Source organism: Endozoicomonas sp. ISHI1 (assembly GCF_024606225.1).
Classification (GTDB): Bacteria; Pseudomonadota; Gammaproteobacteria; order Pseudomonadales; family Endozoicomonadaceae; genus Endozoicomonas_A.
In genome coordinates, this window is record NZ_JAGRPU010000001.1 from 519,042 (window position 1) to 571,694 (window position 52,653).

General features: G+C 46.1%; 34 protein-coding genes and 1 pseudogene. 21 read left to right on the forward strand and 14 right to left on the reverse strand.

Translation table 11 applies throughout. The features are described from left to right. Positions 1-367 precede the first annotated feature (367 nt). The 3 genes and pseudogenes from KBW69_RS01920 (at position 368) to KBW69_RS01930 (ending at position 3,038) form a co-directional block, all read left to right on the forward strand. Positions 368-1,612, forward strand: coding sequence for a hypothetical protein (locus tag KBW69_RS01920; RefSeq protein WP_257279732.1), 1,245 nt, complete (start codon positions 368-370; stop codon positions 1,610-1,612). Between the two features lie 172 nt (positions 1,613-1,784). Beyond that, positions 1,785-1,940: pseudogene (locus KBW69_RS01925) on the forward strand (IS3 family transposase); the annotation flags it as partial. A gap of 33 nt (positions 1,941-1,973) precedes the next feature. After that, entirely contained in the window at positions 1,974-3,038 is a 1,065-nt protein-coding gene (locus tag KBW69_RS01930; protein ID WP_257279733.1) for an SPFH domain-containing protein, read from the forward strand. A gap of 89 nt (positions 3,039-3,127) precedes the next feature. Here the strand turns inward: KBW69_RS01930 and KBW69_RS01935 are convergent, their stop codons facing one another. The 3 genes from KBW69_RS01935 to KBW69_RS01945 all read right to left on the reverse strand — a co-directional run bounded on the left by KBW69_RS01935 (position 3,128) and on the right by KBW69_RS01945 (position 8,958). Beyond that, positions 3,128-4,297 carry a hypothetical protein gene (locus KBW69_RS01935; protein ID WP_257279734.1) on the reverse strand — a complete coding sequence of 390 codons (1,170 nt, stop codon included), beginning with the start codon at positions 4,295-4,297 and terminating at the stop codon, positions 3,128-3,130. 208 nt (positions 4,298-4,505) lie between these two features. Continuing rightward, positions 4,506-8,093, reverse strand: coding sequence for a PEP/pyruvate-binding domain-containing protein (locus KBW69_RS01940; RefSeq protein ID WP_257279735.1), 3,588 nt, complete (start codon positions 8,091-8,093; stop codon positions 4,506-4,508). A gap of 328 nt (positions 8,094-8,421) precedes the next feature. Next, positions 8,422-8,958 (reverse strand): hypothetical protein, encoded by a 537-nt coding sequence (locus tag KBW69_RS01945; protein ID WP_257279736.1) that lies wholly within the window; start codon positions 8,956-8,958, stop codon positions 8,422-8,424. 390 nt (positions 8,959-9,348) lie between these two features. Here KBW69_RS01945 and KBW69_RS01950 point away from each other — a divergent pair, with 390 nt between their 5' ends. From KBW69_RS01950 to KBW69_RS02000, 11 genes are all read left to right on the forward strand, one after another. Beyond that, positions 9,349-10,455: a hypothetical protein gene (locus KBW69_RS01950; protein WP_257279737.1), complete on the forward strand. Its 1,107-nt coding sequence runs from the start codon at positions 9,349-9,351 to the stop codon at positions 10,453-10,455. 161 nt (positions 10,456-10,616) lie between these two features. Continuing rightward, the gene (locus tag KBW69_RS01955) at positions 10,617-11,741 is read left to right on the forward strand and encodes a hypothetical protein (RefSeq protein WP_257279738.1); all 1,125 of its coding nucleotides are present in this window, start codon (positions 10,617-10,619) and stop codon (positions 11,739-11,741) included. A gap of 203 nt (positions 11,742-11,944) precedes the next feature. Next, positions 11,945-13,174, forward strand: coding sequence for a hypothetical protein (locus tag KBW69_RS01960; protein WP_257279739.1), 1,230 nt, complete (start codon positions 11,945-11,947; stop codon positions 13,172-13,174). Between the two features lie 286 nt (positions 13,175-13,460). Next, the gene (locus tag KBW69_RS01965; protein WP_257279740.1) at positions 13,461-14,654 is read left to right on the forward strand and encodes a hypothetical protein; all 1,194 of its coding nucleotides are present in this window, start codon (positions 13,461-13,463) and stop codon (positions 14,652-14,654) included. Positions 14,655-15,245: 591 nt separating this feature from the next. Further along, positions 15,246-16,199, forward strand: coding sequence for a hypothetical protein (locus KBW69_RS01970; RefSeq protein WP_257279741.1), 954 nt, complete (start codon positions 15,246-15,248; stop codon positions 16,197-16,199). A gap of 371 nt (positions 16,200-16,570) precedes the next feature. Then, positions 16,571-17,689: a hypothetical protein gene (locus KBW69_RS01975; RefSeq protein WP_257274689.1), complete on the forward strand. Its 1,119-nt coding sequence runs from the start codon at positions 16,571-16,573 to the stop codon at positions 17,687-17,689. Between the two features lie 313 nt (positions 17,690-18,002). Then, positions 18,003-19,124 (forward strand): hypothetical protein, encoded by a 1,122-nt coding sequence (locus KBW69_RS01980; protein WP_257279742.1) that lies wholly within the window; start codon positions 18,003-18,005, stop codon positions 19,122-19,124. A gap of 357 nt (positions 19,125-19,481) precedes the next feature. Next, a complete protein-coding gene (locus KBW69_RS01985) occupies positions 19,482-20,009 on the forward strand; it encodes a GNAT family N-acetyltransferase (protein WP_257274687.1) in 528 nt (175 codons plus the stop codon). Between the two features lie 102 nt (positions 20,010-20,111). Continuing rightward, on the forward strand, positions 20,112-20,567 hold the full coding sequence (locus tag KBW69_RS01990; RefSeq protein WP_257279743.1) for a GNAT family N-acetyltransferase: 456 nt from the start codon (positions 20,112-20,114) through the stop codon (positions 20,565-20,567). Continuing rightward, positions 20,564-20,719, forward strand: coding sequence for a hypothetical protein (locus KBW69_RS01995; RefSeq protein ID WP_257274685.1), 156 nt, complete (start codon positions 20,564-20,566; stop codon positions 20,717-20,719). Before KBW69_RS01990 ends, KBW69_RS01995 begins: the two co-directional genes overlap by 4 nt. A gap of 80 nt (positions 20,720-20,799) precedes the next feature. Then, positions 20,800-21,699 (forward strand): hypothetical protein, encoded by a 900-nt coding sequence (locus KBW69_RS02000; protein WP_257274684.1) that lies wholly within the window; start codon positions 20,800-20,802, stop codon positions 21,697-21,699. A gap of 16 nt (positions 21,700-21,715) precedes the next feature. On the opposite strand, the gene cydC is transcribed toward KBW69_RS02000, so the two are convergent. Together cydC and cydD are read right to left on the reverse strand one after the other, a co-directional pair. Continuing rightward, positions 21,716-23,404, reverse strand: a complete 1,689-nt coding sequence (cydC, locus tag KBW69_RS02005) for a cysteine/glutathione ABC transporter ATP-binding protein/permease CydC (protein ID WP_257274683.1) — start codon at positions 23,402-23,404, stop codon at positions 21,716-21,718. Further along, the gene (cydD, locus tag KBW69_RS02010) at positions 23,397-25,172 is read right to left on the reverse strand and encodes a cysteine/glutathione ABC transporter permease/ATP-binding protein CydD (protein ID WP_257279744.1); all 1,776 of its coding nucleotides are present in this window, start codon (positions 25,170-25,172) and stop codon (positions 23,397-23,399) included. Before cydD ends, cydC begins: the two co-directional genes overlap by 8 nt. Before the next feature lie 236 nt (positions 25,173-25,408). Between cydD and trmJ the strand changes: the two genes are divergently transcribed. Continuing rightward, positions 25,409-26,170, forward strand: a complete 762-nt coding sequence (gene trmJ / locus KBW69_RS02015) for a tRNA (cytosine(32)/uridine(32)-2'-O)-methyltransferase TrmJ (RefSeq protein ID WP_257274681.1) — start codon at positions 25,409-25,411, stop codon at positions 26,168-26,170. Positions 26,171-26,257: 87 nt separating this feature from the next. Here trmJ and KBW69_RS02020 read toward each other — a convergent pair whose 3' ends face one another. Beyond that, a complete protein-coding gene (locus KBW69_RS02020; RefSeq protein WP_257279745.1) occupies positions 26,258-27,160 on the reverse strand; it encodes a hypothetical protein in 903 nt (300 codons plus the stop codon). 268 nt (positions 27,161-27,428) lie between these two features. On the opposite strand from KBW69_RS02020, the gene rarD reads away from it, so the two are divergent. Further along, positions 27,429-28,343, forward strand: coding sequence for an EamA family transporter RarD (rarD, locus tag KBW69_RS02025; protein WP_257274678.1), 915 nt, complete (start codon positions 27,429-27,431; stop codon positions 28,341-28,343). Positions 28,344-28,429: 86 nt separating this feature from the next. Here rarD and glpK read toward each other — a convergent pair whose 3' ends face one another. From glpK to cysM, 7 genes are all read right to left on the reverse strand, one after another. After that, on the reverse strand, positions 28,430-29,935 hold the full coding sequence (gene glpK, locus KBW69_RS02030; protein WP_257274677.1) for a glycerol kinase GlpK: 1,506 nt from the start codon (positions 29,933-29,935) through the stop codon (positions 28,430-28,432). 168 nt (positions 29,936-30,103) lie between these two features. Continuing rightward, positions 30,104-30,706, reverse strand: a complete 603-nt coding sequence (locus tag KBW69_RS02035; protein ID WP_257279746.1) for a hypothetical protein — start codon at positions 30,704-30,706, stop codon at positions 30,104-30,106. A gap of 245 nt (positions 30,707-30,951) precedes the next feature. After that, complete coding sequence (locus tag KBW69_RS02040; protein ID WP_257254546.1) at positions 30,952-31,767, reverse strand: MIP/aquaporin family protein; 816 nt, start codon at positions 31,765-31,767, stop codon at positions 30,952-30,954. A gap of 305 nt (positions 31,768-32,072) precedes the next feature. Then, entirely contained in the window at positions 32,073-32,894 is an 822-nt protein-coding gene (mazG, locus tag KBW69_RS02045) for a nucleoside triphosphate pyrophosphohydrolase (protein WP_257274673.1), read from the reverse strand. Then, positions 32,891-35,143, reverse strand: a complete 2,253-nt coding sequence (gene relA, locus KBW69_RS02050) for a GTP diphosphokinase (RefSeq protein WP_257274671.1) — start codon at positions 35,141-35,143, stop codon at positions 32,891-32,893. Before relA ends, mazG begins: the two co-directional genes overlap by 4 nt. Positions 35,144-35,199: 56 nt before the next feature. Then, on the reverse strand, positions 35,200-36,540 hold the full coding sequence (gene rlmD, locus KBW69_RS02055) for a 23S rRNA (uracil(1939)-C(5))-methyltransferase RlmD (protein WP_257279747.1): 1,341 nt from the start codon (positions 36,538-36,540) through the stop codon (positions 35,200-35,202). Positions 36,541-36,796: 256 nt separating this feature from the next. Next, positions 36,797-37,687: a cysteine synthase CysM gene (cysM, locus tag KBW69_RS02060; protein WP_257279748.1), complete on the reverse strand. Its 891-nt coding sequence runs from the start codon at positions 37,685-37,687 to the stop codon at positions 36,797-36,799. A gap of 92 nt (positions 37,688-37,779) precedes the next feature. Here cysM and KBW69_RS02065 point away from each other — a divergent pair, with 92 nt between their 5' ends. Together KBW69_RS02065 and KBW69_RS02070 are read left to right on the forward strand one after the other, a co-directional pair. Beyond that, positions 37,780-40,524 carry a response regulator gene (locus tag KBW69_RS02065; RefSeq protein WP_257279749.1) on the forward strand — a complete coding sequence of 915 codons (2,745 nt, stop codon included), beginning with the start codon at positions 37,780-37,782 and terminating at the stop codon, positions 40,522-40,524. A gap of 328 nt (positions 40,525-40,852) precedes the next feature. Continuing rightward, positions 40,853-44,545, forward strand: coding sequence for a DUF4116 domain-containing protein (locus KBW69_RS02070; RefSeq protein WP_257279750.1), 3,693 nt, complete (start codon positions 40,853-40,855; stop codon positions 44,543-44,545). Positions 44,546-44,608: 63 nt separating this feature from the next. Here the strand turns inward: KBW69_RS02070 and KBW69_RS02075 are convergent, their stop codons facing one another. After that, the gene (locus KBW69_RS02075; protein WP_257279751.1) at positions 44,609-47,710 is read right to left on the reverse strand and encodes a hypothetical protein; all 3,102 of its coding nucleotides are present in this window, start codon (positions 47,708-47,710) and stop codon (positions 44,609-44,611) included. 210 nt (positions 47,711-47,920) lie between these two features. On the opposite strand from KBW69_RS02075, the gene KBW69_RS02080 reads away from it, so the two are divergent. The 3 genes from KBW69_RS02080 to KBW69_RS02090 form a co-directional block, all read left to right on the forward strand. After that, positions 47,921-51,598 carry a DUF4116 domain-containing protein gene (locus KBW69_RS02080; RefSeq protein WP_257279752.1) on the forward strand — a complete coding sequence of 1,226 codons (3,678 nt, stop codon included), beginning with the start codon at positions 47,921-47,923 and terminating at the stop codon, positions 51,596-51,598. A 121-nt stretch (positions 51,599-51,719) separates the two neighbouring features. Further along, positions 51,720-52,217 carry a transposase gene (locus KBW69_RS02085; protein ID WP_257279753.1) on the forward strand — a complete coding sequence of 166 codons (498 nt, stop codon included), beginning with the start codon at positions 51,720-51,722 and terminating at the stop codon, positions 52,215-52,217. Next, positions 52,214-52,653: helix-turn-helix domain-containing protein (locus tag KBW69_RS02090; protein ID WP_373690660.1), on the forward strand; the 440-nt coding region annotated here is incomplete at its 3' end. The genes KBW69_RS02085 and KBW69_RS02090, both read left to right, overlap by 4 nt.

The following is a 52,653-nucleotide window of genomic DNA, read 5'->3' on the forward strand; positions in this document are numbered from 1 at the left end:
CTAACCGGCGGCTCAGTATCTGCCTCCGGATCTGAGTTATGCTGGTCAGCAATGATTAGAAATACTCACCAATGACGTCTATTGTTCACATTTATACCTAAGTGGCGCTTCAGCAGGTTATTTTAATCATGACTTCAATTTTTCATTTACCTGAATCCTGGAGAATAAAAGGTAGAAAAATACTTCTCTGTGCCCTGGTGTCTTTTTTTTTGCGCCGACAGCCTTCTCTGCCTGGGAGTTTGAATACTCACAAAGCATAGAGGAGTTCTGTGATGATGGTGGTACCAAACTGATGAGGGACGGTCCATACCAGTATTTCCTGTGTATCTCAAAAAAAAAGAACAAAACATTTACGGTTTCACATGCTATGAGCCAGGCTTTACCCGTTCCAATGACGGCTGTTCCAATCAACCCAGCGGGCGAACAGCCAAGCTCGGATGACCCTGAAGTTTATTCAGGCTATACCGAAATTGTTATAACCAATACACTTGCTGCAACATCAGTTTCCTCGTCGCTTACTGTTTTGGGCGCCATTAGTCTCAATAAAAGTCATATTGCTGTTAGTGAAAACGAGCTACCCGAACAGGCTCCCCCTATAGCAATAAAAAATGCCATAGAAACTTTCAAGCAATCCACTGTCTTTAGTGCAAAACCTGATGGCACTCCTATCTACTTTACAACTTCGGCAGTTCAGATGAACTCTGATAGAGCCAGAGCTATTCATGAACAGATAGGAAAAATAGTCAAACACCTGGATGAACTTGATGAACTAAAAGAAGAAATTCCACATTGGGTCAGGAGAACCTGGTTAATGATTCGAAGATACTATCCGACTTTTACTCGATTCAGCCCTGTCGGGGCATTATTTGTTGCAATATTTTCACCGCTCTACACAAAGTCAATTGAAAACACTTTTACTGACTATATAGAACAACCCTCATACAACTTCACAGGCTGCCGTGTTTTTGCCATTATCAATACTGAGAGGCTGATAAGGGATATGTACCAACAGGGCGTATTGATTTATGATCCTAAAAAAGGCTTTCCCATGTTGACCAGTGCCAATACGGTGAGAGAGATTGCTTTATCAGCCAACAAGTCCGTGCGCTCTTTTAAGACTAAAGGCGAGTTCGTTAGCTTTTCAGACAACTCACTCCATTGTCAGTGCCCCATTTGCTCCAAAACAGGAAGACATGCGGCCAGTTCATTTGGAGGCTGCCTGGTTGATGGAATAGTATTACCCAATGTTCTTTTTGTTAATGTCATAGATGAAGTGCGTAATCGACTTGACCTGCCTATCGGCAATATATCAGAAATTGAAATGTATGTTCAGAACATCTCTGATCCTCGCTTAGTGAGCCACCCTCCGAAAACCAGACTCTATAATTTTGTAAACTTCAGTTCTTTTGATGACACGAATGAAAAGTTCTTTGGAAAAACTTCTCCGTGCCAATGTGAAAGCTGTCCGACTATACCTACTAAAGAGTCGGAAGCATCTGCAGTTGTAGTGACATTTATTGTAAATGGGTTGGTGTTTGTTGCGGCTACAGCCATAGCTATAGCCTTCAACAATGGCCTAAGACGTGTAGTCATAAATGCCAGAGAACGGTAATTCAAAAAGCAGTCTTCTCCAATATGGAATGAGCCTGAAGCTTTTTCGTACCGTTCCTGCGCCAAAGGCTGTCGAAAAACCTACAAGCTAGCTCGCTGGAGACATAATCGACATATGCCGTAGGACTACTACTTTTTACCGTTTCTTTGGGCACTCTCTGCGATGTTGATGTGAAGCAGTATTTGAATACATTGAAATTGAGTATAATCGAACTCGTCGGCATAGCTGTCAGGGTTATTTAAGCCCTGAGAACTACGAACGAGCAGAAGATTGCTTAATCTGGTGTACATTTTTACTGCTTCTCATACTAACTGTGCTATACCTGTAGCTGCAAAATTCGAACTATCCAGAGAGTTGGGTTATGAAAAAAATAGCAGCTTTGATACTTTCGTTGCTCGTTGTTGAAACTACCTTTTCTGATGAAATCTCAGTTCACTGGTTATACAGTTGGATTCCTTTTACATATACAGTCCCGGAAGGCAGTGTTGGTATTTTCTTCAGAGGTGGTTTTTATAACAAAGTTTATGAACCGGGAATACACAGTTTATTCTCATGGCCTATTACCAAAGGAATGAGGATAAATGTAAGGCCTCAGATAGATATTATTGAGAATATACCATGCGGTACTATGGACGGTCTCACAATTATATTCCCTAGAATTGCAGTTTATAATCAACTTCATAAAGACGAAGTGTTAAATATTGTCTCAAATTTTGGCGAAGAATATGATCATTATTTAATAACAGAGCCGACAATCCAGGCAGTAACAGAACTGTGCACGACCATGACGGCCCAAGAAATATATATTGACAAGTTTCCTGCTATAAATGATTTTTTGTTAAAACACTTAATTGAAGAGCAAGGGAAAAGTCATTCTAAATTAAAAGTAAACAAAGTAGTTGTTTCTAAACCAGTTCTACCAGAAAACATAAAAAGAAACTATGAAGTGATTGTAGAAGAGAAAAGCAAGCTCGTAGCTGTTTCACAAACTCAAGCCAGGAAACTAAAGGAAGCCGAAACCCAACAATTGGAACGATCAAAAAAGGCTGATACAGATAAAATGGTAGCTGCAATAGAGAATGAAAAAAAACTGGCTGAGGAAAAAAATAAAATGGAATTAGAAAAAATCCGAGTTGCTGTTAGAGTTCATCAATTACGTGAAGACGCCGAAGCAGAAGCGTTTATACTCAGGCAAAAGGGTGAAGCAGAAGCATATGTCATAAAAATAAGTGGTGAAGCCCGTGCCAATGCCACTCTGCAAGAGGCAATAGCCAATGAAAGACTCATTACACCCTTGTATGTTCAGCTCAAACAAACAGAGGCTTTTTGGAGAAACAACAACTCTAAGCTGATATATTTTGGTGAAAAAATCCCCAAATCTGTATATCCGGGTTTTATCGATTCCAAGGATATAAAAAACCAGTAAAAAATATTTTTTGCCAGCAACTGCGTTAAATAACAGGGTTACAATGCAACTGCTGGCAAATAGGTCGTTATTTAAATTGTTCAGGAGAATCAATACCAAAGACTATCCGGAAGCGGCAACTGAAACTGGTCACCCAATACAGGTGGTTCAGGGGTTAAATTGTCTGAATGGCTGAAAGTGCTTTGCATTCCTTCCAAAAGCGACCCGAGCTCGTTCTCGGTGACTGTTATCATGCCCATTCCATGATTAGTGAACAAAGTGACCGTTTGATCGTCGTTCAAAGTCAGCAAAATCCAGATACCAGAGTTAGGTTCTGGCAATTGATAGGACGAGGTTCCATCCGATATATAAAAGCGTCCCAGAAAGTTCCAGCGTCCTGCTTGCAGGAATCTCAAAATCCAATCCTGAGGTTGCAGAAACATCATAACCCAACCCTGCGGATTGAGATTTTGACTAAGCCACTTCCACCGCCATGAACTTGTCATGTCAAGCACCGATGAAGGAATAACACAAGACTCAATATAAGGGTCAAATTTCACGTGCTCAGGAGCAAAAAGAGGGTGAATACGTCTCTCATCTCCCTTCCCATAATCCAGTAAGTAGACACTCAATCGTTTGACCAGACTATCATCCGCCTCCAGATGAGCCTGCTGTTGCCGCAGCAAGATATAATAGAGGTAAGCAAAAAAACGCCTCTCATTCCTCAGTTGCTTCCAGTCATAACTTGCCAGCTCGGCTTTTACTGAGATCGACAGCCAGCCAATTCTGATAAAGAAGGTTTTCTCAAGCTGATCTAAACCAATATCGGTGATCCCACTTGCCTCAATAAGGGCGAAAAAAATGGTGAGATCTTCAGGACTAAACAAGCTGGCAAACCCTTCACGGTTTCCTTCAGGAAGGTTTCTGTCAATCTGGCACTGCATGAATTCAGATCGTTCTCTGAACGTTTGTATTTCATTGCTCAGTCTCTCAGTCAGTGTGACTTGACTACCATCTAAACAGTCACTCGCAACGCTCAGTATATTCACTGCCGTTATGGTCTGGTTGTCTGTTTCATCATTCAATAGCTCTAACAGCAACTCGCATAACCCATAGACACCCTGATTTGACCTGAGAGAATTTGTTTCTCCACAATTAGGGCAAATGCCGCCCTCTGCACCTTGGTTTGAAAACTCTTTACAGTCAGGACAGGCGGCGTTCACTGTTAGCACAGACAGCCCCGCAGTCAGTAATATGAATACGATGAATAATCGCTGCATAGATATCTCTTGATAAGTCAGTTGCTGAAAGACAGTCACTCCCTTGTTTTGTCACTTAATACAGCAGGATAGTCAATGCGGATCAATCATGTCAGCATTATCGAGTCCGGTTAATTCATCAGAAGAGGTGTGAGAGGCCTGTGAACCCCGTGGTTTACGCTAAAACAGCCGTTGTCGAGACAGCTATTTTAACAACCAGCACAGTGAATCAGAACTCATATGCTGGTTTCTGAACGTATTTACGAACTTTGGAGTTTCTGTGGACTGCAGACCTGATAAAGGCTTCATCATTTTTAAGTTCATCATCAGCGTACACAAAAGCACGAGGATACTGTTTAATCAAGTCCAGCAGATACTCACGATCATTCAATATACTTTTACTGGCATATGATAAGAGACCAACATTATCGGCAATCAGCATTCGGATAATGTGTTTATCGCCACGGATTCTTTCGCTTGCATCATTCAGAGCTGTTGGACACTTTGCGATAGCGGCCATTACCACCTCATCATGGTCCCGAAGCTCTGAGCTGGCATATTCCAGGTCGCCCGGATGTTCTTTAATGGTGAGTAATACAAGGTCTTTATCGTTTCGAACCCGTTGGCTGGCATAGGTCAGCCCATGTTTCAGCAGAACATTCCTGACCTTTTCCTGATTATCCGGAAGCGGCTGACCTGGTGAAACATAAAACTCCAGCTTGTAAGTGCTGGGTGGTTTGATAACAAAGTATTCATTTTTCAGGCGGTTATCAAAATACTCAAACAATGGAATAGCTTTTCGGGAACCAACGAGTAATAGGTGATATAAAATTTCCCTGCGGGTATCCTCACCGATCTCGCCACTCATTAACATTTCCTGAAGTTTGTCCTTCGATTCAGCTAACCGTTGGCTATGATCAATAAACTGTTGTTGGTGGCTGCTTAATAACTGGCACCAATCGGGCGTCATACAGAAAAATCTGTAATAAAACATTGAGAAAAGACAATGTTGAAAGGCAAATCTATCAGCTTCTGCCGCAGGATCGCTATTAAGACGTTGTGCAAGAAAGTTAAAGTTCCATTGACCTCCTTCAAAAATGGCTTCATTGTACCTCAAGTGAATCTCCATCTCATCAATAGCATCTAATACAGTGATCAGTTTCTTAAAGGCACCGTGCATGGACTGAGTGGTTGTCATTCGAGGGCATTCAACGATAATTTCTCCCGCCACGGCGTTGCAACTCAGCTTCATGCCATCAGCATTTTTATCCAGTTCAATCGCTTTTAGTAACTGCACCAGAAACCACATACGCTTCAGCCTGCCGGGTTGATCACTGCCATCAGGATTATAAAACTGGTCAGAGAATTTCAGCCGCAAGGTTCGTCCTTTTCCACCCTCAGCGTGTTCAAGCAGCTCGATAATGCCCACATGATTGCCAAACTCCAGATTAACAATCATGGCATCAACCATACTGACGACAGTGGCTTGAACTCCTAATTTTTCGATGGATTCTCTGCAGGACGGCGTCAAAAGAGGCGCTTTTTCACCCAAGGGAGTGCAATCAACATAAGTGACTTCCTGTTCCATAGATACCTTGCCCTGACCAGAAGCCAGAGTAACCGGTGCCAGCGCGTTTATGAAGCACTGATGCAGGGCAAAAATCAGGTCATGGACACTCAAAACCTGCCTGGCCTCAGAGTGATGGAGTGTTTGAAGACAGGATTGCAACTGATGGCAGGCTGCCACCCACTGACGAAAAGTTCCCGATGATAACCGGTCTTCTTCGCTGGATTGCAGAGAAGGGATGATCGTTTTTAACCCTGATTGAATGGTCTGTTTCAGCGTCTCGAACCGGTTGATTATTTGCTGTAGCTCATCCAGCAATGGCTGAACCTCGGGTGAATCCTTGTCATCCGCCAGCAGCAAAAAGGCCCGGTAGCCGTCCAACAGGGCTTCGGCTCCATGAACCAGTCGCTTTATGTTGTCCCAAGATTCTGCCAGCAGCTTTGATCGCTGTGGCGACATACTTACTTTTATAGGGTTTGCCAGACCATCCAGCCCACCGCCGGGAGCAAAAAATGCCAACAGGCGGGCGTTTTGATCCGTTAGCCATTGAAAACCGCTGACAACATGACAGAATGTGCCTTCATCGGGGGTTAAATCATCCCGTGACGGGACGGCTTTTGCCAACGGGACATCAAAAACAGCAGGTGACAGGCTAATGTGACTGGCCAGTTTTTCGGTAAGGTCACCGGCAACTACGAAGGCTCCGGACTTACCATTAAAACGGCCGCAGGCCAGCGTCGCCTGCTGACCATCCTGAGCGGCCAGGGCCGCAAACTGCTCACCGCCCAGCAACAGTCTTTTTTGTTCCTGTCTCATGAGAATCGCTACATGATCATTGAAGCCACCTTCGGCAATGACAAAACCCCCTGCCCGCTTCAGGAACTCAGGCTCAAGCATCCATTCTTCGACGTGTCGGGCCAAAACAATGGCTCCGTCTGGCATAGAGTCTGCCTGTCGTTTTTTGGCCAACCAGATGGGTCCGGTACAATAGCCTTCGCTGACGGCCTCGCCAAGGGCCAGAGTGTCTTCGGGTATGGCCATAGCAAAATCCATGTCCCCGGAGAGTCGGGTAACAGGGCGTACCTGCAACAGGAACAGGCGGCCCTGATGATCGATGGCAAATTCCACATCCACGGGGCAGAGCAAAAGGTCTTCGAGCTTTATCACCATCTCCCTGAGTTCAGCAAGCATGTCATTACCGGGTGGCTGACTAAGGTCGTCTGATTGAGTGTCCGTATCAAGAATTCTTGTTTCTGAATAGCCTTTATTATCTGTGTTTTTGTTCAGGATGAAGTGACTTGAAATCGTTCCGCGATAGTATTGAGAGTGGTCAGCGCCTGCTTTGTATGAAATATCAATGCGGTGAGGCGTGTTACCGGACTGTCCTGTCAATACGCCTCTGGGCTGACCGGGTGTATACTCAACCCTGATAGTATCATCCTGAAAAGACTGAAAACTCATGACTACTCCGCCATATTGGCAGTTAATGCACTGCTGAATGATCAGCGCCATGGGTTGCGGTATGCCTTGCGAACAAACTTCAGGCCGGTAACCTGAAGCCATCACTTTAAGGCAGGTACGAAAAACATCTTCTTCTCCCTGAACTTCAGAGAGGTATTTGCCCGCCTGAGCATCGCCGTAGTTATCTTCATTGATGCCAGAACTGCGGATCATCACCGGCCCTGATGGGGAGAGTTCGTCCAGCTGACAGCGCAGATCCCTGATCTGCCGGGCCGCTTCAGAATCTTTAACCAGTTCATAAAAGTCATTACTGGCAACAAATTTCGCCAGACCGGCCAGCCACTTAGCCCTTTTGGATGGCTCTGTAGCTAGCAAGCCATTGAGGTATTCCCTGATGTTCGTCAGGCTGGCCGTTTCAACCCAAAGTTCATCGACTATGCCGGGAAGATAGGGGATCAAACGATGGATATCAAAAGTGTGTTGTTCAAGAACATTCGTCACACTGGCTGTAACACATCTGAAGGGCGGAACAGCCAGGCCTGCTTGGTGCATACACTGCAAAAACATCCCCTTACCCCCAAGCTGTTGTCGATTGAGAAGAGAACGATCAGAAGAGTCTGAATCAGGCCTGCGGCAGATGCGCTTGGCTAATGGCCTTGTCTCGGTCAAAGTGTCGAGAGCATCAATATCCTTGAAATACCTCTTGGATGGGCTTTTTTCACCGGTATTCTTGCAGGAATAAGTGATCGGGCTTTGATAATCAGGCTCATAAAACTGAGTATTTTGCATTGAGACCTCTATTGTAATGTCAAATCCATGACTTAATGGCTAGCGCATGAGATGATCAGTGAACGTGGAGCCAATACGTTATAGATAATTTATTCCTGCATTTCTGACAGTCATATTTTAATAAAGTTCACCCATCACTCTGAAGCACACAATTTGATCAGTCTCATGGCTACTATAACTATCACTACCAAGCTGACGCACGGCTGATAGCTCCGCGGGGGCATTTTCTTTCTGCTTCATAGGCTCAAAAGTCACCTGCCCGGTCATCATTCTTCGCATCGTAAGCTGCGGACCAGGCGCAACATAGCAACGGAGTTATGCTACTGATCTAGCCCATACCAATCTTACTCTCCAAATAAGCCATAAAATTACGCACTTTTTCCAGGATTAGCTTTCTAACGCCTTCTTGCTCATGATCAGGGTATTTCGATATTCCGGATTCCAGAATGTAAGGGACAATGCGATTTAATACTTTTTGCAGTTCTTCCACATCCGTATCTGGATATGTATGTTCTAAATCAAGCTGCCCGTCATTAATCTGAGATTCAACTCTTGTCATTGCAATCTGAAGAAGCACAAGAGGGTCATTACCATTGCTGGCCTGTGCCATATCAGATGTATCTGTTGATGGCTGCATTAGATGTTGCCCACCCGCAACAGACCAGAATAATTGAGGTGAAGTGTTTAGTAGCTTTGTTTGTTCCTGCTCAGGTATAGAAGGTAAGATGACTTGCAATAAAGTCTGAACAACTAAAATTGCTACAATTTTAATGTCCTTACCAGCATAAGCAGACTGACTGCAAATGCTACTCATATTACAAAATAAAAGTAAGAGAGAAAAGAATACATTTCTGACTGTTTTCATAGAGCATACTCTTTTTTCTCAAAGCTCCTAGTATAGATATAGATAGCAACATAGATACTCTGAACCCCACTAAAAAACAAAGCCAGCCTATCAGTGAAACGCGGGCTAGCGCTCTCAGAGCCGAAAGCATACTTTTAACGCACAATGTATCCCGTGTCAGGATCGATGTCGTCAAATTCATGCCAATGATGCACAACAAAAAGATTTGCACAAGTATTGACAAGAACTTTAGACTTAATGCCTTTCACGGAATCTCGATCTATTGCAACAATCCAAGAAAAATATTTTTAAACGCACATGTACGTTTACCAAGTGTAAAACACTCTCAAAAAAAAGTTATATGAACTGCTTGAGCTATTCTTAACTGCCAATATCTAAAAGTTGATGTTAATGGCAGATAGGTATTTGACAATGAAAAAAGAGAACAGGTTTAATATTCTAATATTGTTTTTACTGCTATCCTCTTATTCAAACTCAGATGTTTTGCACTTTGAGTGGAAGTTAGAACACCACAGTTACCTACTACTGAGAGGTACAACTGAAACATCCTCCCAAACCAGTCATAGCAACGCTTTAGCAGGGTTCAATGATCACTCATCAGAATTAGATGGATCCACTCAACTTTTCACTGTTTGTTCAGGGCATGATTTTGCGATCTATGACGTAGCCTCTTCCACTCATTTAGTTTTTGATCAGAATAACCCCGGTTATATTGTTCCAAAACTTTTTCGTACTTTATTAGGGAATGGCATTCAGCCGATTCAACATCGCTTGCATACTCAATACATTCTGAGAGGTCAGACGGCAACGACAGCAGGCAATATTGCTGAACTTTTATGTTGTATTTTCTGTAATCCTTTTTATATGGGATTCAAGATGTACTCAAGCAATATTTCACATGGATCTGAAAATGAGTTGGCCAGAATTAGAGCGCTGGAAGCAGCAATGCCAAACCACTTGCCAGAACATGTCACTGTCCATAAGCGCTCTTTATCTCATAAGGCCATGAGCAGTGACAACCAAATTATTTCAACCTCAAGCACAGAAACTGTAGACGGCAATACTCATATATTTGACCTTTTCCTAAATACGCCTGAAACACACCAGTGGATAGCAGAGCATCTAAACCCAACGACCAACCTTAAACTAGAGCTGATAATACCTGAGTTATTCGATATGGCCTTACCTGCAGAAATTCTTGTACAAGAGCAAAACGACACAAATAATAGAGAAAGCCTTCAACCATCGCATTTTGTATCATTTAATTTAGATAACGGAGTCAGAGTACAATACCACATTTATCAAGTGTCCACCCATAATATTCAGGTATTAGCGATTTTGGTCAGCACTCATGGTTATACCCTGACACTGTCGGTTGATGATTATAATGTCGAAGCTAACCAACCTCCTCCACATTATGCGGAATTACCAGAAAATTATCGTTGTAACGGAGCATGTAATTGTGCTGCCTCAAGAATCATCTCTGATGAGCATTGAGCATTTAATGACAGACATAGTGCCATTTCCAGTTCTACGCACTCCGATGAATCATTCAAATAGTTGTTAGAAACCTCAAAAAATTGTTATATGAACTTTTTTGGCTATTCTTAACCGCCAATATCAAAAAATTAACATTAGCCACGAATAGGTAATTGACAATGAAAATAGACGTCAGATCAATTATTTTACTTTTTCTCTGCCTGCTATCATCTTATTCAAACTCAGAAGACTTACACTTTAACTGGAAGCTGGAGCAGCAGGGTAGTTTATTACTAAGCGGCACAGCCACATCATCCACTCATACCCGTCATAGTAATGCAAGAGGATACACTGAAGATGAACCTTCTCTAACATGTGCTTTATTTTTGGTGGATAATTTTGCTGACTACAAAGTAATTTCATTCACAAATATAGAATTTAATCAGAATAACTTACATAATCTTGTGCCAGATTTTTTTAATGGCTTATTAGGAAGTGGCCGTCATAATCTCAAACATAGTTTCGAGACTCATTACACACTAAGAGGTCAAACGACAACAACAGCATATACTATTGCTGAAGTCTTATATTGCATGTTCTGTCCTATATGCTTTAGAACTAATCCGTTGATTTTTGAAAACACGGCAAATAATGAAGAGAGAGTGAGAGCGCTGGAAACAGCAACACCCAACCAAATGCCAGAATATGTAACGATCGATAACCGCTCTATAACACATACAAGCGTGACAAATGATCGTCAGATGCTTTTATTGTCAAGCACAGAAGCCATAGACGACAACACTCATATATTTGATCTTTTCCTTAATACTCCAGAAGCGCAAAAGTGGATAATCGAGCATCTAAGCCCTACAACCGACATGGTATTGGAACTGTTAATACCTGAGCTGTTCAATACAGCTATACCTGCTACGATTCTTGTGCAAGAACAAAGCGGTGAAAATGATAGTGAAGATGACAGTACATGCTTGCAACCAACACATTTTGTATCATTATATTTACTTAACGGACCTAGCGTTAAATACCACCTCAAGAAACTATCCACCAATAATATTCAGGTATTAGCGATTATGGTTAGCATTCATTATTATACCCTGACACTGACAGTTGATAATTATGATGTTATAGCTAACGAGCCTCCTCCACATTATGCGGAATTATACGAAAGCTGTCATTGTAACGGCGCATGTAATTGTGCCAACTCAAGAAACAATAGAACTGATGGCTCAGATAATCAGGTTGGTACTACTTTCAGTAGCCATATGTTTTTTCCTCGTACCCACTAGATAAAGGATCCGCAAGTATAAGTGATTGATGAATATTGGATGTTTATTTAAATGCATAATTCCATTTCTCAGCACCTTGAGATGCTAAGTTTCTATCTCAGAACCAGTAGGAATCTCAAAAAAATCAGTTTATTGAACTGTGTGTGCTACTCTTAACGGCCAATGTATAAAAATTGATATGAGTAACAAATAGGTAGTTGACAATGGAAACAAACGTCAGATTAATCATTTTATTCTGTCTGTGCTTGCTATCATCTTATTCAAACTCTAATGACTTGTACTTTAAATGGAAGTTGGAGTATTTTGATCAATTAGTACTCAGTGGTACAGCCACATCATCCACTCACTCTAGTCATGGCGATCCCACAAGAGAATGCTATTTCGATGACCCTGCTAAATGTTTTAGTGATAATTCCTGTGATTATCTTGTCAGTTATGACTTGGCTTCTTCCACTAATATAGAATTTGATCAGCATAATTCGGCTCATACTGTGCCAGCATTTTTTCATGGCCTATTAGGAAACAGCCTTCATAACCTTCAACATACCTTCCATACTCGTTACACATTAAGAGGTCAAACTGCAACAAGGGACTCCATTGTTACTCAGTTTTTAGACTGTTTTTGCTGCCTTCTTTGTTATACGGGTTACGAGACCGTTTATCAAAACTTGCTAAACCTGGAAGAAAAAGTAAGAGCACTGTCAGCAGCAACACCAGACAATTTGCCAGAACATGTCACTATTGATAGCCGCTCTATATCTCATACCGCTGTGATCAATAATTATCAAACGCTTTCATCGTCAACCACAGAAGCTATAGACGATAATACCCATATATTTGACCTTTTCCTGAATAATCCAGAAACAAAAAAATGGATAGTAGAGCATCTAAATCCAACGACCAATCATATGTTGGAATTGATAATGCCCGGCTTAATCAATACAGCTATACCAGCTACAGTTCACGTGCAAGAACGAGACAGTGAAGACGATAGTGAAAACTTGCAAGCATCACATTTTGTTTCATTGAATTTTCTGACCGGAACTAAAGTGCAATACCACCTTAAGAAGTTATCCACCAATAATATTCAGGTACTGGCGATTCTGGTTAGCTCTAGTGGCTACACCCTGACACTCATTATTGATAATTATGATGTTATAGCCAACCAGCCTCCGCCACTTTATGCCGAGCTACCATTACAGTTACCATTACAAAAAGCCTGTCATTGTAATGGGGCATGTAATTGCGCTACCTCAAGAAACAATGATACCAGGCCCGATTCTGAAGACATGTTGAATAGGGAGTTGTTCCACGCCCAGAGTAATATGATTACTGAAGATGGTATGCCGGAAGAAGTGAGACAATTGGTGCTAGCAGCGCTGCTCTTACCGAAATGGAAAAACGATCATGAACAGCCCAATACGGAGCGGTAATCAACGTCAGGTTGAAAGTCAAAAAACAAAACACCTGCCTCTGATGACTATTGGGCATTTATTAAAAGACAGAACTCCATTACTCAGCTCAGTGAGCCCCCATGAGTCATTCAGGTTGTAAAGTGAGCTTCCATCTAGAAATTATTAGCAACCTGCCCAAGTTTTATAAGTTGTACAAGGACGTCTAATAGTGTTAAAACCTAAAAAGTTTGTTATATGATCTATTTGAACTATCCTTGATCGCTGATGTCTCAAATCAATATCAACAACAAATGAGTTGTTAACAATGAAAAAAAACGTCAGATTAATCCTTTTACTCTGTCTCTGCTTGCTATCATCTTATTCAAACTCACAAAACTTGCACTTTAAATGGAACTTAAAGTATTTCGATCGTTTAATACTCAGTGGTACAGCCATATCATCCACACACGTCAGTCATAGCGAGATAACAAAAGAGTGCTATTGGCAGCATGTCCTCACTAAATTTTTTAGTGGTATATCTGGGGATCACTTTGTCAATTATGATCTGGTCTCCTCTACTCATATAGCATTTAATCAGTTCGACTCAGCCAGTAATCTGCTGGCTTATTTTCATGAGTCGGCTTATTTTCATGGCTTATTAGGAGATGGCTTTCAAGATCTTCAGCATATCTTTCGTACGCGTTACACACTAAGAGGTCAAACGACAACAATAACACGTAATATTGTTCAATTATTATATTGCATTTTCTGCTTTCCTTTTTTTTTGAGAAGCGAGACGATTAATCAAGACATTCCAGAGCAGGAAGCGAGAATAAAGGCGCTGGAAGCAGCAACGCCAAACCATTTGCCAGAACATGTAAGCATCGATAGCCGCTCTATAACCCATATAGCTTTGACCGATAATATTCGAAGGCTTTTATCGTCAAGCACAGAAGCTGTAGACGATGATATCTATATATTTGACCTGTTCCTGAGCAATCCGGAAACACAAAATTTGATAAAAGCACATCTAAACTCTGAGACCTACAAGACGCATGAATTTATTATAATACCCGGGTTATTCAATACAGCCAGACTTGCTGAGATTGTCGTAAAAGAGCAAAGTAGTGAAAACGACAGTGAAGGTGACGATGACCTGAAACCAACAAATTTTTTAACATTAATCTTTCGTGGCGGACCTGTTGTGCGATACCACCTCAAGAAATTACCCACCAATGACATTCAGGTATTAGCGGTTTCGGTTAGCTCTGATTCTTATATCCTGTCATTTGTTATTGATAATTATGATGCTTTAGCTAACCAACCTATGACAACTTATTATTCATCGGAAGGACCATTATTCTTCGTCGAACCCTGTCATTGTAGAGGAGCATGTAACTGTGCTAACTCAAGAAATAATCATACAGATGAATCAGATTATCAGAATGACAACATGAATGAGAACATGAGTGACAGCATCACTGATAGTGTGTTTTTTACTCTGGAGCAGTCAAAATGAGTACAAGGTTGTAAAAACCTCAAAAAAAATAGTGAGATGAGCTGCACGTGCTATTCTCAGCTGCCAATGTCTGAAGATTGATATTAGTAACAAATAGGTAGTTAACATTGAAAACAAACGTCAGGTTAATCATTTTACTCTTGCTTTGCTTGCTATCATCTTATTCAAACTCAAATGACCTGCACTTTACATGGAAGCTGGAGCATTTGGGGCGATCAGTACTCAGTGGTACAGCCACATCATCCACTCATTCCAGTCACAGTGAGGGTACAAGAAAATGCTATTGGGATGACCCCACCAGATGTTTTAGTTATATTTCCGGGGATCGTTTTGTCACTTACGGACTGACCTCTTCCGCTAATATAGAGTTTAATCAGCATAACACGGCCAATCGTGTGCCAATTTTTTTTCGTGACTTATTAGGAAATGGCCAACATAACTTTCAGCATCGTTTCCATATTCGTTACACATTAAGAGGTAAAACGAAAACAACAGCACGTAATATTATCCAAAATGTTAAGCTTTTTTAATACGCCTTTTATTTCGACTAGCAGTATGTTTTTTCAAAACTTACCAAAGGATGAAGAAAGGGTGAAAACGCTGGAAGCAGCAACGCCAGAGAGTTTGCCAGAACATGTAAGTATCGTTGGCCGCTCTGTATCTCGATCTTATATAGTCGTGACCGATAATGATCAAAAGCTGTTATCGTCAAATACAAAAGCAATAGACCATGATACCCATATATTCGACCTTTTCCTGAATACTCCAGAAACACGACAATGGATAATAGATCAGCTACTAAACTCTCTGACCTACAGGACGTTTAAGCTGATAATTCCTGAGTTATTCAATACGGCCAGGCCCGCTAATATTCTTGTGCAACAGCAAAGCATTGAAGATGATAGTGTAAACCTGCAACCGTCTCATTTTTTATCATTATATTTTCAAAAAGGAACTGTCGTACAATATCACCTCAGGAAATCACCCGACAATGACATTCAGGTATTAGCGATTTCGGTTAGCTCTAAATTTTATACCCTGACATTCACCATCGATCATTATGATGCTTCCGCTAAAGCTAACCAACCTCCTCCACATTTTGCACAATTCCCGGGAACAGGAAACTGTTACTGTGGTGGAGCATGTAATTGTGCCACCTTAAGAAATAATAATACCGGAGCCACTCTTGCAGAGCTGGAAGCAGCGTGTCACTGGCCGGAAGTGGAAAACACGCTCACCATGAAGGATGCTCGTGAAATATTACGCTCGATGGTATCACAATACAAGGATGGCGATTTCAATATGGAGTTGCACCGCTCCTCGCGGCTGAAACGCGAAGACAAGCCCACTAAGAAGAAAATTCACGTCTTATTACCAGACTCCCGGGAAACCGAAGACGAGGATGGCAATTTCAATATGGATGCGTTCCGAACCACCTACACCCTGTTTAATGAACAAGAAATGCCCCAAGAGGAAGAAGAGAATGAAATGCATAGATACCCGGAATGTCAAGACGCGGATGACGAGTTTAATGTGAAGCAGTAATGAACATCAGGTTATGCTACGTTCACATTTCTCAGGGAGAATCGTCTTGCCGCTAATCAAGAGAAAACCCTATCCACGGGTTGAGAAGTTTATGAGACATAAATCAACAGCATTGCTAAGAGCTATCATTGTAAGCTGATAGATAACTCCGTCGTTGGGAATAGTGATGGGCTTAGACCGACGACAATTATATAAAGACGGGTAAAAGCAACGATACCTTAACAAAAAAACCAAACACTTCTCTTTTTTTTAAACATTCAGGTACGGTTAGTTATCGTTAGAACTCCAGAAAGTTTTTTCACATAAGTCATTTGAACTATTCTTAACTGCCAATATCTAAAATTTTACTAATGATAAACAGGTAGTTAAAAGTGAAAACAAACGTCAGTTTTATTGTTTTATTCCTGCTTTGCTTACTATCATCTCATTCAAACTCAAAAGAGTTACAATTTAACTGGAAGCTGGAAAATCATGGCCATTTAACACTCACTGGTACAGCCACATCATCCACTTCCAGCGAGTATAGTGATGGTGTAAGAATGCGTAATTATGATGACTCCGATCAACTGGACTCTGTTGATACCGGGCGTGATTGCGACCATTATGACGTATTTTCTAAAACTCAAATACATTTTAACCAGACTAATACTAGTAATAATGTACCAGATTTCTTTTATAGCTTATTTGGCAACGGCCTTAATGACCTTAAACATACCGTCCGAACTCGTTACACACTAAGAGGTCAAACGACAACAACAACATGCAGTCTTTCAGAATTATTATGTTGCATTTTCTGTAAACCTTGTTCAGTAGCATACGAGCTACATTCACATGACTTGGAAAATCAGCAAGAAAGGGTGAGAGCACTGCAGGCAGCAACACCAAGCAATTTTCCAGAACATCGAACTATCGATAGACGCATTATGACTCATAGAGCTAGAACAAATAATCTTCAAACACTTTTTTTGTTAAGTAGAGAAGCTCTCGATGATGACACCCATATAGTTGAGCTTTTCCTGAATACTTCACAAGCACAAAAATGGATAATAGGTCAGCTAAACCGATCAACCAACCAGAGGTTAAAATTGATAATACCTGAGTTATCCCATGAAGCTTTACCGGCTGTCATTCTTGTGCAAGGTCGAAATGACAGAAGTCATAGTGAAAGCCTGCAACCATCACATTTTGTATCATTCATTTTCACTAATGGGATTAAAGTACAATACCACCTTAATCAAGTATCCGACGAAGATATTCAGGTATTGGCGATTGCGGTTAGCGCTCATGGTTACACACTGACGATGGTGGTTAATAATTACGATGTTATAGCTCACCAACCCCCTCCACATTATTCAGAATTAGTAAAAACCTGTGATTGTGACGGCGCATGTAATTGTGCTAGCTCAAGAGAAAATGAAACCGATGTCTCAGGTTATCAGAGTGATACCCCTAGTAATTATGTGCTCTTTGGACTGGAGCACTCAAACTGAACATCAGGTTAAGCTAATTCCTCTCATTCATATTTCTCAGACTTGGTAGTCCTTAAGCTAATCAAGATGAAATCTGATTCTCAGGAGAAGAAAATCTTGAGACTTCAGTCAAGGATCATTTGTAAGAACCGGTATGGTCAACGGTTAATAAGCTCCGTTGTCTTGAATAGTGACAGTCAAAGACCGATGACCAAAATAAAGACTGGTAACTATACCTTAACAAAAAAAATCCATACAACTCTCTGTTTTTAAACTACTTTGATTAGTTCACAACTAATGACAAAACTGTAATATAAAAACTGTGAGGTTTTCGTTGAATAAACCATTTCCTTCTTTCTCAAACGCATTAACCCCTTCTTTGTTTCTGGCTGTTTCGTTTTCCATGTCGATGAGCTCCTATGGGTTACCAGTGGACACCTTGTGTGAAGAGTATGGAGAGCGTTTCAATCAGGCTAACTCACCCTCCAGTCTTGGCGGTGCCTATGGCGAATGGATTGATAATAAATGCAATATTACTGTTCTTCCCTTAAGTGAACATAACAAAAAAGTTTCTCTTGTCGATGTCAGACTCCCCATTGTTTTGAAACCCTCTCCGGTGTCAGACTCAGGCGTTTCCATAACGCAGGAACATCAAAAACAAAAGGAGATAGATGTCTCATTTATTTCACCATCAAACATTGAACCCACCTCCCACAAAGGCAAGTATTATCCGATCTATTCTCCCCGTGCCGGCGATGATGATTATTCTGATGGCTTAACATCGAAGAATCCTACCTTAATGGCATCTCCGGGGTATGAAGAAGAGGTTCTATTGGAACTGCCGGGCGATGTCATTATCGAAGAGGGTTTCATTATTGACCGCTCTCAACTCAAACCCACCATCAGTGGCTGCTTCCATTCGGGTCTTGCACTGTTTGGCAAAATGATTTCTGGCGACGTCTCAGGTGTTGGCTTTTCAGATATGGGTCTTCCAGCTTGTACCGGATTGTATTTGGGTGCAGCTGACTTCACAGTCCCTGACAACAAGATCCGACAAGCGCATAAAAATAAAGCCAGCTCAGGAGGAAGCAATGGAAGCGCTGGCGCCAAAAGTAAGAATAATGGCAATGGCCATAGAGGTGGTAGTCATGGACGCGGTGGAAAAAGCAGCAAAAATGGCAAAGGCGCTGGTGCCAGTGGTGGAGCCGGTGGCGGACAGGACCCCTTTCAAGGAGGTAAAGGCCCTAAGTTTATGATGGAACCGGATTTTAAGGCGTTAGTTGATGCCATAAGAAAACTTGCCAGCCTGAAAACAGAGAAGGGATTTGATCGATCATCAAGCTCGGTTAAATCACTCGCTGGACAAATCAGAAACGGTATCAAAAATTTGTCAGATGATCAGAGAGAATACATTTATACAAATTCCATCTATCAATCCATCACCCACCTGTTATGAGCAGCTAACCAGTTGGTTTCACAAATCTGGACGGTGGTTTTTTTCCATCCTGCTGCGCTCCAGTTCTGGCTACGTAAATAAGGCCAGGCTCAGTCATTGTAACTGGGATGAGTGCCTTGGTGGATGACAAAACCCACTCACCAGAATGTGCGTACCCAACTGGCCAGATACTCAAGATTTGTGTTTTTCTGAGGCACTCTTCAATGGACGATATTGTTGAGTGCTTTTGATGAAAGAACCAACGCTCAGTCATGTCAGTGACTTGAACATCACCTCAAAAAAGCTTTAAAACAAAGGATTTATGTTTAAATTCATGGCAGGATATCAGACAAGAAGCAACAACAAGAGTCTGACATTATGGAAAAGATAATTACCACAGACCGATTAATCCTCAGGGCTTTCACTCCGCAAGACGCTGGCCAGGTAGAAATACTCGCTGGAGAAGAGCAGGTAGCCAGACTGACCGAAAACATACCCCACCCCTACCCTGATGGCCTGGCAGAAGAATGGATTAAGGATAATGAAAGCCTGAGAGAAAAAAACAGTGCTTTCGTCTATGCCATCACACTGAAATCATCAGACACACTACTGGGAGCCATTGGGTTGACTAACACCACCCACACACAAGCTGAATTGGGCTATTGGCTGGGACTGCCCTACTGGGGGCAGGGGTATTGCTCTGAAGCCGGACAATCACTCATCAGCCATGCCTTTGAGCAGTTGCCATTCAACCAGATCCGCGCCAGAGCACTCACTAAGAACGTAAAGTCCGAGCGGGTACTCTTGAGACTCGGTTTTCGATCCACCTCGGAAATTCTTGAAAAAGTAAAAGAAGATATGGATACCGTAAAATATTATGTTCTGGATCGAAATCATTCAGGTTAAGTCGCCGGAAGTGGTCAGGATCAAGATTGTCACTCCGCAAGCGACGGATCACCGCATCCACTTTCCAGTTTCAACAACCATTCGGCAGTAAAAGAATTATTTATGGAAATAAAACTAGACGACCTGCAGGGCCAGGAAATTGCTTATCTTCTCAAGGAGCATCTGGATGATATGCACACTCAGTCACCGGCAGAAAGCGTTCATGCTCTGGGTATTGAGGCGTTGCGCTCGCCAGATATTACCTTCTGGTCCGTCTGGATAAACCGCAGTCTGGCCGGTTGTGGCGCCTTGAAAGCCCTCTCGCCCCATGAAGGTGAAATCAAGTCCATGAAGACCTCATCCGGCTTTCTCAGAAGGGGTGTGGCTTCGGCTCTCTTGAAAAATATTCTCAGTGAAGCGGAACGAAGACAGTATAAAACCGTGTACCTGGAGACAGGCTCCATGGACCACTTCAAACCAGCCTGTGAGCTTTATGAGCGCTTTGGTTTTGAGCCCTGTTCACCTTTTGGAGATTATCAGGAAGACCCCAACAGCCTTTTCTTTTCAAAAAAACTGTGACCCCATATCGCCGGGTATTGCCTGACGCTATCGCCCATGAGTATGAAGATGAAGCTTTGCCTAAAGTTCACACCGAAGTGCTACGACTCAACCCTCTTTTATTGACAGTGCCTGATAAAATCGATCGCTATCTGCATGATAAGCTGCCATAAAAGGCGGGCATAATCAGCCTTCTATACTGAAAATGTTTGTTTCTAAAACATAATAAGGACGGCTCTACAGGGACTGAACCATGGCCACCAGCGTTGAAAACTGCCTGAACACACTCCGACAGGACCTCCTCCGGGAAACGATTCCGACAAGCCGACAGCCGCCCGAACCTGAAGACAAGCCTCGCTGGCTCGGGAGGCGCATGGTCAGAAAGGTAAAGGACTTCGGTCTTAAACTGGCTGACATGCTCAGGGGCCGTGGCTGGCTCAGCGATAAAAAGATCAATGAGCGGGAAATTCACGAATGCCGCTGGGCCCGGAGCGTTGCCGGGGCAGGACTGGTTGACCAGCGTTTGATTCCTGTTAAAGTCCCGGAACAGGAGCTTGTCGAGCGCACTCAACTAGCCCGGGAACTCTGGCAAAAAGACCCGTACAGTTTTGCCCTCTGGTGCATTGAAAACGATCAACCTTTCCCTGAACACTTTCTGGTGGCAGAACTCATCCCCTGGCAGATGGAAGAATTTGCCAGCCTGGGCCTTAATCGCAATGATGCGGCTCGCATGTCCCTGCGCCTGAGTGTTGCAGTGAAGCTAATGAATCCCCCTGAAGCCAATGATCAAGGGGAAAGCCTGACGGTATTGCCGACAGATAGCCCGGATGAGATTGAAAGAAAGGGGCGTTATCACGAAATTCTTCCCAATCAGAATCATGACCGGGAATCGGCCGATCGGTATATGGACAGTTTTATAGGCCACTATTCCCCCCGCGAGCAAATCGAACTCTTGAAAGCCTGCCGGGATGAACTGGCGACCAACCCTGACAGTCATCGACTGTCCGAGCTCAGCTTACTCAGAAAAGTGATCAGTGATCGTCAAAAACAAGAGACCGCGCAATTTCTCAGCCAGCGACAAGGCAACGATGACAACCTGATCGACTTCGATACAGAACTGGACGAGAGAGGGCGTCCAAAAAAACCGTCATGACCATAGAATTTCCCGGCTAAACAACGCGCCCGCCATCCATTTGAATCACGCGGTCCATGCGCTCCAGCATGGCCTTTTTATGGGTAATCATAATGACGGTTTTATCCCGGTATGCGTCCAGAATCTGATTCATCAAATGATCCTCACTGATCGGGTCAAGCCCCTCACTGGCTTCATCCATAATCAACACTTCACCCTTTTTCAAAAGTGCCCGGGCTATCGCGAGCCTGCGCTGCTCTCCTCCGGAAAGAGCAACCCCACCCTGCCCCAGCCATAGATCGAGCAAGTTATGGTCACCTTCAGCCGCTGCCAGACGATCCAGACCTACCGCCTTGACCGTTTCCAAAAGTTCACTGTCCTGCGCTTCGGGTCGGGCCATTTTCAGATTTTGCCTGAGCGTCGAACTGAACACGTGGGTTTGCTGGGGAATCACCGTTAACAACTGATAGAGTGAAGCCTCGGAATAGTCATTAATGGCAATGCCACCCACCTCGATTCTGCCTTCAAACCCCGTGAGCTGTCGGGTGAGGATTCGGATCAGTGTTGACTTGCCACAACCCGTTTTACCCAGTAATGCCAGATGCTGACCTGCTGGAATATCAAGACTGATGCCATCCAGAATCATCGGACCCTCTGTCTTACTGACCGCTGCGGCTGGATATTGGAAATAGACATCCAGAAAAGCAATCTGGCCTTTGAAGGCATCCGGTAGGGTTTTATCTCCAAATTCAATGGCTTCTTCTTCAAGGATTTCGGTCAGCCTCGAAGCGGCCAGTTGGGTGTTGCCAAGAAACTGGAAAGCACCCGGCAAAGGCATCAATGCTTCAAAAGCTGCCAACACCGCAAAAACCGACATAACCATAACGGGCCCGGAAATAACACCCTGCTGATATTCTCCTGCGGCAAGATACAGCATGATGACCGCTGAAATGCCAGCCCCGGCCAACATCAACGCACCACCCAGCCCTTCCAGTCTCGACATTTTTTTTTGGGTATGGTGCAGATGTTGCTCAGTAGCGTCGGTACGTTCTCTCATCCTGACTTCTGAACCATAAATTCTGGATTCAGCCATGCCCTGTAGATAGTCCAGGACTTTTTGTCTCAGCTCCCCCATCAGCTTGCCCTGTTGCCGACCACTCTTGTAACCGAGGCGGTAGAACATCAGGGGTAGCACGATCAGCCAGACGCCCATCAGCAGTATCGCCCCCCGGCCCAGTACAGGACTGAAGAAACTCAGTCCAAGGGAAAGCAGAATAACAACCAGCACCGCAGCAGTGACCGGACTGAACAGTCTCAGATAAAGCTGATCCAGAGCATCAACGTCCGCCACAAGACGGTTCAGCAACTCAGCTTTTCGATAGCGCTTCAACTGAGTCATAGAAAGTGGAAGCAGTTTCTCGAAGAACCAGCTTCTCAGCCAGGCCAACAGCTTGAAGGTAGCATCGTGACTCACCAATCGTTCAAAGTATCGGGCAGCAGTACGACCGATCGAAAAACCTCGAACCCCCGCACCGGGAGAGAAGAAGTCAAACGTCTGAGCGGTCACAACCGTCAGACCCGCCAGAGCCGTTGCCGTGATAAACCAGCCAGACAAAGCCAACAGCCCAAGACTGAACAGCAAGGTCGCCAGAGCCAGTAACATACCCACAGACAGAGCACCCCAGTGCCTGCGATAAAGCTTTAAATAAGGCAGCAAATCACTCATTATCAAGACTCCCTGCTAAACCAGCCACAAAGGCTTGCACCACCGCAGACTCCCGTTTGAGAACACCTGGTTCACCATCGGCGACCAACTGCCCGTTTTCAAGCATCAACACTCTGTCCATCGAATCAATTTGCTTGAGCCGATGAGTGACAGTGATCACCGTACATTCCGGATCAATGGCTTCCAGAGCATCCAGAACGAGGCGCTCATTGTAGGCGTCCAGACTGGCTGTTGGCTCATCCAGAATTAACAATTTCACCGGCTCAGCGATGGCTCTTGCCAACGCTATTCGCTGTGCCTGCCCTACAGAAAGGTTACCCCCCTGTTCTTGCAGCAGAGCGTTCAGCCCCTCTGGTAACTGTTCGACAATCTCCATAGCCTGAGCCTTTGCCAGAGCCCGATTGACCTGAGACTCATCCAGATCACGACCTAATGAAACATTTTCATAGACCGTGCCATGGATAATCATGGGTTGCTGCCCCAACCAGGCGATTCTTTTACGCCAGTTATCCATTGAAAAGCTGGAGAGGTCTTCTCCGGCGACCCTGATTTTGCCCTGATAGTTCCAGAATCCCATCAGGGTATTAACCAGCGTCGACTTACCTGCCCCGCTGGGACCAATGATGGCCACCCGTTCGCCGGTCGCAATGTCAAAAGAGACTTCCTTGAGTAATGCTCTGCCTTCGACACTACCCTGAACCGTCAGACGCTCTGCATTGAGTGAAACCGGCGTCTCCATGGCCAACGAACCCTTGCCCTGATGCACCCTGGACTCTTCGCGTTCAAGCGTCTCAAGGATAAGTTCTGCTGCACCTACTGCTTTTGATTTAGCGTGATAATGCGTTCCCAGATCACGCAGAGGTTGATAAAACTCAGGTGCCAACAACAGCAGGAATAAACCGGAATAGAGGCTAACCCCGGCACCATAACTGCCAAAATTGAGATAGCCCAGAAAACTCATTCCCAGGTAAACGGCGAGAATGGCAATGGAAACAGACGCAAAAAACTCCAGCACCGTGGAAGATAAAAAGGCCAGTCGCAGAACCTGCATGGTTTTATGTCGAAAATCTTCACTGGCCGTTTTCAGAGACTCGTGCTCATGGCGGGTGCGCTGGAACAGCCTTAACGTTTCCATCCCCTGCAAACGATCCAGAAAGAAGCCTCCCAGTCGGTTCAAGGCCCGAAAATTCCGTCGATTCGCCTCAGCGGCCTTGATTCCTACCAATGCCATAAACACTGGAATCAAAGGGGCTGTCCCCAAGAAAATCAGACCGGCAGTCCAGTTCATTGGAAAGGCCACGATCAAAATGACCAAAGGAATTAATACCGCCAGAGCCATCTGTGGAATGTAGCGAGCAACAAACTCCTGTAGCTCTTCCACCTGCTCTACCACCATAGTCGACCAGCTGCCTGCAGGCTGCTCAGCAATCACCAGAGGGCCCAGAGCTTTTAGCTTGTTGAGAATGGCTCCACGAATGACTTCCCTGACAACCAACCCGGCTCTGAAACCAGTGATCTCCCTGCCCCAATGGCAAAGTGCTCGCAGCACTATGATCATGACAGTCAGCATCAGGTCATGGATCAAAGACGCCCTGACTGCGTCTTCCATCACGATCTGATGAATAATTTTCGCCAGCAACGAAGCCTGCGCCAGGAACAGAAGACCATTGATCAAGCCCAGTATGATGGATGCCAGCAACCAGTTCTGTGTAGGACTGAGCTGGCCGATCAACCATTTATAAGCCCGCTTCTCCGTGATACGTCTCATAGCAGAGGAAACAACCTGAGGGGAAAAGAAAGCTATTCTATCTGAACCAGGGTGGTTATACAGTCAGGCATCCGTAAATTACCGTACCCTTTCAGAAAGAATGGCGATAATTCACACCGGTTTCATCCAATAAGTATCCGACCAGTGGGTGATTGCAATAACAGTCGTAAGTCAAAACAACTCAACGTATAATTCCCGGCTTTAGATTCCTCTTCTCAGTGCTAATTCGGGTCACGATGCTGTCTAACATTCGCATTATTCTGATCAATACCTTTCATCCGGGAAACATTGGCTCCGCAGCCAGAGCCATGAAAACCATGGGACTCTCAGACCTTTGTCTAGTCTCTCCCCGGCGATTCCCTGACCCGGGTGCTGAGGCTATGGCAGCAGGGGCCCGGGATGTGTTGTCGGCTGCCAGGGTGTTTCAGACCCTGGATGAAGCAATTGCTGATTGCTCCGCGGTGATAGGAACCAGCGCCCGCAGTCGCAACCATACCTTTACCCGTCCCATGCTGACGGCTGAAGATTGTGCAGACAAACTGGTGACTGAAGCGGTCCGGAATCCAGTGGCACTGGTTTTTGGTCAGGAGACCATGGGACTCACTAATCAGGAGCTTGAGAAATGTCATTATCATGTCTCCATTGATGCCAACCCTGAATACCCGGTACTGAACGTGGCTTCTGCCATTCAGATTCTCTGCTACGACATTCGCAAGGCAGAATTACGCCAGAGCCAGTCGGATTTTTCCGGCAACGAAACCGAAGAGTACCCTCTGGCCCGCGAGCTCGAATATTTCTACGAACACCTGGAAGAGACGCTGAACAAGATTAACTTTATCATCAAACAGCACCCGGGCCTGGTAATGACCCGTCTTCGTCGCCTGTTCAACCGAGCCAGACCTGAAGCCAAGGAGCTGAATATGCTCAGAGGCATCCTCGCCGCTGTCCAAAAGTCAGCCGGCAGTGAAAATACTCCAGCAAAAAAAGCTAAAGAATGACCACCAAATAATTGACATATGTCGTTTTATTACTGATTCCTGACACGTATTCAATTGGGCTGCGTGGTTTGTTGTACGGTTCAGGGACTAGTAGTGACAAGCTCTCAATGGCAGATTCGCAAACAGTGCTGCCTTGAGAGCAGCAGGAGCAGCAAATGAAGACCCCGTAAGCAATCGCCAGAATTTTTTAGGGTATTCTGTTACTTTCCGGGTGTAACCGGTCAGGCGATCCAGTGGAATATCAACACACTGGTCGCCATTCAGGTCATAGCCAATGGGCTCACCTTCAGAATTATCAACCCGGATGACTTCGTAGGCAGCCTGGGCGTGGGTATCAACAAAGGGATTGTTAGCAACGAAATGTTTCAATTCCGGTTCGACGGAGCCCACCGTGACCACATCATCCGCCAGAGAAAATGTATTGATCATTCCTGTCCCGCCGTTACCGGCAATGGTATAGACCTGTATACCCTTGGCGGTAAGAGCCTCCAGAGCCATGATAATCTGGTGTGTGGTTTTCCAGACTTCATCAGTCTGTCCCATTTCCCTGACTTTATCCTTGTACTCACCCGCCCGCTCCAGCTCGAGCGGTGCCTTAAATGTGCTAATCAGCGTGGAAGACTCCCAGGAAAGAAGAACTGCATCAACGGGCTGTTTTGCGTAACGGGCAAATATATTTTTAAGGTTGACCAAAATCTCTGACATGGGTTTCTTCCCATCCAGAATCGGGTACTGAATAAACGTAATCTGGGGATGGGAGGCAATCAGCCGAACAACATCACCATGATAAAAAGGTTCCTGACGTTCATCGTCGTCTAAATCCATCATGCCATAAAGCCAGCCGTGAAGAACCCGCTCCTCATCATTTTCAAAGCCTTCGGCCGGAGGGAAAAAGCGATCAACAATCGCTACACGATAAACAGGTAACTGCAATTCGGCCTGAGTGGACAGACTCAACATAAGCATCATAAACCCGACAATCCATTGCATCGCAGCCTTTGCATCCTTTACTCATTCTTAAGTAAAGTCATCGGCTCAGGCACTGTTTTCTCAATGCGTACTTCTTAATTCGGCAGTGGGTTAACTAGCAACGAATGTTCAGGCACAATGCCTCATTATGAAAAACAGAACAACCCGCTCAATGCTTCTTAAAATTTATCGGGCTCACCGTTAAAAACGGTAAGAATTGCATGCTCACCATAACTGCGTAATAGGTACCTGAAGAGGTACTTGAGAAGTAACCAATTAGGAAAAAAGAGTGTCCGAACAACGAGATTTTTCCGGCTTTGCACTGGGTGTTATGGCCTTTACCATCTGGGGACTGGTACCCATCTATTTTAAAGCGCTGGAAAATGTGCCCCCACTTGAAGTGTTGGGACACCGTGTGTTCTGGTCAGCGATTTTGTTGCTGGCCTTACTGAAAATAATGGGTACAACTTCAGAGCTAAAGAAGATTTTCTCGAGTATCAAATTGTCGGGAACACTGGCGCTGTCTGCTATTCTGGTCGGTGCAAACTGGTTGATCTTTATCTGGGGTGTGACCAATGACAGGATTCTTGAAACCAGCCTGGGTTATTATATCAACCCACTGTTTAATGTTCTTCTGGGCTACCTGTTCCTGAATGAGAAACTGTCACCGCTCAAGCAAGTTGCTATTCTGCTGGCAACGGTCGCCGTCATCTATCAAATACTGATGTTGGGTATCGTGCCCTGGGTGGCCTTTGCTCTGGCCATGAGCTTTGGCATGTACGGACTGGTCAGGAAAACGACTCAGGTAGACGCTGTCCCCGGTCTGGCTTTTGAAACCCTGATTCTGCTGCCAGCCACGCTGGGATACTTTTTCTGGATCTACAAAAGTGGTGACCACAGTTTCCGGTTTTCGGACACTCACACCAGCCTCCTGCTGTCTCTCGCCGGACTGGTCACGACCATCCCTCTGGTTCTGTTTATTATGGCGGCCAAAAAGCTGGCATTAACTACTATAGGCATCCTGCAGTATCTTGGCCCATCCATTTCCTTTTTGGTTGGACTGTTCGTCTATAAAGAAGAAGTGACCCAGGCTCAACTCATCACTTTTGGCCTGATCTGGTTTGCCCTGATCATTTTCACCTTTGATGGCCTGCGTAAAAAGTCATCTCCAATGAACCAGAAACCCGGGTCAGCCAGAACTTAGGGCGCTGAAAAATATATTTATTCTCATTGCATTCGTGAGCCTGCCAGAGCAGGCTCACTTGCGTGAGAATCAGGAAATTGACATCACTACTGGTTTTCCCAGGACTGACTGCGAACGATCGCTTTCTTCCAGCCATCGTAGAGTTTCACACGATCTTCATCGGTCATTGCCGGAGCGTAGACTCGATCTACGGAAACCTTATCTTTTAGCTCATCGGTGCTGTTCCAGAAACCAACAGCCAGCCCCGCCAGATAGGCCGAACCTGCGGCCGTGGACTCAACAACCGTCGGACGAACCACTTCAGTGCCAAGAATGTCAGACTGGAACTGCATCAAAAAGTTATTGGCGACCGCACCACCATCGACACGCAGCTGTTTCATCTCGATACCTGAATCCTGCTCCATAGCATCGATCAGATCACGGGACTGATAAGCAATGGCTTCCAATGTTGCACGAACAATGTGATTACGGTTAGCGCCACGAGTCAAACCAAAGATTGCTCCTCGTGCGTAGGGGTCCCAGTAGGGAGCGCCCAGCCCGACAAAAGCAGGTACAACATAAACACCGTTAGTGTCTTTAACTTTACTGGCGAAGTATTCTGTGTCAGCCGCGTCACGAATCAGTCCCAGTTCATCGCGAAGCCACTGAACGGAAGCACCGCCCATAAATACGGAGCCTTCCAGAGCGTATTGCACTTTGCCATCAATGCCGAAAGCAATGGTCGTCAGCAGACCGTTTTCAGATTTAACCGGCTCACTCCCTGTATTCATGAGCAGGAAGCAGCCTGTGCCATAGGTATTCTTGGCCATACCTTTTTCGTGACACATTTGTCCAAACAGAGCAGCCTGCTGATCACCTGCAATACCGGCTACAGGAATGCGGGTACCCCCTTTGCCACCGATGTTCGTCTGGCCATACACTTCAGAACTGGATTTTACTTCCGGTAACATGGAGGCAGGAATGCCCATGGCCTTCAGCAGTTTTTCGTCCCACTCCAGCCTGTTGATATCGTAAAGCATGGTACGAGAAGCGTTCGAGTAATCGGTGACATGGACACGCCCGTCAGTTAGTTTCCAGGTCAGCCAGGTATCGATGGTACCGAACAGCAGGTCGCCGTTTTCAGCTTTTTCACGAGCACCTTCTACATTGTCCAGAATCCACTTAATTTTCGTTGCCGAAAAATAAGCATCCAAAACCAGACCGGTAGTTTCCCTGATATAGCTTTCCAGACCTTCTTTCTTCAGTTGCTCGCAGATTTCGGTTGTACGCCGGCACTGCCATACAATCGCGTTATAGACCGGACGGCCAGTATTTTTATCCCAAACGACAGTGGTTTCACGCTGATTGGTGATGCCCAGGGCAGCGATTTCGTCAGAACGGATACCTGTCTTGGCCAGAACTTCAGTGAGCACGGAGCTTTGAGTCGCCCAGATTTCCATGGGATCGTGCTCGACCCAACCCGCGTGTGGGTAGTACTGAGTAAATTCACGCTGTGAAGTACCCTCAATGCCACCATCGTGATTAAAGATAATGGCTCGAGAGCTTGTAGTACCCTGATCTAATGAAACAACGTATTTCTTCTCAATGGTCATAATCAATCTTCTTTATCATTCAGCTCTGAGCTGATATCTGGAGTGCGCCTTATTCAGCCTGTTACCCAAAACAGTGAGAAAGACTGCACTTTCCGTATAACGCCGCCTTCAGCCACATGGCGAAGGCACACCGGCTGGCGGGCTTTGTTATGTTTTCGTTGTTTGAAACTAACTTTCTAAAACAGCTTTAACCTGCTCCACAATTTCCTGAAGCCTATCAAGCAGTCCAAATCTTGAGCAAGTGGAAACAAATATAGATTCCTTGGATATGTCAACAAAACTGGATAGTATGCGCTTTACTCTCCTGTTAACATCACTGTCTGGCAAGCTATCTAGCATTGCATGGTGTCGTGCATCTGCAAAAAATCGATATTTTCCTTCAGAATCAAAAAAAGCACCAGGAGTGACAGCAGGCACATAGCGAGCTTGAAGTTCATCCAGTCCTGCTTGCGAGAACTCAGAACTATAACCTAATAACCTGAAAGGACGAGGTAAAACTCTTTTTTTGTAAACCTCAAAAGAGCCCCTGTCGGAAAAAGGCTGCTCTCTGGTGAGCAATGATGCATACAAACTTCTAAGATGCGCAATATCAAGATTAAATTCATGATTTTCTGATATATCTGAATTCAAATCACCTGCTTTTAACTTTTCTGTCAGTATTTGATCGACTAAATCCATAACAGCGTTTACCGTAGTGGTTAATGACGCATTTGCAAATGATGCCATAAACAAAGAAAAAAAAGCCACGCACCACCACTTCTTTCCCACCATGTCTTAAACTCCGAACGATTTTTCCTGATATTTAAGGATTTGATCGATTAAATCCAAAACAGAATTTATCGTAGTTATTAATGAGGCATTTGCAAATGTCGTCATAAATAAAGAAAAAAACCACACACAATAGTTTTCTTCCGACCATTTCTTAAACTCGAAACGATATTTTTTCATGTTTAAGGTAGCCTGAATTTTGAAGAAAACATCACAGAGCGTTACGTCAATGAACGAGGTTTACTGTATTATGTCGTCTTTATCTCTACCTGACCCAATGTTGTTTCGGGCTCTAATTGTTTACCTAACAGATTGATGTAAATCCATGCGCCAGCCATTGCGCCGCAGATGGGAGCCAATATTGGTACCCAGAAATAAGGATTGGATCGGGCACCGGTCAGGGCTACTTCACCCCATCCAGCCATATAGGTAAACAGCTTGGGACCAAAATCGCGGGCCGGGTTCATGGCAAAGCCAGTCAGAGGGCCAAAAGCAGAACCAATGGTTGCAATCAGCAAACCGATCAACAGCGCGGACAGCGCCCCATTGGAATCACCGTTGTTGTTGTCACCGATAGCCAGAATAACGCCCATCAGCACAGCAGTAATCACAAACTCCACAGCAAAAGCCTGCATATTACTGAGGGAACCGTGCGCGTATGTGGAAAAGATACCTGCAGTAGCCAGACTCTCTTCAGAACCACGAACAACACCCTGGGCCAGCTCATAATCGGCAAAAAGATTGCTATAAAGAAAATAAACCAATGCGGCGGAACAGAAAGCACCTAAAATCTGGGCGACGATGTAAGGCAAAACCTTATGCTTTTCGAAACCTTTAAACACAGTCAATGCCAAAGTCACTGCCGGGTTTAGATGAGCACCGGAAACACCACCGGTTACGTAAATGGCCATAGAGACGCCCAGACCCCAGACGATAGAAATTTCAAGCTGACCAAAATCAGCACCCGCCAGAACCAGTGCAGCCACACAACCGACGCCGAAGAAAATCAGAAGGCCAACGCCAATAAACTCAGACAGGCATTCGCCAAACAGAGATTTACGCATAAAAATGAGCTCCGCCACGTGGGTATGTATCCAAGAAAAAAGAGCGAGGCCTTAATGAAACTCATTACTGTTTAGCAGCCTCGACAGCGGGCGAATTATTTCAAATAACAACAAAGCTCATCAACGCAAAACCATTGATTTAAATCAATCAATGTTCACATATGTTCGTTTTTTTTCTAATAAGATCTATAAGCCTGCATTTTTGCAAAGAGTCAAGGTTCTCGCCTTGCTATTTTTTCGATTTTCGCGCGTTTCATGCCGTTATGGCGCAAAAATGCCAACGTTTTTCCAACCAGTGAGCTCCACTAAAGGACTTTCCCCAGCTGCCAGTAGGCTTCCATTTCATCCAGTGTTAACTCTTGAAACTCACGGCCTTCTTCAGCAGCCCTGAACTCCATGCTTCGAAACCGATTCTCAAACTTGTCGCAGGCTTTGCGCACTGACATATCCGCATCCACTGACAAATGACGTGCCAGATTGACACAAGCAAACATCAGATCACCTATCTCTTCTGCGATCCGGTCATTGCCCTGCCGTTCTCGCACAACTTCACGTATTTCTTCTATTTCTTCCTGAATCTTGTCAAACACGGGTTCGGCATCTGACCAGTCAAAACCGACTTTTGCGGCCGCTTTTTGCAGTTTGAATGCTCTTGTTAGCGATGGCAAAGCAGCCGGTAATTTTGACGGCATAGCAGACTCTGAAGTCTTCTCGCCCTTTGTCAGTCTCTCTTTCTGCTTGATCGTCTGCCAGTTTTCAATGACTTGATCCGTAGTAGTGTCATCGTCCGGTGACTTTCTGGACGCCAGAGTTCCATCAGGGAAAACATGGGGATGACGTCGCACCATTTTCTCCACCAGACCGGCAACGACCTGATTAAAATCAAAGAGCCCGGCCTCGTCTGCCATTCTTGCAAGAAATACCACTTGAAACAGCAGATCACCCAGCTCTTCACGAAGATTTTCAAAATCTTCACTTGCAATAGCATCAAGAACTTCAAAGGTCTCTTCAAGCGTATAGGGGGCTACCGTCGTAAAATCCTGCTCAAGATCCCAGGGACAACCGGTTTCAGGATCCCGAAGCCGACTGATGAGATACAGCAAGTCCTCAAGGCTACTCTGAGTCATTTCACTTCCTCGCGCTCGCGATGGCGGGCTACTTCAATCACATTGGGCAGTTGATTCACTTTGGCCAGCACTTTACTGAGTTGCTGCAAACTCTGAACTTCAACCGTCAACAACATATTGGCAGTGTTGTCTTCTTTGCTGGTTCGAGTCTGTACAGAAAGCACATTGACCCGTTCATTAGCCAGAACAATGGTAATATCACGCAGCAGCCCGGAACGATCATAGGCAGTGATGATAATTTCCACCGGGTACATGTATTCCGGAGAATAACCCCAGTTCACCTCTATCAGCCTTTCCGGTTCCTGCTCCTGCAGATTCAAGGCATTGTTGCAGTCCTGTCGGTGAATCGTTACTCCGCGGCCAACCGTGATGTAGCCAATGATGGGATCACCCGGCACCGGTTGACAGCAGCCCGCCATCTGGGTCAACAGATTGCCCACCCCGTCAATGGTAATAGTACTGTCAGAGACTTTTTCCTGAGGTGCCCGGGTACGGATCTCAAACCCTTTTTCTTTTTCTGGTTCCAGTTCTCTTTGTGCAAGGGCTACGGCCTGAGTGACACGATAATCGCCAGCCCCAATGGCAGCGAACATATCATCCATTTCCTTGAAAGGTGTCTGAGGCAAGATATCGTTGAAATCAACCTCTGTCAGAGCCAGGCGCTTGAGCTCGGCATTGAGCTGATGACTGCCATCAATAATATTGGAGTCGCGATCCTGCTTTTTCAGCCAGTTGGTAATTTTTGCCCTTGCCCGGTTAGTGTTGACATAACCAAGATCCGGGTTGAGCCAGTCACGACTCGGTTGAACACTGGGCGCGGTCAGAATTTCTACCTGATCACCGGTTTTAAGATTGTGATTCAGAGGCACAATGCGGCCTCCCACTTTAGCGCCACGGCATTTCAAACCCACTTCAGAGTGAATTCTGAAGGCAAAATCGATGGGCGTTGCTCCCATAGCCAGATCCACGACATGACCTGCTTTTGTGAACACATAAATACGATCCGGTTCTACATCAGAACGCCACTCTTCAGCGATGCCACCGAGATCACCCAGTTCTTCATGCCACTCCATGACATTCCGCAGCCAGCTGAGCTTTTCTTCATAACTGTCACTCTTGGCATTAACGTCCGTGCCCTTGTACTTCCAGTGAGCACAAACGCCCAGCTCGGCTTCTTCATGCATGGCTTCGGTTCGAATCTGAACTTCAAGGGTTTTGCCTTCTGGCCCAAATACGGCTGTGTGCAGGGAGCGATAACCATTTTCCTTGGGCGTTGCGATGTAATCATCAAACTCCTGGGGGATGTGGTTAAAGAGAGAGTGCACAACACCGAGAGCCGCATAACAATCCCTGACTTCTTTGGTAATCACCCGAAAAGCACGGATATCATATAGATCGCGGAAATCCAGCCCCTTGCGTTTCATTTTCCGCCAGATGCTGTAAATGTGCTTGGCGCGGCCATAGACATTGGCTTCAATCCGGGCTTCACCCAACGCTTGCTTAAGTTGATCGACAACATGATCAATATATTGCTGGCGATCGGTTCTCTTCTCATCCAACAGTCGGGCAATACGCTTGTAATCCTGCGGATTCAGATAGCGGAAGGAAAGGTCTTCCAGCTCCCACTTGATATAACCGATACCTAAACGGTGAGCCAATGGTGCATAGATTTCAAAAACTTCCCGGGCCACCCGACGGCGCTTGTCTTTATCGGCATCTCTCAAAGCCCTGATGGCACAGGTGCGCTCTGCCAGCTTGAGCAGTGCAACGCGCACATCATCAATAATGGATACCAGCATCTTGCGGACTTTTTCCAGCTGGTCCTGACTCTGATCCAGCACCTGAGTTCTGGCCGGGTTAAGTAGCTCACTGATCGCCGCCATACCCTGAACATCTTTAATCAGACGAACTACAGTCTTGCCGAAGTCCTCTTCTACCTGTTTCATGGACAGTCTGTGCTCACGGACAGCTCGATAGAGCGCAGCAGCCACCAGCGTTTCGGTATCCAGTCTCAGCTCTGCAAGGATTTCAACCATCTCAAGACCGGTTCGAAAGCAGCCCAGGCCTGCAGGCCAGACAGTGTCCGCCTGCTCACGAGCCTCACTTTCGGCCCAACGACTGAGTTCACAGGCCGCTTTGAGGCGATCCGTACCGGTCACACCAAAGCTGTCCTGCATACGCACCAGCCAGGCATCCAAATCAATGGAGCCATCAAAGCGAACAGGATGATCTTCTCTAACCTTTACCATGCAAGTTTTCCATTTATTACTTTTGGGGCACTGCCTGAATGAAGGGCACTCCTGAATCAAAACTTTTTAAAAAGTGCCATGGACTCGACATGCCCGGTTTGCGGGAACATGTCCATCACGCCTAACCTGACCAGCTTGAATCCCTGTTTTGCAAGGACTCCCGCATCTCTGGCCAGGGTTGCAGGGTTGCAGGAGATATAAAGCAACCGCTCAGGCAAGTAACCTTTCATCTGTTCAATAATTTCAATGGCACCGGTTCTGGGAGGGTCCAGTAACATTGCATCATAACGTTGATACATCCAGTCTTCCCCCGACTTATTTCCCCTGACCAGCGCTGCGAGGTCTGCCTGATAAAAACGACTGTTTTTCAGACCATTCAGATCGGCATTGAATGCAGCTCTCTCAACAGCCCCGGCATTGCCTTCGACACCAATGACAGAAGCCGCCTTTCTGGCGATTGCCAGAGAAAAGTTGCCAAGACCGCAAAACAAATCCAGCACCCGATCTTGCGGCGTTAATTCCAACCAATCCAGAGCCTGTGTCACCATTTGACAATTAATGGGCCAGTTGACCTGAGTGAAGTCTGTCGGCCTGAACTGAAACTTAAGGTCCAGCTCTGGTATCCGGTAATACCGCCAGGGATCACCCACCGGAGAGAAGAGGCAGCGAATTTGCTTATCATCCCCCATCAGGTAAAGATACAGCTGCTGCTCCCGGGCAAATGCTTCCAGCCTGTTCAAATCAGCAGGCGGTAAAGCCCTGATGTGTCTCAGCATAATGGCACGACCAGAATCAGCCAGAAACAGCTCAGCATGACTGATCGCTTCTCGTTGATTCAACTCTTGTAGCCATTCTCGCAGCAGTTTGGGCAGAGGTTGCAACGGTCCAGCCAGAACCGGACACTCCCGAATATCAACAATCTGATTACTCTGTTTCTCTCTGAATCCCAGTGATAAACGGCCTTTCTTCCACAAAACCGACAATCGGGCACGATAACGATAGCCATAAGGTTGGGAAATTAAGGGGTCAGCAACTTCCAGGGGGGTCAGCGATGAAAACCGTTGCAACTGATCCAATACAATATTTTGTTTGCCCTGAAGCTGTCCCTGACGGGACCAGTATTGCAGGCTACAGCCACCACAGGCTTTAAAATGTCGACAGGGAGGAGAGACGCGCTCGTCTGAAGCAGACTCTATATCAGCAACCCGACCACTGCTGAAACGACGTCGATCTTCTGTCAACAGGACTGCAACCTGCTCGCCGGGAAGCCCCCCTTCGACAAAGAGGGTTTTACCTTTTAAACGGGCAAGACCACGACCATCATGGGAAAGGCCGTGTATAAGAACTTCTCCAACGACCCGGCGTCTGGCGCCCGGAGAAGCCTTTTGAGATCGCATGAAACTGTATCCTTCAGATTCAGAAATACGCACGCTGCCAGTCATCAAAAGCCTATTGCCCCTGACAACAAGAAACAGTGCTGGAGTTAATAACACTGAATTTTCATGGCATAACTGTGCAAAAAATGATTAACGCTGAGAATTGTACCTACAGCCGTATAAAATTTCAGTGCTGTTAAGCAATGACTGTGTAAATCTTTTTTGAATTCAGGCCCCGGCAGCCTGTCGGACGACACAGGCAGCAAACTGATTGTTGTCACGGGTTAAAGACATTGGTAGAAAGATAACGATCTCCCCGGTCACAAATAATGCAGACAATGGTGGCATTTTCCACTTCTTCAGCCAGCCTGAGTGCTCCCGCAACAGCACCACCGGAAGATACACCGCAGAAGATACCTTCTTTTTTGGCCAGGGTTTTCATGGTTTCTTCAGCTTCGGTCTGGCGGATATCCATCACCCTGTCTACACGACTGTCATCGAATATTTCCGGCAAGTATTCTGGTCTCCAGCGACGAATGCCCGGAATACTGGCTCCGTCAGCGGGTTGCAGACCCACAATCTGGATGCCCGGGTTCTGTTCTTTCAGGAATCGGGAAGTGCCCATGATGGTACCGGTAGTCCCCATGGAACTCACAAAGTGGGTAATTTCACCGCCGGTCTGCTGCCAGATTTCAGGACCGGTGCCCTGGTAATGCGCCAGTGGATTATCCGGATTAGCAAACTGGTTAAGCACCTTTCCCAGACCTTCCTTTTCCATCTCCAGCGCCAGATCCCGGGCTCCTTCCATACCCTCTTCCTTGCTCACCAGTTTGAGCTCTGCACCATAAGCAGCCATCGCCGCCTTGCGCTCTGCGCTCATGTTGTCAGGCATGATTAAAATCATTCGATAGCCCTTGATGGCAGCAGCCATAGCCAAGGCTATGCCGGTGTTACCACTGGTTGCTTCGATCAGATTCTCTCCGGGCTTGATGACGCCTCTGGCTTCAGCCTCAGATATCATGGATAGTGCCGGACGATCTTTGACCGATCCGGCAGGATTATTCCCTTCCATCTTCAACAGAATCATGTTTCCTCGCCCGGCACACAATCTCTGCAGCCGAATCAGGGGAGTGTTGCCCACCAGGGACTCGATTGTGGGATAATCCATACTCTCTCAACCAAAACTTCCAAAATTGACACATAACTTTTATGATGCCCCCAGCATAAATGATAATAATCCAGTCTGTACAATTATTACTTATGAAAACATCTTTCCAGACTGTTCAGCGCAGAATTCTGGTTCTGACACTGCTGCCAGGCACTCTCATATCGGCTCTGATGTGCAGCCTCTACCTTTGGGCACATTTAACCGGGCTAGACCAACAGTTGACCAAAAAGGCCAGGGATATGACCCGCAGGCTGGCGACGCTTGTAGTTTATTCAATAGAAAGCGGCGAGATGCAGAGCACCCGTGACCTTGCCATACAAACGCTCGATGATACCGACGTCAGGGCAGTCAGTCTGCTGGATCGAAATGGCAGGGAATTACTCCATGCAGGCCCCAATCTACTCTCTATAGGCATGCCCCAGCCATTACCTGAGGCTCTCTCACTGTTCACCACAGGTGACACACTAAGAGTTATTACCCCTGTGGTTCAACTCCGTGGTGATTCAACTGAAACCATCGGTTGGCTCCAGCTTGAATACACTTATTCGGAAACACTCATAAAGAAACACAGAGCCACTCTTCTGGCCATTATTCTGCTGGCTCTCGCCATTGGCGTTGTCTTGTCTCTCTGTATGAAACTGTCCCGCTCCCTGATCATTCCCATGCAATCCATCACCGATGCAATGGATGAAATCGACGTACAAGATCGGGATAGCCGACTGAAAGCCTCTCCAGGTAGTATCTATGTCACATTAGAGCTGGCGGTCAACAGACTGCTGGAACGGCTGACTCACTCCCGGGAGGCGTTGGAAAGAAGCGCTGACATATCCACCAATGAGTTACACGAAACTCTGGAAACCATAGAAATCCAGAACGTTGAGTTGGATCTGGCCCGAAAAGAAGCACTTGAAGCTTCCAAGAGTAAAAGTGAATTTCTGGCCAATATGAGCCATGAAATCCGGACACCCCTGAACGGAATCTCCGGCTATGCCGCCCTGTTGCTTGAAACGGAACTTAAATCACAGCAAAGGGAGTACCTGTCCACTATTGAGAAGTCTGCCCAGAGTCTTATGACCATGCTGAATGACATTCTCGACTTCTCCAGAATTGAGGCAGGCAAGCTCGAACTGGACAATCAGCAACTCAGTATACGGGAAGTGATTGATGATGTTCTGGCTATTATGGCCCCTGCAGCGCACCATAAATCGCTGGAGCTGGCCAGCTTCATTTACGAGGACACTCCTGAAGATATCATTGGTGACAAACTGCGGCTCTCCCAGATTCTAACCAATCTCGTGAGCAACGCTATCAAGTTCACCAGTTACGGCAGCGTCGCCATTCGAGTCATGCTGGAGCAAGTGGATGACTCTAACGTCCATACACTAAAGTTTACTGTCACGGATACAGGCTCAGGCCTGACTTCCGAACAACACTCACGTATTTTCAACGCTTTCTCACAGGCCGACTCCAGCAGAACCCGACAGGCCGGAGGGACTGGCCTGGGACTCGCTATCAGCAAAAGTCTTGTGGAACAGATGCAAGGGGAAATCGGACTCGATTCTGATCTTGGCAGAGGCTCTACTTTCTGGTTTACCATTCGAGCCCATCCAATAAAAGAGGAAAACGTATTGTTTAAGCCAGAACCCATAACTGGCTGCCATCATGTATTACTTTATGAGCCACAAGAACTCTCAAGACTTTCCATTGGGCATCAGGCACAAAGCCTGGGATTAAAAGTCACTTCGTTTCAGTCTCTGGACGAGCTGCAAACCTACGTTGAAAACCATCATAACTATGACTTGCTTTTACTGAGCCAGGGTGATGATCGTCTGCAACGCACCGTGAGGATCGCCGAGAGCTATCTCACACAGAGCCCTGTTCTGATTCTGGCCATGGCCGGTAACAGTAATCACCCTGAAACTCTGCCCACCGGGATTCACTGCCTCCTTAAACCCGTGGCCAGAAACAAACTCTTGCTGGCGATTCAGGGGATGACCTCGAATACACTCTCCGGAACCGATGTCATGCAACCCGCCAAAGCAGTATTTGAAAAAAAGCTGGATATCCTGATCGTGGATGATAACCAGGTAAACCTTAAGTTACTGGAAACCATTCTGTTAAAAATGAATCAGTCTGTAACCACCGCTCACAATGGTTTTGAAGCCATTGAATACTGCCATCAGAAAATCTTCGACCTGATATTGATGGATGTTCAGATGCCTGACATTGACGGATTAGAAACGACGCGTCGAATCAGAAATATCAACAATATCTATAAACGTATTCCTGTTATTGCTGTGACTGCCCACGCACTGCCCGAGGAACGCAAACAGATTCTGCAAAGCGGTATGGATGACTATATGACCAAGCCAGTCAATACCCGGCAACTGGTCACCACCATCAGTCACTGGACGGGTAACTCGGTGCAGGCACCCGATGAACCGACTGAAGAAAATCTATCCGGTCAGGTAAAACCCAACTTATCACCGATAGACGTCGAGAAGAGCGTAAAGCTTGCTGCCGGCAACCAGGAACTGGCCAGAGAAATGTTGGCCATGCTACTTGGTGGTCTGCCAGAGGATTTGCAGACGATCGAAGAAAGCTTCCGAAATAATCTGCACGAGCCGCTACTGGATCGGGTTCACAGACTTCATGGTGCTTGCCGATACTGTGCAGTTCCAAGACTTCTGGAAGCCTGCCTGGAGCTGGAAACCAACCTCAAGCACAGCACTCACCTTAATGCGCCCAACATCATTCATGGTGTGGAGGAAGTGACCAGGGCCATTAAAGAGCTTTTGGACTGGCAGCGATCAAAGGAAGCAGAAGCCATTGCCTGAACAAATTCCGGGATTAGATGTCCCGCTGCGCTGCTGAGGATTAAAATCAGGCGTGTTTGTTCTGAAACTCCTGCCATATCAATTGCAGTTACGAGCAGACCGACTCCGCTCTCGTGACAGAATTATATCTTTCGTGATTCCATCCGAAACCCATTGAGAATTGAGGGGTAGGTCTAATGCCCACCTTAAGGTTCAATGCTAATCAGGATTATCCCTTTTAAGGCCTGAGCCCCCTCTGGCTCTCTTGTTTGTCTTCTATCAGTCTATTTGTTGAAACTTTTTTCAAAAGCACTGGTCAAATATGTGATTAATTATGGAGATCACAGTCATGGAAGGGATTCAAACAACACTATCTGGCTTTACTTTGTCAGAATCTGACTGTGCACCAGACTGCTTCGAAGCATCCGCATTCGCTCGTTCTGTTATTTCTGTCAATCAAGACCCCCCTCCTTGCGTAGAAGATAATTCAGATATAACTGATCTTTGTTATCCTCAACTACCTGCTCGTGATATCAAACTTCCGGATGCAGATAATCGCTGGCCTGCCATCTTGCCACCCACCACTGACAGGCAAACCCGTGCTTTTATGGGCGGGAAAGGACTGTTTCTGCACCTTATGCAGCAGAACAATATCCCGGTTCCGCCCTTCACTGTGGTTGAGACAACCCTGATCGCTACTCTGGAGCAACATCTTTTTCCCACACAATGCCTGTTGCCCTTTCTCCCAGATATAGATATGCAGAGCCAAACATCATGCAGCCTGGAACAATTGCGCACGATCGTTACCGAACTCCCCCATCAGCAACAATCAGAATGGCTAAAGGGTTTATCTGAATTTATTGCCAGTGAGGATTTCTATCAACAGGTCAAACCTATCAGTGCTGCCCGGGACATTCGTCATCGCTATCTCAGACTCCGGCAAGCATCCAACAAAGCCTGCATCGTCCGAAGTACCGGCGTCGATGAAGACCGTTTCGGCGATGCCCAGGCCGGTCGATATGATTCCCGGGTTCATGGTGGCGGCGATATCCTGAAAACCTGCCTGCAAGTCCTGTCGTCTGCTTACCGGCCAGAAGTCTGTCCCACCGGGCAGGTAAAACCCATTGCGCTGGTCATGCAACAGTGCATCCACTGCCAGCTGGGGGGCGTAGTAATCAGCCACTTAACATTGCAGGACGATACCATTCAAGTGGAATATGCACCGGGTCAACCACGGGGGGCGGTCTGTGGAAATTCAGGCATCCGCCCCCATCGCTATACGATCAGGCGCGGTGATGACGAAAACAGTCAACCGGATTGGCAATTTACTCCGGGAGACATTACGACACAGTTTGTGCTGAAAAAAATCACCGATGAAGAGGCCTGTGAAGCGGGTTATATCGAACAGAGCACCACGGCAACCACGGATGTAAAAGACATCATGCTGGCTGATGAGATATTGCAAAAACTGCAGAAATACACAGAACAGCTGGAAGATATGTTCTGTTGCCCGGTAGATATTGAGTTCGGTGTGGATGACCAGCAGCAACTTTACCTCTTCCAGTGTCGGCCAGTGACCCGGCTGCCGGGCAGTACCCATTTTTCAGCAGCAGCTCCCTCCCTGCCACTGGCTGAAGGAATCCTGGTCAGTGAAGGTTGCTGCAGTGGTGTGGCCCTGGTGGTAACAGAACCGGTCAACGCAGAACAGATTCCAGCAAGTGCCGTTCTGTTTTCCGATCACGCCAGTGACTGGATGCTGGCACCGGATATTTTGAAACGTCTGGGCGGCTGCGTATTCAGACAAGGGGGAACCAACGATCATGTTGCCATCACCCTGCGTCAGGGGGGTATACCCTGTCTGTTGGCTGGCTCTCAGTATTCTGAGGCATCAGCACTAGCCAGCGGACAACAGGTAACACTGGTGGCAGGCAGTTTTGCCGGCAGCCCCGGAGCCTGTTTGCTGACCGGCGACCAGTCTGCCTACTGGCAGGCCAACAGCACCACTTCCGGTCAGGATATCATCAACTTGCCTGCGACCAGTCCTGCAGAACCACCCGACTTCACCAGGGTAGACACAGGTTTTGCCTGGCTGAATCGCCAGAATAACCGGTTACTGGACTACTTTCGCGCTGACCGGTTACTAAGCCATTGCCTTGGACCAGGGCGAAGCAAGGCAATCAGCATGTCAGCAAACCGATCGGACCTGTTACCACAGCTTGGCATGGAGATTCATCTTCTGCAGGACGATTTGCAACGATTTCTATCCGGTTATCGTCGCTTTTTAAATCTGGCCGCGGGGTATGAATCGAGCACCATACACTCCAAAGTTAAGCCCTTTATCAATGAACTCCCGTTGCTTGAAAAACAATGGAGTTGCCTGAAGGATGCCATTGATGACCTGTACACAAAAGTGGTAATGCCGCTGGCTTCCCGGGGAGAATTGCCCGCCCGGCGGACGAATTTCAGACAATGGCTGAGAGATTGCCAGACCTTGCTGGATAAATTGCAAAAACTGACCCAGCCCAATAAAGTGAACGAAATCTATTCTGTTCACGACCTGATCTACTGGCTTCATCAGCAATTTGTCAGCGCTCTCGCCCCGGTGGCTGAAGCATCCGGCCAGGGACAAATTACCGAAATTACAGAAGATAGAACGCTGATTGATGTACTCCCCCGCGGAGTTCCCGGACTATTAGACGACAATTGCATTTCGGTGCTGAGCAAACTTTGTGTAGTAGAGCTAGACATGCTGAATATGGTGGATGCTGCTTTTATTAATGCAACCCTCGGAGTGCACGTCTGCACCATAGCTATGCTGGAACAGGCCGAGGGAGGCAAGGGCCGAACACTCCGCCTCGACATCTCTGATAATTTTTCCCAAGACGGGAAAAACAAACACTTACAGGGAAAATTGAAACGTTTCTGGTTTTTGGTCCAGACACTCCGTAGTGCATCGATTGATAGAAGCTCACGACCAATGGCGATCAGTTTCAATCAAAGCGCGGGAAAAATGACCATAGAGTATACCCGGGTTGATTCCACACCGGCGTTACAAAGAGTCTTTGTGGAATTGGTGACCATACTGTCAGGTCTGACCTCCATGGATATATCAATCAACCAATTTCATCTCGGTAAAAATACCGACAAATGGTGTTTTGAAACGCTGGTTAAAAGGTGTCAAAACGGGCTGGACGAACCGGTAAATAACTGGACGTTCAAACATTGCCTGGTATTGGATGCAATTAATGACAGAGAGACATATTGTTGGCATCATGAATATACTTTCCTCGGTTATCTGGATAGCGAATACAAGCTATTTTTTGATATAGCCAATAAAGCTTATCATTATATTGAGGCAACTGAAGATCCGGATAGAAATTCAAAACTTCGCCAAATATTTAATGCGGCTACCAAACACCTTGAGCCGAATGATGCTGCGAGAATAATAAAAGAACTGCTATTTAGCATGGCCATTGCAAGCAGATACCACCCAGGGCAAAAAGCTTACATTGAACTCCTGCGCGAGGACTTTGATTTAGATCATGACAGGGATCTGGTGCTTTTGCTGGTTCAGCAAAACCCGGTTGTATTTAGTTTGATCGCCGACATATTTAAGGATGATACTGGCATAGCTAAAACTACCATAGAACAAGATGGAAGTTTATTAGTTTATGCCAGCGACCGTATCAAAAATGATAAATCGCTGGTAATGCTTGCCGTCAATAATTATGCTGATGCACTCAAGTATGCCAGTAAGGATCTCAAAAATGACACTGATGTGATTCTGTCAGCTACCAGAAAACATGCTTATGCCTATTCCTATGCCGGACAGGCAGCAAAAAACAATGAAGCCCTGTTGAGGACAATCATTGAGGAAAATCCTCTAGCCATGCGCTTTGCTACTGAGTCTCTTAAAAATGACAAGTATTTTGTCCTGCCTCTGCTCCCACGAGCTCCCCGCATCTTCCGTTACCTTAGCGACAATCTGAAATCTGATCCGGACATCCGAGCTGCAGCTCAAAGGATGGAAGTCTCATACTGATCAACGTCAAATTCCTCTGCATCCCCTGTACTATAAGGGTTGGCTGTATCTAAGCCAGCCTTGTTATGTCTTCGCTTTATTACGATCAGGCAGAACCTTCATAGGCACCAGCATGTCCTGCAGGTTTACGTTACCTTTGTCATCATATCCCCTGAAGCGTTTCTGACTAACCACAGCAATTCCTCTTTGCTCAAGGGCTCTTTTCGCCAGAGGGGATTTCAGGGTTTTCTGGGTTAAAGTGCCGAGGCTCATGGGTATCCCTTCGGATTGCAGTCGTTGCACCTCCTGAACAATGGCTACTTGTGTTTCTGTGCTCAGTAATCTGAAGCCGTGGCGACACTGCATCTTTTCCAGGCGGGTCATCCTTTCAGGCACTCTGACTTGCCTGAGATCATGGAAGCTATTGTGGATGCCACGAGTGATTCCCTTTTGCTGGTCAGTATTGCAGCCTTTATGGTCAGGACTGGTACAGGTGTTAATGCCTGCACGGCTGGCAATATAGCGCCGGACATTATCATCCAGGTATTTTTCCATGTTCTGCAGTGGCAAGGGGGTCTGTTCAAATTTCTCGGTGATAGCCGCCCTGTCAGGTTTGAGCCGGAAAGTTTGAAAATAGGAATCCGTCCGGAGGTCTTTACTATCACTGCCAGTGACTTGTAGCAGATCAGCGGCACCGTGCATGGCGGCTTCCAGTTGCTGTTGCAAGTCCGGTTTCAGGACGGGATCACTGGTGAAATCCTGAGTCACTTGTGGCGGCAGATCCAAACGCGATGGGTCAAACTGCCTGTACTTCTGTCGTTCTGCGGAGAAGCCCGGGAACGAGGCATCAACCCCGGTTAATCGGATAAAGTCCATGCGGTCAGCAAAGCGCAGTACCTGCAGATAACGCCGAACCGATGGGGAAAGATCCTGATCGCTCTTGCCCTGCATGTCGTCTTCCTTGCAGGTCAGTGCTTTGGCAATATCATCCAGCTGTTGTTGTGGATACTGCCCATCCAGATCCCGCTTGAAATAGTAAGCCGCCCTGTCTTCTTCATCTCGCTTGGGAACATCTTCCGCTGCGGCATCATGATAGATGATCGCCAGTGACAACAGGTTTTTTTCAGATTCAGAGAACTTCATCAGATCGAATTTCTCCAGCAGCTCGATATACCACAACAGATTGTTCCGGGCCCTCAATACATGACTGCAGTTGTGATCAGGCTTCCATACCCTGGGCAATGTCTCATTGCCAAGGCATTTAATGACTCGCTCTGGTCCGGGGCGTCGGTAATAATGCTGTAATATTCTCAGAATGGTCTCTTCGTTGTCCTTGGCATTGGCCAAAACCGGTGGCTTGCTGAAGGCGTCGACGAGAAATTGCAACTCCGTTGGTTGCGTCAGGGAGTCAGGTTGGGCAGATTGACAGCCGGTAAGGTTGAAGGACTCTTTCAGTTCGTCTATCTGTTGTTGTCCTTTTTTGATATTTTCTGGCCATTGCTGATAAAAAGGCTCTTGATCTCGCCGTTCCCAGAGTGCTTTGATCCAGCAGATATAATCATCTGCGCCAAGCGCTCCCAGGGATTTTTCAATGCCGTCAGCGGTGGTGTTTGCTATTTTTTTTCTCACAGTGCAAAGTATTCGCTCGTCGGGTTCACCATAATGAAACAGAGCTAATAAATAGTTTTTTAATTGGTCGTAGGGATGATGTCCCTCAAAAGGTCGACAAAGGACGAGGTGAAACGCGTCCTGCAGTTTCGCTGAACTGAATCTCTGGCAACGTTCATGAAACTCCAGCATCACAGCCTGATCACTGATAGAGTCGGAATCAACCATTAAAGACCATAAATCTGTACCCTGGTAGGATACTCCCAATGCCTTCAGGTGGCAGAAAAGTCTTTTTGAATAAAATTGTTCTAAAGCATTCTTGGCGGTTTCCTCACTAACAGCCACTCCGAGCCTGGCCAGATCAGTGGACAATTGGATAATGATATCTTCGTAGTAAGCTGACCAGCCCATACACTGGTTTTCGTCGTCTCCCGTCGCTCTGTTCAACAGATCATACATACATAATTTTTCTGCTGATTTGATCACTAAATCAAATATTGTTTGGTATCCTCCCCAGTAAAGTACTTTTTTTTGAACAGGGAAACCCTGGTCTATTAATTCCCATAAGTGTTGACGGGTGAAGCGATCCGGGTTCATTACCAGTTTTATAATGTCCTCAGCCTGAAATGGATGCTGTTGTGTTGGCAGATGCTGTTGATTCAGGATTTCAGCTTTTAACGACATTGGCAGAAGATTCAACAACCTCTTCAAGTTCTCTTCAGAAATGTTATGGGACATCGCAAAATTACTGAGCCTGGCTTCATTAAGTGCTAACAGATCACCACGGAGTTCATCCTCAAAATAAACCTCTACAGAACCGCCTTGCTGGGAATAAACCAGCCAGGGCAATGGGTCAATGCCAAAAGCCTCTTCTAATTGATGTTTATCCTGTAAATGATCGGTAATACTTTTGGCAATGTTCTCTTTTACAGTGAAAAAGCACTTGATGTCTGATTTTGTATACCCGGTGGTTAGCCATTCTGCAGGGCGTCTTAAGTTTCTATCATCTTTTTCTCTGAATTCGGGCGGCTTGAATGTGCCGTTCGGACGCAGTCCACCTGATGTAGACTTCCTGTATACACAACAGAGACGGTCAGCTTCCTCCAGCTTTTTCAACCGCAGTGAACAATGGTCAGGGAGGCATTTAATGGGCAGTTCATCCGGCTTTAACGCATTGTTTTCTAATAAAAATGTTCTGGCATGCTGTTTATACGCAGCGAGCGTATCGGGTTTTAGAATGCCAACTGTGACATCCTTCGGTCTGGATAATATCGTGGGCACATCTTCAATAATCAGATTGACAGGTCTTGGTCCTGGAATCTCGTCGTTATGGTCAAGATAAGCCAACTCTTTTTCGAATCTTGCATAACATGACTCCGATTCACACACCTTAATCTGTCGAGCACCCAACGAACCGGCCTTTACAGTTGCCCGCAATTCCTGTCTTAGCTGCTCTCTGTTACCCGGGGACAGGCAATGTGCAGTGTTTGAATTCCTGCCAGATTGCGCCGGACAACTCTCAGGGCTCGTAAACGACACTGTCGAGAATGTACTTCCTGTTTTTGGTAATGAATCCATATCAATAAATCTCAGAGTAATTGGAGAGTTATGGTGATGTCCGGATTAGAATTACTTGATGCTCATTAAGATTCCTTTAAAACCGGCACTATGGTTTATGACTTTGTTAGATCAAAAAAGTTCCTGCAATTTAAACTCGGACCGGCAGGTAGTTGAAACTTTTTTCAAAAACACTGGTCGAAATTGAAAATAATTATGGAGATCACAGTCATGGAAGGGATTCAAACAACACTATCTGGCTTTACTTTGTCAGAGTCTGACTGTGCACCAGACTGCTACGAGGCATCCGCATTCGCTCGTTCTGTTATTTCTGTCAATCAAGACTCCCCTCCTTGCGTAGAAGATAATTCAGACATAACTGATCTTTGTTATCCTCAACTACCTGCTCGTGATATCAAACTTCCGGATGCAGATAATCGCTGGCCCGCCATCTTGCCACCCACCACTGACAGGCAAACCCGTGCTTTTATGGGCGGCAAGGGACTATTTCTGCACCTTATGCAGCAGGCCAATATCCCGGTTCCGCCCTTCACTGTGGTTGATACAACCCTGATCACTGCTCTGGAGCAACATCTTTTTCCCACGCAATGCCTGTTGACCTTCCTGCCCAATATAGACATGCAGAGCGACGGATCATACAGTCTGAAACAATTGCGCAAGATCGTTACCGAACTCCCCCAGCAACAACAATCAGAATGGCTAAAGGGTTTATCCGGATTTATTGCCAGTGAGGATTTCTATCAACAGGTCAAAAATATCAGCGCTGCCCGGACTATTCGTCATTGCTACCTCACACTCCAGCAAGCATCCAACAAAGCCTGCATCGTCCGAAGTTCCGGCGTCGATGAAGACCGCTTCGGCGATGCCCAGGCCGGTCGATATGATTCCCGGGTTCATGGTGGCGGCGATATCCTGAAAACCTGTCTGCAAGTCCTGTCGTCTGCTTACCGGCCAGAAGTCTGTCCCACCGGGCAGGTAAAACCCATTGCGCTGGTCATGCAACAGTGCATCAACTGCCAGCTGGGGGGCGTAGTAATCAGCCACTCAACGTTACAGGACGATACCATTCAAGTGGAATATGCACCGGGTCAACCACGGGGGGCAGTCTGTGGAAATTCAGGCATCCGCCCCCATCGCTATACGATCAGGCGCGGTGATGACGAAAACAGTCAACCGGATTGGCAATTTACTCCGGGAGACATTACCACCCAGTTTGTGCTGAAAAAAATCACCGATGAAGAGATCTGTGAAGCGGGTTATATCGAACAGAGCACCACGGCAACCACGGATGTAAAAGACATCATGCTGGCTGATGAGATATTGCAAAAACTGCAGAAATACGCAGAACAGCTGGAAGATATGTTCTGTTGTCCGGTAGATATTGAGTTCGGCGTGGATGACCAGCAGCAACTTTACCTCTTCCAGTGTCGGCCAGTGACCCGGCTGCCGGGCAACACCCATTTCTCTGCCGCAGCTCCCTCCCTGCCGCTGGCTGGAGGCATTATGGTCAGTGAAGGTTGCCGCAGTGGTGTGGCCCTGGTGGTCACCGAACCGGTCAACGCAGAACAGATTCCGCCCAGTACCATTCTGCTTTCCGATCACGCCAGTGACTGGATGCTGGCACCGGATATTTTGCGACGTTTGGGCGGCTGCGTATTCAGACAAGGGGGCACCAACGATCATGTTGCCATCACCCTGCGTCAGGCGGGTATACCCTGCCTGTTGGCTGGTTCTCAGTATTCTGAGGCATCAGCACAAGCCAGCGGACAACAGGTAACACTGGTGGCAGGCAGCTTTGTCGGCAGCCCCGGAGCCTGTTTGCTAACCGGCGACCAGTCTGCTTACTGGCAGGCCCATAGCACCACTTCGAGACAGGATATTATCAGCTCACCCGCGATCGGTGCTGCTGAACCACCGAACTTCAACAGGGTCGACACAGGTTTTGGCTGGCTGAATCGCCAAAATAACCGGTTGCTAGAGTATTTTCACCCTGATCGCCCAATAAGTCGCTGCCTTGCCCCTGGTCGAAGTAAGGCAATCAGCATGTCAGCAAACAGATCGGATCTATTACCACAACTTGTCATGGAGATACTTCGGCTGCAGAACGATTTGCAACGATTTGTATCCGGTTATCTGCGCTTTTTGGATCTGGCTGCTGAGCCCAAACCGGACGCAATACCATCCGAAGTCCAGCCCTTTATCAATGAACTCCCGTTCCTCGTTGAACAATGGAGATACTTGAAGGATGCCATTAATGATCTGCGCTCAAAAGTGCTCTTGCCGCTGACTACCAAAGGAGAATTGCCCGCCCGACGGACGAATTTCAGACAATGGCTGAGAGATTGCCAGACCTTGCTGGATAAATTGCAAAAACTGACCCAGCCCATAGCTGTTCGCAATATTTGTTCTGCCCACGACCTGATTTACTGGCTTCATCAGCGATTTGTGAGCGCTCTCGCCCCGGTCGCAGAAGCATCAGGGCAGGGACAAATTACCAAAATCACAGCAAATAGAACACTGATTGATTTACTCCCACAAGGAGTTGCCGGACTATTAAACGACAATTGCATCTGTGTACTGAGAAAACTTGGCATAGTAAAGCTACGCATGCTTAATATGGTGGATGCCGCTTTTATTAATGCAAACCTCGGAGTGCACGTCTGCACCATAGCAATGCTGGAACAGGCCGAGGGAGGCAAGGGCCGTACACTTCGGCTCGACATCTCTGATCATTTTTCCCAAGACGAGGAAAACAAACACTTACAGGGCAAATTGAAACGCTTCTGGTTTTTGGTCCAGACACTCCGTTGTGCATCGATTGATAGAAGTTCACGGCCAATGTCGATCAGTTTCAATCAAAACGCGGGGAAAATGACCATAGAATACACTCAGGTTGATACCACCTTACAATTACAGATGGGCTTTGTGAAATTGATAACTGTCCTGAGAGGACTGCCCTCGATGGATATATCAATCAACAATTTTAATCGCGGAAACAATACTGATAAGTGGTATTTTGAAACCCTGGTTAAAAAGTGCCAAAACGGGTTGAACGACGCCGTAAATAGCTGGATATTCAAACATTGCCTGGTATTGGATGTCATCAAAAGCCGCAATATACCCTCATATTTCTATGATTTTGCGTTCCTTGATTTTCTGGACGGCGAATACAGGTTATTCCATGGAATGGTCCAACAAGCTGATGATTTTCTTGAGACAACCCAAGGCTCGGCCAGAGGTTCAGATCTTCGTCAAATATTGACTGCTGCTACCGAACACCTTCAGTCAAATTATGCTGCAAGAATGACAAAAGAACTGCTAGCTCACATGGCCATTGAAACCCATTCTCCAAAGATTTTTATTCTACTCTTGCGTGAGGACTTTGATATAGATCACGATAGGGATCTGGTGCTTTTCCTGGTGCAACAAAACCCACACATATTCAGATATATTTCCGACGAATTCAAGGATGATATTGAAATGGCCAAATCTGCAATAGGACAGCAAGGGCTGTTATTAAAATATGCCAGCGATCGTTTCAAAAAAGATAAAGTGCTGGTAATGCTTGCCATTAAAAGTGATGGCTGTGCACTAAAGTATGCCGGTACGGATCTCAAAAATGACCCTGATGTAGTTGTGGCGGCTACCAGAAGACATTTTGATGCCTTTCACTATGCCGGGCAGACAGTAAAAAACAATAAAACCCTCTTGAGAATACTCATTAAGGAAAACCCTAAGGTCATGGACTTTGCTCCTGAGTCCCTTAAAAACGACAAGGACTTTGTTCTGCCACTGCTATCAAGAGATGTCCCCATTTACGAATACCTTAGCGACAGACTGAAATCTGACCCGGATATTCAAGCTGCAGCCCGGAACCAGGACGCCTGATTCAGGCAATAACGCAACAGGCTCTTCCCTTATGTGGCAAAACACCCGCTGTGTCAGGATAGATGTCGCCTCTTTTGATTCATGACTCTCAATAATTGAGAGCATACAAAAAGAGGCTGTTATGACTCGCTACTCCAAAGAAATGAAAGAGTCCATTATCCAGAAGATGATGCCGCCAAATAATGTTTCCGTGGCTCAGCTTAAAAGAGAAACCGGCATTACTGATGCGACCCTGTATACTTGGCGCAAACAGGCAAAAGCGCAAGGTGTACCCGTGCCCGGTGATGGTAAGAATCCTCAGCAGTGGAGTGCTGAAAACAAGTTCGCGGTTCTGATGGAAACCGCCAACATGAATACAACAGAGTTATCCGAATACTGTCGTAAGAAGGGTCTCTACTATGAAGACCTGCAGCAGTGGAAAGCTGATTTTATCGCAGGCAGCACAAAGCCTGCTGAATCCCGTCAGGTACAGGCCGCTGCCAGACGAGATGACAAGAAGCGCATCCAGAAACTGGAAAAAGAACTCAAACGCAAAGACAAAGCACTTGCTGAAACCGCAGCACTGTTGGTTCTAACAAAAAAGGCAAACGCGATCTGGGGGGAGCGCGAGGACGATTGATTCCTCTCCCTGATCGCAAGGAAGCCGTTGCTTTAATCCAGGAAGCTGTTTCACAGGGGGCACGTAAAGTGAAAGCCTGTGCTGCTCTCAACCTGTCGATACGCACGGTTCAGCGCTGGCAAAAAGATGTAGAACAGGTGCGGGAAGATCAGCGTCAATACGCAGACCGGCCAATGCCTGCCAACCAACTAACCAAGAGCGAGCAAAACGAGATTCTGAAAGTCTGTAACAGCGAGCGATTCAAAAGTAAGTCGCCATGCCAGATTGTACCGACACTGGCCGACGAAGGTGTTTATATAGCTTCTGAGTCAAGCTTTTATCGAGTGCTGAAGGCTCATAATCAACAGCATCACCGAGGTCGCAGTCAGAAGCCAGTAAAGCGGAAGCCGACATCGCATCGGGCCACGGCACCAAATCAGCTCTGGTCGTGGGATAT

What these genes read in the sequence shown, in the direction of transcription:
- KBW69_RS01920 (WP_257279732.1), top strand. Translation starts at nt 368, where the DNA reads ATGAGCCAGGCTTTACCCGTTCCAATGACGGCTGTTCCAATCAACCCA.
- KBW69_RS01930 (WP_257279733.1), top strand. Translation starts at nt 1,974, where the DNA reads ATGAAAAAAATAGCAGCTTTGATACTTTCGTTGCTCGTTGTTGAAACT.
- KBW69_RS01935 (WP_257279734.1), bottom strand. Translation starts at nt 4,297, where the DNA reads ATGCAGCGATTATTCATCGTATTCATATTACTGACTGCGGGGCTGTCT.
- KBW69_RS01940 (WP_257279735.1), bottom strand. Translation starts at nt 8,093, where the DNA reads ATGCAAAATACTCAGTTTTATGAGCCTGATTATCAAAGCCCGATCACT.
- KBW69_RS01945 (WP_257279736.1), bottom strand. Translation starts at nt 8,958, where the DNA reads ATGAAAACAGTCAGAAATGTATTCTTTTCTCTCTTACTTTTATTTTGT.
- KBW69_RS01950 (WP_257279737.1), top strand. Translation starts at nt 9,349, where the DNA reads ATGGCAGATAGGTATTTGACAATGAAAAAAGAGAACAGGTTTAATATT.
- KBW69_RS01955 (WP_257279738.1), top strand. Translation starts at nt 10,617, where the DNA reads ATGAAAATAGACGTCAGATCAATTATTTTACTTTTTCTCTGCCTGCTA.
- KBW69_RS01960 (WP_257279739.1), top strand. Translation starts at nt 11,945, where the DNA reads ATGGAAACAAACGTCAGATTAATCATTTTATTCTGTCTGTGCTTGCTA.
- KBW69_RS01965 (WP_257279740.1), top strand. Translation starts at nt 13,461, where the DNA reads ATGAAAAAAAACGTCAGATTAATCCTTTTACTCTGTCTCTGCTTGCTA.
- KBW69_RS01985 (WP_257274687.1), top strand. Translation starts at nt 19,482, where the DNA reads ATGGAAAAGATAATTACCACAGACCGATTAATCCTCAGGGCTTTCACT.
- KBW69_RS01990 (WP_257279743.1), top strand. Translation starts at nt 20,112, where the DNA reads ATGGAAATAAAACTAGACGACCTGCAGGGCCAGGAAATTGCTTATCTT.
- KBW69_RS02000 (WP_257274684.1), top strand. Translation starts at nt 20,800, where the DNA reads ATGGCCACCAGCGTTGAAAACTGCCTGAACACACTCCGACAGGACCTC.
- cydC (WP_257274683.1), bottom strand. Translation starts at nt 23,404, where the DNA reads ATGAGTGATTTGCTGCCTTATTTAAAGCTTTATCGCAGGCACTGGGGT.
- cydD (WP_257279744.1), bottom strand. Translation starts at nt 25,172, where the DNA reads ATGAGACGTATCACGGAGAAGCGGGCTTATAAATGGTTGATCGGCCAG.
- trmJ (WP_257274681.1), top strand. Translation starts at nt 25,409, where the DNA reads ATGCTGTCTAACATTCGCATTATTCTGATCAATACCTTTCATCCGGGA.
- KBW69_RS02020 (WP_257279745.1), bottom strand. Translation starts at nt 27,160, where the DNA reads ATGCAATGGATTGTCGGGTTTATGATGCTTATGTTGAGTCTGTCCACT.
- glpK (WP_257274677.1), bottom strand. Translation starts at nt 29,935, where the DNA reads ATGACCATTGAGAAGAAATACGTTGTTTCATTAGATCAGGGTACTACA.
- KBW69_RS02035 (WP_257279746.1), bottom strand. Translation starts at nt 30,706, where the DNA reads ATGGTGGGAAAGAAGTGGTGGTGCGTGGCTTTTTTTTCTTTGTTTATG.
- KBW69_RS02040 (WP_257254546.1), bottom strand. Translation starts at nt 31,767, where the DNA reads ATGCGTAAATCTCTGTTTGGCGAATGCCTGTCTGAGTTTATTGGCGTT.
- mazG (WP_257274673.1), bottom strand. Translation starts at nt 32,894, where the DNA reads ATGACTCAGAGTAGCCTTGAGGACTTGCTGTATCTCATCAGTCGGCTT.
- relA (WP_257274671.1), bottom strand. Translation starts at nt 35,143, where the DNA reads ATGGTAAAGGTTAGAGAAGATCATCCTGTTCGCTTTGATGGCTCCATT.
- rlmD (WP_257279747.1), bottom strand. Translation starts at nt 36,540, where the DNA reads ATGCGATCTCAAAAGGCTTCTCCGGGCGCCAGACGCCGGGTCGTTGGA.
- cysM (WP_257279748.1), bottom strand. Translation starts at nt 37,687, where the DNA reads ATGGATTATCCCACAATCGAGTCCCTGGTGGGCAACACTCCCCTGATT.
- KBW69_RS02065 (WP_257279749.1), top strand. Translation starts at nt 37,780, where the DNA reads ATGAAAACATCTTTCCAGACTGTTCAGCGCAGAATTCTGGTTCTGACA.
- KBW69_RS02070 (WP_257279750.1), top strand. Translation starts at nt 40,853, where the DNA reads ATGGAAGGGATTCAAACAACACTATCTGGCTTTACTTTGTCAGAATCT.
- KBW69_RS02075 (WP_257279751.1), bottom strand. Translation starts at nt 47,710, where the DNA reads ATGGATTCATTACCAAAAACAGGAAGTACATTCTCGACAGTGTCGTTT.
- KBW69_RS02080 (WP_257279752.1), top strand. Translation starts at nt 47,921, where the DNA reads ATGGAAGGGATTCAAACAACACTATCTGGCTTTACTTTGTCAGAGTCT.
- KBW69_RS02085 (WP_257279753.1), top strand. Translation starts at nt 51,720, where the DNA reads ATGACTCGCTACTCCAAAGAAATGAAAGAGTCCATTATCCAGAAGATG.